A 57,671-nucleotide genomic window follows, 5' to 3' on the forward strand; every position below is an offset into this window, starting at 1 on the left:
TGGGAACTCATCCGCTCTACCATGCAGTTATTTGAGGTAGATTCCATGGAGAGAGTCCTGCGGATAATAGTTTTTGGCAGCAAGGAGGCTTTCAAAACGTAATGGCTTCTTGCTCAACCCCAAAGACGTTGTTTCAAAGATCAAAGCCCCATGAAAAAATCATATTTCCATGGGAAAATGGATTGATGTGCCCAAGAAACAGTCAATTTTAGGAAAAAAAAGACTTCATCTCCGGATAAATCGTAGATGAAAGCCTTGCTCCTTTAAAATTCATCATGACAACCTCTGATACCTCATGAACAGTTGCGTCTTTGGCGAATAAGTCGCTAAAACGGGAATAGCTGAGATGATTATTTGCTGACCAGGAGTTAATACTGAATGCTATGAAGAAAACAAGCCTCAAAGTAATAACGATATTTTCTTTTATAATTTTTTCGAGTAACAGCCTACTTATTGCTAGAGAAAAAAGAGAAGCCATCAATGAACTGCTTGACCTTTCTGGTATAAACAGTTTGGGTGAGGAAATGGTTGATAACGCTGCTAAAGAAATGATAGAAGCTCTTCAAGAAAAAAGAAAAAATTTACCCAAAAGGGTTTATGAAATAATCAATGAAGAGAAGGATTTTTTTAAGCAAAAAGAGCTTGTTAAAAAAAAGACTCTTTATAATTTTTTATATTATGAGTGTGATAGAAAATTTTCCTATGATCAAGTCGAAGAATTAATTGCTTTCTACAAGACACCATTGGGGGAAAAAACCTTATCTATGTATAAAACTATTAATTCTGAAGGAATAAAAATATCATATAAGTGGTATAATAATAAAATTAAAATGTTTCCAAGAATGGTAAAAGAAAGACTCGAAGAAGAAGGCGTTTTAAAAACGAAGTTAGAATAGTTGTTGTTACGCACCAAATTCCAATCGTAATTTTACCAAATTAGCGATCGTAAGATTTTGGGTGTTTTTTGCAATTTTCCCACTTTATCGTCCTAATAGTGGCAGGTTTACGACATATCAGGTAAAACCATCTTTTCTTTGTTTTGTAACAGCCTAATATAACCGAGAAACTCCATTGCTCTTTTTCTGTTTTTCGCTACGCTCAAACCAGTTGGGTTTTAAAAGGCATTGGGACAGCTCCACAATATCGTCGCAATCTAACGGAAAAAAGGAAGTCTAATTTCCCTCCTAAAGAGGTTATTGAGTATTATAAAAAGCTGTTTAACTCTTCTGGATTTCAGGGTTTTACGGTTTTTAGAGCAACCAGAAAATGGAGAAGCTATCATAAATCCCACCAAGGTACAAAGTATCGAACAACAGAGTACCTTGCATCTTGGTGGGACACAAAAAATAGTTATCTTTATTCATTAATATTGAGAAATCCTACTCCAAGTAAAGTGAAAATTGAATCAAAAGAGTGGAGCGTAACCATGCAAAAGGTAATTATCTAAAGAAAATTACGTTGCTTTGCGTAAACAACTAGAGGAAATATCCAACGATAATTTGAAATAGTGACATCTTCGCTGAAAACCCTACCAATATAACGCGGACAATCTCCTTGTCACCTGTCACTTGGTACGCGTTTACGCGATGAACGAAATAAGTATCAAAGTAGGCAAATTAACATACTATACAATCCAAGCAACCACTGGAGTCAAGTGGGCAGAATCCGGACAACATCCTGAAATTGTAATCAAAATACTTGTGCCGACCGGACCACGGATTTACGAGTAACTTCGCAGACTCTGGGGGAGAGGGTGGAATTCTCCGTATTGGTGCCGTAATTGCTACTGTACAAGATAAAGATCAAGACCTCATTCTTTCTTATCCCCCAGTGTCAGGGAAGTTGCTCCCGGCAGCCAGCTCGGGGTTACAGGCCCCGAGCTGCACATGTTATTCTTAAAAACGCTATCTCACAGGCTATTACATCAGGCTTCCGCCGCAGCCGGTTCCAGGTGATCGACCGTCTGTTCGAGCTGTTTTGCGACGAGTTCGGCTATGTCGATAACCTCGATCTCAGAATCGAGATTCAGCGTTTTCACCGCATCCTGGATGTTCACCAGACAGAAAGGACAGGCGGTCACGATCACGTTTGCCCCGATATCTTTTGCCATCTGAACCCGGACAATCCCCATGCGGGTCTCCTCTTCCGGCTCGTAATAGAGCATCAGCCCGCCACCGCCGCAGCAGAACGACCGATCCTGGTTTCTCGCCATCTCCACCCTCTTTATTCCGGGGATGGAGTCGATCAGCTCCCTTGGTTCCAGGTACACTTCATTGTGGCGGCCAAGATAGCAGGGATCGTGGTAGGTATATATCTTTGTCGGGTCGGCTACCGGCTTGAGCTGCAGCCGTCCGCTCTTCACCTCCTTGAGCGCCAGCTGGCTGATATGGGAGGCGGGAGGAATATCTTCATACTCGTTTTTCAGAGCGTTCATTGCGTGGGGATCGGCGGTGACGATATTTTTGGCCCCGCACCCGGCGATGGCCTCACGATTCTGGTCCTTGAGATCCTGGAACAGCATCTCCTCGCCGAACCTTCTCACATCGTTGCCAGAGTCCTTTTCCTTCTTGCCGAGAATCCCGAAATCGATTCCCGCAGCCTGCAGAATCCGCGACGTGGCCCTGGCAATTTCCTGCATCCTGTCTTCATAGGACGTAATGCTGTCGACAAAATAGAGGGTGTCGGCAGTACCTTCCTTTTCAAGTATCTTTACATCGCACTGCGCGGCAAACTCTTCGTCTTTTGCCCACACAGCTCTCTTTTTTTCCATCTTGCCGTAGGGATTTCCCCTTTTTTCAAGAGCCTTGAGAGGAGCCTGCAACGACTGGGGAACCATTCCCTCATCCACCATGCCTCTTCTGAGATCGACGATCTTGTCGATATACTCGATCCCGATAGGACACTCCTCCTCACAGGCGCCGCAGGTCGTACATGACCAGATTTCATCCTCCTTGTAGGTGGTGCCGACGAGATCGTCACTTGGTTTTATATCACCCGTCAGAGGATAACTGTCAAACAGCCGGTCCCTGCCCTTGACGGTCAGAAAGCGTGGCGAGAGCGGTCTGCCGACACTGTTGGCGGGACAGTTGTCCGAACATCGCCCGCAGTCGGCGCAGGAGTAGAAATCGAGCATATGTTTCCAGGTAAAATCTTCGAGTTTCTTTACCCCGACCGACTCCAGGTCAAACAGCTCCTCCCCGGATACTCCGTACTGAACCGGCTTGACGGTCCCTTTCTTGAGCCGCCAGCACCAGACGTTGAACATGGAGGTGACGACGTGAAAATGTTTACCAAGCGGCAGGTAGCAGAGAAATGAGAAAAAGACGATATCGTGCGTGAAATAGGAAAGGACATGTATCGTCTGCAGACTTTCCGGGGAAAAACCGGCGAATACTTTCACCAGCAGCCATACAAGGGTAAACGGCAGCAGGAACTGCGGCTCTCCCGCAGCGACCATGGCCGCCTCGAAAGCGGCCTCGGACACCATCAAAAGAGCGATAAGCGTAAGCACGAGAACAGCTTCTTTGGAGTGGTCTTTTCCCTTTCCCTCGGGAACCCTGTACCGCTCAGGCTTTACCACCACCCGGCGATAGAGTGCAACGGCGCAGGCAGCCAGTACGGCCGTTGCCGCCAGATCCTTTACGATGTTATAGACCGCACCGAAGCCGCCGGAGAATCCCGGCAGGCCAAATCCTTCGTCTATACCGATGAACACCAGGGAAACTGCCCGGATCGACAGGATGAGAAAACCGAAGAAAATTACCAGATGGACAGCTCCCGCAGTCTTGTACCTGAGCTGCCGCGACTGCGCCAGCCAGAGCGACAAAAAGTTTTCCCAGCGCTGTCCCGGGTGGTCTTTTCGTTCATCAACCATAGCCGCTCTTAGGGGAACGAGTCGCCGTTTCACCATGTAAGCAAAAAGCGCAATACCGCCCAGGGGGATCAGGATCGATACGACCCGCAGCGGAAGACCTAACACACTGAACTCTGCCGGAGAAATCAAAGGTGACATTTTTTCAGTCCTTCTGATTAATTAAATTTAAGGCACCTGCGGTGTGGCAACACCAAAAGGTTGGCCGGACGACAGGTGCCGACAAAACGAAATCACCCTTTTATTGCCCTTATTTCCTTGGTAATGGCCGGGACAACTTCAAAAAGATCGTCGACGATGCAGTAATCGGCAACCCTGAATATCAAGGCGTCGGGATCATTGTTAACCGCAACGATGGTGTTGGAGGTGGAAATTCCTGCGGTATGCTGCATTGCCCCGGAAATCCCGCAGGCCAGATAAAGCTTCGGCGAGACCACCTTGCCGGTTTGTCCCACCTGGTCGGAATGGGGCCGCCAGCCGGCGTCAACCGCATTTCTCGATGCCCCGACGGCACCCCCGAGAAGATCTGCGAGCTCTTCAAGAATGGCGAAATCATCACCGTTCATCCCCCTGCCACCTGAGATGACATAATCAGCCTCGGTCAGCTCAACCTTTGAGGATACCACCACGTTTTCCTCAAGCAGTTCGACTTTCACCTCGCCGGTGTCGACAGCAAACCGGGATATTTCCACCGGAACCTCATTTTCCTCTATCTTCATCATGTTCGGACGAACAGAGGCCATCTGGGGCGTCCCCTCGATATCAACCTCGGCGATAACCCGTCCGCCATATAGCGGCCGGGTGGCCACCAGCCGTCCGTTCTCCAGGGAAAAACCGGTACACTCGTTTGCAAGGCCGACCTGCAGTTTTGCAGCAACCCTCGCCCCGAGCTCGATGCCGTTCGCGGTAGCCCCCATGAGCACCATTGAGGGCTCTGTTTCCTGCAGGATTGCCGCGAGAACATTAGCATACGGTTCTGCCTGGAACGATTTCAATTGCGCATCATCGGCTACGATGATCCTGTCCGCACCATATTTTGCAAGCTCCGCTGCGCCCTCGGCAACCTCTGCCCCGAGCACTACCGCGGTCAGGTTCTGTCCCAGCTCCGACGCCAGTCTCTTTCCTTCACAGACCGCTTCAAGAGAAATCTTCCGGAAGCCGTCGTTTCCATATTCTGCTATGACTGCAACACCTTGTGCCATTTTCCTGTCTCCTTATCATCCACAGAGAAATCTACTCCGTAAAATTTTCATATCACCTGGCGCTCTTCCCTGAGCAGCTTGACCAGTGCAGCGGCTTTTTCAGCCGGGCTCGCACCTTCGATAATCCTTCCGCCGGTTCTTGCCGGAGCAAGTTCGAGCTTTCTGATTTTGATAAAGGCTCCGGCTGCGCCGACACTCTTTTCGTCGATGCCGAGGTCGTCGAGCTCAAGTTCATCAAAATCTTTCTTCTTCGCTTTCATTATGGCGCGAAAGGCCGGGTATCGCGGCTCGTTCAACCCTTTCTGGGCGGTGATTATTGCCGGCAACGAGGTACGAACGGTGGCCGTGCCCCCCTCGATAAGCTTTTTGCAGGTTATGGCATCCCCGGAAATCTCCTGATGCACCACGGCTGATACAAGCGGCAGGCCAAGCATTTCGGCAACATGGGCGGGAACCTGGTAATTGTCGCCGTCAACCGCCCTGTTTCCTGCGATGATAAGGTCGTAGTCGATATCCTTGAGCGCCGCGACAATGATTTTGGCGCTGGTAAAGGCGTCCGCGCCGCCGTATACCCCTTCATCGATCTCATCGTTTACATGGACCGCGTGATCAACACCCATCGCATAAGCCACGCGGATCGCTTCGGGTACGGTGTCAGGGCCCACAGAGACCAGTGTTACAGTCCCTCCACCATCTTTTTCCTTGATCAGCAGCGCTTCCTCGATCGCGAATTCATCATAAGGGTTGATCGCCATTTTCACGTCTTCGCTGTCAATCCCGGTTGCGTCATCATTTATTGCAAGTTCGGATTCGGTATCCGGAACCTGCTTCATCAATACAACTATGTTCATTTTATTCTCCTTGTTTCCGGTACCGGGAAACCTCCGGGTTCTCGTTGAAGGTTTCCCGGCTCATACACAGCACGACAATGCTGAAGTAAAAGTTCCGTCCGCCGTTCGAGTAAAAGAGCGTCGGCTGAAAACACGTTGTTACATTTTGGTTCTCTCGTTTTTCGGATCATAGGGAGAACGGAGGTGAAGCTTCGCCGGATAGAGCCGTCCCTCCACCATCAACTCGTAACTGCCCTGCTCCATCCACTCCCGGGTTACCCCTTCTTTATTGACCAGGTAGCCCATGCCTACAGGACAGTCGATCTCAAAGCCGTATCCGCCCGAGGTAAGGGTATCGACAAACTCGCCGTTGCGATACACCGGCTCATTTCCCCACAACCTCACATCCTTGTTTTCATCGAGGGTGAACATCACCATCTTTTTCGGCAGTACCGCTCCTTTCTGCTTCTCAAGAGCGTTGCGGCCGATAAATTCCCCCTTGTCAATCTTTACGCCAAACCCGAGTCCCGCTTCGTAAGGCGTGTCATCCGGCGTAATGTCGGACTCCCAGTGACGATATCCGGTCTCAAGGCGCAGCGAGTTCACCGCCTGCATTCCGACCAGCTTAAGCCCGTGCTTTTTACCTTCCTCCATGATCGCATCGAAAACAGTCAGGGCAAAGTTGGACGGGATATAGAGTTCCCAGCCGAGCTCCCCGACATAGGACATCCGAAGCGCCAGGGGCCTGGCGTAAGCCAGATCGATCTCCTGGGCGGTTCCGTAGGGAAATGCCTCGTTTGACAGGTCGGCATCGGTCAGGGCCGAGAGCAGATCCCGCGACTTGGGACCCATTACCGCCAGCATCGCATAGCCATGGGTCACATCGGTGACGGTACAGATCGAATCCGCCGGAATCCTGCGTCTGATATAGTCACAATCCCGTACCGTGGTGCCCGCTGCGGTAACGATGAAATAACTGTCCTCTGCGGTCCTGGTCACCGTTACATCGAGCTCGAATCCGCCCTTGTCGTTTACCATCGGGGTATAGGTCGAGGTGCCTATGGGGCCGGCGATGTCGTTGGTGCAAAGCCGCTGCAGTACAGCTTCGGCGTCACGTCCCTGGACGATGAGCTTGCCCATGGAGGTGAGGTCATACATCCCCACCCCGTTGCGAACCGCTTTATGCTCCTCTTTCTGGTAGTCGAACCAGTTGGGCTTGCTCCAGCTGTATTCATGGACCGGCTTCACCCCGGCAGGGGCGAACCAGTCGGCGCGCTCCCAGCCGGCGATCATTGAGAAACATGCGCCGTTATCCTTGAGCCGGTCATGGAGCGGAGAACAGATGACAGGTCTCGCCGTTGTCCGCTGGCGGTTGGGGTAGTGGTGTTCATAGAGGATACCGACCGACTCGACCACCCGGTCGTGCAGATACCTGGAGTTCTGCTGCCAGGGGAAATACCTGCGGACGTCAACCGGCCACAGCTGTTCTTCAGGAGAGCCATTTTCGATCCACTGGGACAGTGCCCGGCCGACACCTGCCGAACTTGCGATCCCCACCGAGTTCATGCCGCAGCCGACAAACAGGTTCTTGACTCCCGGGACTTCGCCGACCATGAAGGCGTTATCCGGAGTGAAACTCTCGGCCGACACCTGGAGATGGCGAATCTGCGCTTCTTCAAGAGCTGGAAAGCGCTCAAACCCGCACTCCATGAATATTTCCAGCAGATCCCAGTCCTCGGCCAGTTCGGTGAATTTCCAGTTGGCCGGAATCCCCTTCATCCCATAGGGCTTGGCGATGGGCTCAAAACCGCCCAGAAGGATTCCCCCGGACTCTTCCTTGAAGTAAGTGTAGCCGTCAAAATCACGAACGGTCGGAAAATGTTTCTTCAACCCTTCAATGGGTACGGTGATGGCGTGGAGATGCTCCGCGGCATGAAGCGGCAGTGACGTCCCGGTCATCTTGCCGATCTGGCGGCCCCACATTCCGGCGCAATTGACCAGGTATTCACAGCTGACATCGCCCATCTCGGTGCTGACGCCCTTCACCACGCCATTCTTGGTAACGATGCCGGTAACCCGGCAGTTTTCGACAATTGTAGCGCCGCCCATCTTCGCTCCCTTGGCAAGAGACTGGGTGGCGCCGACCGGATCGACCTGACCGTCTCCTGGAAGATAAAATGCGCTCTTGAGGTCGCTGGTGTTCATCAAGGGGACCAGGTCTTCCGCTTCCTTCAGGCTGATCTCATGCATTTCGATGCCGAACGCCTTGGCCATCTGCGCACCGCGCAGCCACTCGCGCCTGCGGTCTTCAGTCTGGCAGACACCTATGGCCCCGGTCCTTACGAATCCGGTGGCGACGCCAGTCTCTTCCTCCAGCCGCGAATAGAGCTCAAGGGCATATTTGGCGAGATTGGACATCTCCCTGTTCTGGCGAAGCTGGGCAAGAAGACCGGCCGCCGCAAAAGTTGTCCCGGACCCAAGCTCCTTACGCTCCAGAACCAGTACATCCTTGAAACCTGCCTTTGTCAGATGATAGGCCGTACTGCAGCCAACAATCCCACCGCCTATGATTACGACCTGTGCATGGGTCGGCAATGCTGTGCTCATTGGTTACCTCCAATATCAGATAATCTTTTTGATCCCCTCTTGTTCAGAGCTTTCGATCGATTCATGTTTGCCTGCATACCTTTTCAACAAAACAGCCTTAACCGGGAAGCCGCCACTTCTCCGGCAAGTCCGTTCCTGTTCACACCCCATACAGAGCAAGCGGTGTGCCAGCACGCAGGTCAAACGTTGACTTCAGTCGCTGGCGCATGGTGACAGCTACTGAAAAATCTGGACAAACTACGATAAAAACGGGGAGTTAACAGATAAAGACTGAGGGAGGAAAAACCGGATTTGCAACAGCTGGCACCACCCAAAAAAAGGAGTACCCCTTTCCCGTCGATCGTCATCGCCGGAATGAAACAATGCATTTTCAGATCGACGCCCTGCATTTTAATGCAACTTTGCATTAAAAGAGGAAAGATCGGACAGCGTGTTGCAGGAAATGTTGCTTTATTTTTTCATTATCTGCTTTAATTTTCTTGATACGGTTGACTGGGACAGCCCCAATACGGTGGCGGCCTTATGCTGGCTCCCGTATTTTTCAACGGCCTCCTTGATCATAAACAGCTCCAGGTCTTTCACATTTTCAAGATCAGTCGCCTGGGCTTCATCATCAACCTTTCGATCCTTGTTTACATGGAATCTATGCGGCAGGTTATGCATGGTTATGTCCTGTTCCTCGGACATCGTGACAAGCCGTTTTACAAGATTTTCAAGCTCCCTGATATTACCTGGAAAATCGTACAATTGAAGAGCATTACGGACTCCCCTCGAGATCCTTTTGTCCATCTTGTATTCCTTGTTGAACCGGTCGAGGAAGAAATCGATAAGGGGATTGATCTCCTCCCGCCTCCTGGCAAGGGGGGGGATCTTGAGGGGAACAACGTTTAAGCGAAAGTAAAGATCACTCCTGAATTTGCCGCTGCTGACCATCTCCTCAAGGTCCCTGTTGGTGGCGGCGATTATCCGGGTGTTGACCTTGATCGATTTCAATCCACCCACCCTGACCATCTCGCCTCCCTCGAGAAACCGTAGCAATTTTACCTGCAGATGTATCGGAATCTCGCCTATTTCATCAAGAAAAAGGGTTCCGTTGTCGGCAATTTCAAACAACCCCATCTTGCCCTTTGGCGAAGCACCGGTAAACGCGCCTTTCTCATAACCAAAAAGCTCTGATTCAATGAGGGAATCGGAAATCGCACCGCAGTTCACGTCGACGAACCTGCCGTTGCGGCGGTCGGATAGACGATGCACCATTCTTGCCAGCATGCTTTTGCCGACCCCGGAATTGCCGGTTATCACCAGGGTGAGATCATATTTTGCCGCACGCACCGCTGTGGTCACCACCTGGTGCATCGCCGACGACCGGACCACAAAATCCTGCAATTCGGTGGCGGCAAGCCCCAGGTCGCTGAATTCATAGTGAACGTCGCGCTCCAGCAGCTCTTTTTCCAGGGCTTCGGTGATATTTTCAAGGCTGGTTATGTCCCGGTCATTTACCAGCACGAATCGGATCGACCCGTCGTCGCCGAGAATCGGGATTCCGGTGGCCAGAATCCGCTTACCGTTCCGGGCAAACTGAATCATCGATACCGCCCGCTTTTTCTCAAGCACCTCAAGCGCGCAGGATTTATCGTAAAACCCCGAGTCAACAATCTCCCGGACGTTTCTTCCAAGAATCTTGGATACATCAAAATCGACCATCATCTCAGTCGCTCGATTCACCATCAGAACCGTCCCTTCGTGGTTGGTGACAAACAGTCCATCCTTTGAATAGCGCATAATTGCGTCGAACACGGCTTCAAAATCGGAAGCCTCCATCCCGAATGAGCTCACCTTGCTGTCAACCATTGCACCCTGTCCAGTCATAAAATTATCGGCCGCACCGCAGTTTTTCTTTGCCCGACAGAACAACCGGCGGCCCTGTCATCCGTCCCATCAACATAGTGCCAGCAAACCGTATATTTGTCACCCTCAGAACCGGACAGCGCCAACATTTGCCGCCGCTCCACTCTCCCGAGCGGTCGGCGAAAGGCGACCACCTTTTCTCTCGAGAACCGCCGGCCATCCGGCTGTCATACTGGTACCAAAATTGCACATATTATTAAAGATAAAGGATCCATCCCGAAACGTTACCACAAATTTTGCGTCTACCGATGTTGGCCGAGCCGGGACAGGACAAAACACTATAATTTTTATCGGCAGCCTGTTATCCTCAACAGGAAAACGCCATAACATTTTACAACGGTGTCATGAGAACGACAAAAAACAAATTTTTCCCCTTTTCGCCAATCAAATCGATCGTTCTTGTCTTTTTGGCGGCTGCCATTGTGTTTGCAGCAGTAGTCGCTAAACAGCCCCAGGCGACGGTGCGGCTGCACGACGACCAGATAGAGGTTCAGCAGCTCACCAACGCCATAGCCGAATACATTCTGGAGAAGGGGTACAATTATAAAGTGGAGCGGGTGGAATCGACGATTAAAGAGATTCGCACCCACCTGATAAACGGCGACATAGACCTCACCCTTGAACTGTGGCTGGAGAACAACCTCGTCTGGTACCAAAACAGTATGGATCAGGGAATAATAAAGGATCTCGGGAAACTATACAGCGGAGGCAAGCAGTACTGGATAGTCTCCAGGTGGTATGCCGACAGCCACAATATCCGTACCATCTTCGACATGAAGAATCACTGGCAGGACTTTCTCGACCCGGACGACCCGTCCAAAGGCATCTTTTTCAACTGTATCTACGGCTGGACTTGCAGGGATATCAATAAAGTCAAGCTCCATGCATACGGGCTTGACCGATATTACAACACCGTCTCTCCCGTTTCGCCGGAGAGCCTCAAATCGATTTACAGAAACGCCGGAAAGATGCGGATACCGGTTTTCGGCTACTACTGGGAACCGAACTCCATAATGCTCACGGACAACTGGAAAATCCTCGAGGAACCGCCCTATTCCCGTGAAATATGGAAAAAAGTAATTACTTCTGCAGAAGATCCCAGTGCCACTACCCTGCAACAGGCCTGTGCCTACAATGATACCGGGGCGCACAAGGTGGCCTCGAGGAATTTTTACAAAAAGCATCCGGAACTTATTGAAATGTTCAGCAAAATGACCATCAACATGGATCATTTCAATGCCATTTTTCTCCGTAACAACAAGGAAAAACGAACCCCTTCCAGTTTCAGGAACTTTGCCCTCGAATATCTTGAGAGCCACCCGGACCAGTGGCGTTCGTGGGTGCCTGGGGAAATCGCCGACAGGATCGAGAAAAACCTCATAAAAGATGGCCATACTGCTACAGGAGACTGACAGGTGCAAACGTTTTTCCGGTCAATCCACGCAAAACTCATTCTTTGGGCCCTGCTGCCCAACCTGGTCGTCATTGGAGGAATAACGCTTCTTTCATCGCTCACCATCAAAAACACCACTCTTGATGCGGTGACCAGGCGCGACGTCGTTCTCGCCCGTTTTGCCGCCAACAGGTTAGCGGAAAATATCCACAAGTATCCGCTGTTTTTGCAAAACCTTGCGGACAATACGATTTTCAGGGATCAGCAAGTAGACAAAATGGACGGACTGCTGACAGACAAGAGCAGCTGGCTCCACGTCTTTGACGGAGGATTGTTCTTTTTTGGTGACAATGGTCTCGCCCTCTGGGCGTATCCGTCCAGCAGGCTGACGGCCGGCGCCAAGTTTCCGGATAAGACCGGATTTGAAAAACTTCAGCAGAGCCTGAGGCCGATCTTTTCCGATATTTTAAAACCCGGGGCAGGGGGCGAGGATTTTATTATCATCGCCGTACCGGTTATCGGTAAAAACAACAGATTTTCAGGTGCCGTAGCCGGGATATGCTCGATCAGCAAGTCAACTATCGGAACTACCTACAGCAAGGTGCTGGAGTACGAGTCGGGCAAAAGCAGCTACGCCTTTTTAGTAGACGGGTCGGCCAACGTACTCTACCACCGCCGCAGTTCCCTCATAGGATCGGAAATCTCCGATCTGGAAGCGGTCAAGGAGGTCAACCGAGGGAGCAGCGGCGCGATTGTCTCCCACAACCGGACCGGGGAAATGGTCATTTCCGGATACGCTCCCGTTCCCGGTACTTCATGGGGCATCGTTACCCAGAGCGACTGGACAACCATACAGAACCTGATCCATTTTTACACCAGGCTCTTTCTTGCCATAATCTGGAGTGCCGGGCTGCTTTCGGCATTGATCGTTTTTTATTTCGTCCAGCGGCTGCTCGTTCCCGTCAAAGACCTCACCGGAGGGGCGGCGCAGATTGCCGCCGGTAATTTTATCCAGATCCCGGTAAGAAAAACCAAAGATGAGCTGGAGGTGCTGACCAAGCAGTTCAACTCGATGGCCAGGGCAATGGAGGCATCCTTTGCCGCCACCCGCAACCGCATCAAGGAACTGGACAAGGCCCGACTGGCGCTTTGCAGAAGCGAGGAAAGGATCACTGGAATAATCAATGCAGTCAATGATATTATGCTTATGGTCGACAACCACGGCCATATTCTATGGATAAACAACAAGGGCAGGAAGGTGTTCGGAGAGGACGCCGAAGGCAGGGATTATCGGGATGTCTTTTACCGGGAACAGCCGGTGCCGGACGACTGTTTCGTAACAGGCTATTTCACTGACAACAGCAGAAACGACACGGAACTGCAGCTGCTGATAAACGGAAAATACCAGCACTACTGGTGCACCGTAAATCCGATACACTGGGGAGCCGGGGGTGAAGCCAACAGGGTGGTGGTCGTATGCAGGAATCTCACAGAGAAAAAACGTCTGCGGGAAGAGGTGCTGAGAAACGCACAACTTGCGGCCTTGGGAGAACTTGCCGCCGGGGTTGCCCATGAAATCAACAACCCCATCAACGGCATAATCAACTACGCCCAGATAGTCGACGACCACTGGCTCGACAAAAACAACCGCCACGCGGAGCTGCCCCAGCGAATAATCAAGGAGGGGGAGCGAATAGCGCTGATCGTCTCCAAGCTGCTTTCCTTTGCCCGGGCGGATACCGAGAAAAAAGAAGCCGTCTCGATCGAGGATGGTGTCACCGACTCCCTCGACCTTACCGGGGCAATGCTGAAAAAGGAATTCATCGCGGTAGAACTCGACCTCCAGCCGCAGCTCCCGCGGTGCAGGGCGGTGAGACATCAGCTCCTGCAGATTTTTCTCAATGTTATCGGAAATGCCAGGCACGCCCTCAACATGAAATATCCGGGCCGAAATCCCGATAAAAAAATCACCATTACCTGCAGCACCCTCACCGGAGGCGAAAGAGAAATGGTACGCACGGTCTTCAGGGACAACGGCACCGGAATTGCGTCGGAGATTATTGACAAAGTCTGCAACCCCTTCTTCTCCACCAAGCTGCCGGACCAGGGAACCGGGCTGGGACTTAGCATCAGTCACGGCATCATAGAGGAGCATGAGGGAAAGCTTACGGTCAGAAGCAGTGCCGGCCAGTGGACGGAAATAACGATAGATCTGCCAATCTGGAAACAATAACTCTACTAATCAACGGATATGAGCACCAAACAACACAAGCCGGTGGTGGTGGTTGTCGATGACGAAGAGTCGATACGCTATTCTTTTGAGACTTTTCTTTCCGACGCCGGATATGAAGTAAGATCTGCAGCCGATCTGCAGGCGGGGTATGAACTGCTCTCTCGCCTTCAGCCGGACATTATCTTTTCCGATATCATCCTCGGCCATGACGACGGACTTGAAATAGTCGGCAAAGTCAAGGAGCTGGAGCTCAACTCTCCGGTAATAGTCATAACCGGCCAGCCAAGCATCGACACGGCCGCAAAAGCGGTCCGGCTCGGTGCCTACGACTACCTGGTCAAGCCGATCGTCAAGGAAAATCTCCTCCAGGTGGCCCGTAGCGCCCTGAAAAACAAGCAGTTGAAGGATGAAAAAGAACGGATTCGCGAAGAAAAAGACCATTACAGAAATCATCTGGAAGCAATCTTTGCCAATGTTGACGACCCGATAATGTCCATCGACAACTCCCGGGAAATAGTCGCCTGCAACGATGCGGCTTACAGGATCTACCGCGCAAATGCCAACTCTTCCCGAGAGAGCGGTGTTGCCCCCGACGAATCAGCACCCATTGCCCCGCTCAAGGGAACCCTGGCAAGCCGGAGCGATAACCCCTTTTTGCGGGCCTGTGCCGACTCAATTGAAAGATCACTGAGCCACCGGGAAAGCATCAAGGACGAGAGAAGGACATTTACCAGCAACCAGGGTCAGCAATGTCTGATTTCCATAAACTGCTCACCGCTCGTCGACAAAAGGGGGCTCTCCCTGGGGGCCGCCCTGGTGGTAAAGGATCTTACCCGCCTGCACCTGCTGGAAAAACGGTTGAAAGAGACTTCCGATTTTCATCGTATTATCGGTAATTGCCATAAAATGGGTAGAGTTTTCGAACTGATCAGGGCAGTTGCCGATACCGACGCCACGGTGCTGATTACCGGAGAAAGCGGTACCGGGAAAAGTCTTGTGGCCCGTGAGATTCACGAGTTGAGCGAGAGGTCAACCTACAATATGGTAACGGTCCGTTGTGCGGCCCTTGCCGAACAGCTTCTGGAGAGCGAACTGTTCGGTCATGTCAAGGGCGCCTTCACAGGTGCCGTGGCGAACAAGACCGGCAGGTTTGAACTTTGCAACAAAGGCAGTATATTTCTAGACGAAATCGGCGAGATTTCACCGACCCTGCAGCTCAAACTGCTGGGCGTCATCCAGGACAGGGAATTTGAGAAGGTGGGCGACAGCAGACCGGTCAAAATCGACACCAGGATAATAGCCGCCACCAACCGCAACCTCAAGGAAGAGGTGGCGCAGGGCAACTTCCGCGAAGATCTCTATTACCGCCTGAACGTGGTTGAAATCAAGATGCCTCCTCTTCGAGAAAGGCACGGCGACATCCCACTTCTGACCGAACACTTCATCACCGGATTCAGGAAAAAGTACAACAAGCAGATCTCCTCCGTCGCAGCTGAAGTGATGGAGCTTTTTACCTCCTACATGTGGCCCGGCAACGTGAGGGAACTTGAACACGCTATAGAACACGGCTTCGTACTGTGTCGTGGCGAAGTAATTGAAATCGACCACATTCCCCAGGAAATCTGTGATTTCCCCCCGGAATCAACGTTCAGGGCTGTCCACGGCCAGATGTCTGAGACGGAGGAGAAAGCCGAACTGATCGCAGCTCTTGAAAAGACAGACTGGAACAAAGCCAAGACCGCAAGACTTTTGGGAGTCAGCCGGCCTACCCTCTACAGAAAGCTGGAAAAATTCGGTCTCGACCAGTCCTGAAAACAACCGCACACAAGTGTAATATGTTACACTTGTGTCGTTACACTCCTGGATCACCCGTTGCGCCTGCCCCCTCCTCTTGCCCCCCGCTTGTTCGACCGTTTGCTGCTGCCGCCATGCCAGCATCAGAAAATCATTATTAATCAAGCAGTTACAACAACAGAATAATTAATTCGGACAATAAACTTCAGGCATGGTTTTTGATTCAGCAATGAGTATCCGGTAAATCAGACAATGCAGCAGCCGTTTGTTCTGCGGCGGCCTCCTCCATACGGGAAGCCACGGCGGAAAACCGGATAACCCTACAGAGAAATTAGGTTTCCGGGACAAAAGAAAGGACACGGGCCGCCAACCGTGTCTTTTCCTGAAACCTGATCTCTTAAGATGAAACCACACCAAGGAGGTTCTTTATGAAACGCAACTCTCATGCAGGTTACCTGCAGAGCGGTGGTTTGAGCCTCAACATGTTTACCGAGGATGAACTGTATGAAATTCATCTTGCAACCCTTGAAGTGCTGGAACACACCGGTGTCTACTTTGAGGATGCAGAGGCAAGAGAAATTTTAGCAGGTGGCGGTGCCATAGTTGATCCGAAGACTCATGTTGTCAAATTTCCGCCCTACATGGTGGAGGACGCCATTCGCTCGGCCCCGGGCAGTGTCACCCTGGCAGGCCGCGACCCGAAAAACGATTACCTGCTCGGCAATAACCGGGTGGGCTTTACCAATTTCGGCGAAGGGATATCGATTATAGACATACACAGCGGCCAGCTCAGAGAAACCGTGAAAAAGGACGTTGAGGAAAGCGCGGTGATCATCGATTACCTTGACGGCATCGACGTTTATGAACGCGCGGTAGGTGCCCATGACGTCAACCAGGACGTCCAGCCCCTGCACAACGCCGAAGCGTTTTTATCAAACACCACCAAGCACTGTTTTCACGGCGCTGGGAACGGCCGGTTGATGAAAGGGGCGCTCGACATGGCCGCCGCCATTGTCGGGGGATACGACAAACTGGCCCAGCGGCCGATTATATCTTTTAACACCTGCCCGATCAGTCCCCTGAAGCTCGTCAAAGACTGTACCGAAATCATCGTGCAGGGAGCCAGGGCCGGTGTCCTGGTCAATATACTCACCCAGGCACTCTCGGGTGGATCGGCCCCTGTCACTCCCGCCGGCACCCTGGTCATCCACAACGCCGAGGTACTGTCAGGAATTGTCCTGGGACAGACAGTCAGAAAAGGTACCCCGATGATGTTCGGCAGCTCGACCTGTCCGCTTGACCTGAGAATGGCCACCGCCACGGTCGGGTCCCCGGAGTGCGCCCTGATCAATGCCGGCGTCGCCGCACTGTCTAAATATTATCTGCTGCCGAGCTGGGTTGCCGGCGGATAGGCTGATTCAAAAGTAGCAGACGGACAGGCTGCCCATGAGAAAACATTGACGGGACTTCTTACAGCGCTGGCAGGTGCCAACCTGATCTATGGTCTCGGAATGCTTGAATCAGGCGTAACTTTTGATTACGGACAGCTTGTGATGGACAATGAATTCGCCAGGATGATCAAACATACGGTAAACGGGATTCCGGTAACTGAGGAAACCCTCGCGGTCGATGTAATAAAGAAGGTAGGACCCTTCAACCAGTTCATCACCGAAAAACATACGTTTGAACATATGAAGAAGATGTCGCAGCCGATGCTCATTGACCGCAGGGTTCGGGATAAATGGCAGAAGGCGGGCGGCTTAACCATGCATGAAAAAGCTGCCGAAAAGGCACGGGACATACTCAAGAATCATAAACCGACACCGCTGCCAGATGACGTAAGGGCCAGGATGCGTTCTATCGTGGAAGACGCCGAAGCCGAAACCAGGGAAGAAAAAGAAAGAAAAGCAAGAGATAAAGCCGTTGTCAACTGACAACAGCGGGAAATACACCCACAGTCCACCCTCCCGGCAAGGAGCCGGGAGGGTGGAACCATCTGTCATGTGACTCCCCGACTACCAAGTCCTTACCGGTCCGGTATCAATATGGATAAAATCGGATGCGGGATAGTAGCCGACCCCCCCGCTGTGAAAAGACCTGGCGATTCTGCACAGGTGCCTGGTGGAGACCCCTCGCAACCGAATATCGATTGCCCTGCCCTCCATATGCAGGCTTTTTTTCGCAACTTTACCGCTTGCAAGCCTCAGCTTGCGGTTTGTCGCCGGAGATCGATATCCGGAGATCACTTCGAACACATCGTCGTTTCCCGTAGCCTTCTGAAGCCTGGACAGCAGGTAGAGCAGATCGGTATCGATCGGATGAACGTCGCCGGTGCGAAAGTCCCTTAAAAAATGGTTGAGCCTGTTGACGTTTTCAGGGCGTCCGCTTGTCAGGTTCACGCGACAGGCAAGCGATTCTTTGGTATGGGTGTTATATAAACCGAGCTTGTGGTACGAGGGCTGTGAGGCCATACCAATGGCCGGTGTCGCTGCCACAAGCCCTGCGGCAACCCGTACTCCGTTAACAATAAACCGTCTCCTGGTAAGGGCGGCGGAACTCCATCGTGCGCTCATAATACAATTTATGTTTTTTTGCAGATAGGTGCAGATTCGATTTCTGTCAGCTACTGAAGCAACGCTTGCATAAGCTTTGCGTCGCGACCGTAAACGTCGCTATTAAAATGGATTTGGTTATTTTTGTCAACCCACGCCGTCTGGTAGGTTATATGGATGGGAAAAGGCTCGGCAAGTCTTACGATTTTTCTTTTTTCCAACCCCTCGATCTCTTCGAAATTTTCCGCTGTAAATTCCCCATCCTGCCCTTGAAGCAGAAACGATGCCAGGGCCAGGGGATTGCTGACCCTAATGCACCCGTGGCTGAACGATCGTTTTGAATGCTCAAACAGCTCTCTTGCCGGCGTATCGTGCAGGTAGACCATATAGCGGTTCGGGAAAACGAATTTAACCCTTCCCAGCGCGTTTTCAGGACCGGGCTCCTGGCGCAGCTTGTAGCGGGACATCTGCGCTCTGCTCACCTTTTGCCAGTCTATTGCGGTGGAATCAAGCTCAACAGCATCCGGTTGCCACCCGGAAAACAGTCGTATGTTGCGTTCAACAAGATGATTCCTGTCCCTTCTGAGCGCCGGCAGTTCCTCGTTTCTGGCAATACTCGGGGGAACATTCCAGTACGGGTTGAAATCGAGATATCGTATAAGGTTTGAAAACACCGGCGTCTGGTGCTGGTACTTTCCCACTATCACCGGCACCTCAAGGCGCAACTGTCCGTTACGTACCGCCTTTAAAGTAAACCCTGCGATATTGACAAGAATATAGTTATCGCCGAGCTCATGTGCATGCCAACGCCACCTTGCCATGTTGACCCGAATCTTCATAATCAGCTCGCCAAAGGAGAGGTTCATGGCGCCAAGGGTTTTGGGACCGATAATCCCGTCCGGTTCAAGGCCGTACTTTGACTGGAAACCGGTAACCGCACGGACAAGTTCAGGGCTGTAACTTTCTACCAACTGGTGATCTTCTCCGAGCTCTTTCTTGGTCATCAACAGCTTCTGTATCGGGACCAGCCTTGTATCCGTGTCTCCCGGGCGGATAAGTTTTCCCCCGCCAATCCTTTCGAAATCGTTTTGCTTTGCAAGAGCGCGGTAATACCTCAGCGCTTCTTTCAGGTTTTCATAATACTGGTGCCGGGGAGCAAGAGACTCCAGATATTTTTTCAGATCGGGGATTTTCATTGCCGTGTCGATCGCTGCAAAAGGATCGAACTCCTCATTGCCCGCCTCAGCAAACAGCGCCGGGTCGACGGCCCGATATTTTATCTGCCCGTAGCTCATGTCATGGATGTATTTCACCAGATTATAAGTCAACAGGGTGTCAAGACGTGCCAGCTGCTGCACCTCCCTAGCGTTCCAGAGGCGCTGCAATTCGTCCACTTCGTAGTCGGACGGGTCAAGCCCCTCCAGATCGGAACGTGCCAGATAATCAAGAATAACCGCAGCCCTGTCCCCGACTCCGTCAACTCCAACCCATAGCGGCTGCCCGCCGGTTTCGTGATAGATCACCGACAGACATATATCTTTTGTTTTTATGAGCGGTTGCTGCTTGCTGAAATAGAGCAATTCAAGGGGGTAGCAGGAGAGCTCGTTGGTCATGGCCTCAAGCAGCAGACCCTCTCTGGTGTCGGCATAAGATGGCGAACCCAATAAGGTGGAGATATAGATGAGCAAAACAATTTTCCTGATCATAGCACCGTTCTTTCCTGACTGGCACAGCCATTTCGAAGAGAAAAAGAGACTAATCCCTTAGGATCATTGTTGCTCACAAAACAACCCGAGTCAACCGCAACCACACTGTTTTTCGCAGTACAAACGAAAATCCCCCGCCCTGCCAGGTGGTACAGGGTCGGGGGAAAACATAGCGTTCTTTACGAACTATTAGCAGGTTACATGCGTCCTTGTTTGGCCTTTTTCAGCATAGCATACACCGAGAAGATGAAGGCAATACCCACCAGGAAGAATGGGGCACCTACGACAATGGCAAGGCTTTTTATGGCGTTGAACCCGCCTGTCAGCTGAAATATTATACCGGTCATACCGATGACAAACCCCCACAGCAGCCGCATGGAGACCTTCGGGTTGGCCTGTCCCTTGGACATCTGCATGGCGACAAAAAATGATGCGGAGTCGGAAGTGGTTATGGCAAATATTATTATATTGAAAAGAACCACGACACTTATGATCCAGCCAAGGGGCATGGAACCGAGCAGGGAGTATACCCCGCTTTCCGGATTCGCCTGAACGTTGCTCCACAAAGGCACGATCCCGTTGAGCTCTGCATAAGCCGCCGAGCCGCCCCACACCGAAAACCACAGAATTGCCAGGAGCATCGGCACCAGTATCACCCCGAACATGAACTGGCGAAGAGTCCTGCCCTTTGAGATACGAGCTATAAAACCGCCGCAGAACGGGATATAGGATATCCACCACAGCCAATAGAACACTATCCACCATCCCAGCCAGTCCCGCTGCTGAAAGTTTCCGGCGTCACTCCAGAAGGAATACTTGAGTATGCCGTTAAAATAGTCACCACACATCTGGGTCATCATATTGAAAAGGTACTGCGCCGGGGCGTGCCCGAATAGGAGCAGGAACAGAACCACGCCGCCGGCGAGTACCATATTAATCTGGCTGAGATAACGGATCCCACGTTCAATTCCTGTGGCGGCGCTGATCACGTAGGCAAAAATGAGCAATATCATGACACCGGCCTTGCCGGGATCACTGAGATGAACCCCAAACAGGGTCTCTATACCATAGCTGATAGAGGCAACACCAAGACCGATCATAGCCGCGTTGCCACCGATGGTTCCCAGGGCGCCGAGCCCATCGGCGAGCCGGCCCAGAATTGAACTGTTGCATCTGTCGCCGAGCAGTCCATAAAGACCGGTGGCGACGGTGAGCGGTTTGCCCAAGCGATAAGCCGGGAAAGCAATTGCCCAGGCGGCAAGGGCAAAGAGTGCCCACCCGTGAATACCCCAGTCCAGCAGGGTCATCTCGATGGCCTTGGGCACCCCGGCCGCCGTTCCTGCGGTCCCGGCATCTATGACGTGGGACGACTGGTGCAGATGGGTGAGCGGTTCGGCAACGGAATAAAAAACAAAACCGATACCCAGCCCGCAGCTGAACAGCATGGCAACCCAGGTCCAGAAAGAAAACTCCGGTTTATCCTCGTCCTTACCGAGCTTGAGGTCGCCAAAAGGACTCACCGCGAGATAAATACAGAACAACAGGGTCAGGCCGACCCCCAGTAAAAACGCCCAGCTGAAATTGAATATAAGGAAGTTTCTGATGGTAACCAGGGTCTTGGCTGTGGCATCGGGATATGCTAGTGCCAGCACAATAACCGTTGCAAACGACAGCAGCACCGGCCAGAAAATGGCCCGGTCGTACTTGCCGAAAATACGGGTTATCAATGTATCTGGCGATACATCGACATCTTTTGATTCAATTGCAGTTATATTACTGGAATCCATATCTGCTCCTTTTTTCTTGTTTACTTTTGTTCAGGCAGGCGACAGTGCGGTGCCTGATCCCCAAGGACGCCGGCACAATCAGGATTACAAGATCCATGCCAGGCCCGGGGATAACAAAAAAAGGCAGATATTCACTATAATATCAATTTATTGCGGAACAAAACAAAAGAACAGACAGCGTATCTCAGCGCCTGGTGGCGCGAGTCTTTACAGTGGTGTAAATACAGTAATGTAACTGCTGACAGGAATTAGCGGCAGGGTTGGGGCACCTTTTACTCCCGCGCACGGGATATTCCGGTTCCGATACGGTCCGCCACCATGCTTGACACGGGGGAGTTGTGGCCCTTTAAGGGTTTCACGTGGTATGGTTCAGACAAAAAAATGAGCCTCGCCTTGTGGGGGAGGACGGCGAGACTCATCCACTACCTCGTGTCTGGTCCGCGACCCGATCGGCAAATCACAACATGCCTGAAGGGTTTGGGGCACCGGAATATTTGTTCACTTTCCGGTATCCCGTTCGCAGAAACAGTGTGGGTTACGCTTCAATAGCTCCGGAACGAACTCCTTTAAGGTAATTACCGCAGAAGTTGTCGTTGCCAAGGAGCATATCGGCAGTTTTGATGGTCGCCATAATCTTTTCATCGAGCGGATCGATTATGGCGGAGTCCATACCGGCATCCATCATCAGGGCCACGAAAGTCCGATTGATGATTTTGCGCTGGGGCAGTCCATATGAGATATTGGACAGGCCGCCGGTGATATGGATTTCAGGGTAGTTGCTCTTTATTCCCCTGACCGCATCCAGCACCATATTGCCTTTGTTGTTGTCGGTGCTGATCGGCTGCACCAGCGGATCGACATACATTGAGCTCACCGGGATACCGATTCCGCTAAGTTCCTTAACCAGGGTGTCGGCCCGGGCGATGATGTCAGCCGCTGAGGAGGGCATTCCCGCATCGTCCATGCAGAGGGCGATAATTTTGCAGGCTTTTCCTTCGAGAAAAGGCATCATCGCATCAAAGCGCTCTTTTTCAAGACTGATGGAGTTGATCATCGGTTCCGTCGAAACCATTCCAAAAGCCATCTCAAGTACCGCAGGATCAGGAGAGTCGAGGGCCAGGGGGATTGAAACTACCGGCTGAATGGTATCAAGCAGCCATTTCATATCTTCGGTTTCATGACCGATCCTTGCGCCTGCGTTTACATCGATGTATGCAGCGCCTGCTTCCTGCTGCTTCTTTACATCGTCTACGATATAATCAGCGTCGCGGTTAGCTACGGCCTCTTGGACTTTTTTTCTGGAGGTGTTAATTCGCTCACCTATGACTTCAAACATTTTCCAACTCTCCTTTATGCAGCCAGTTTCTTGGCAAGTTTGGCAGCTGATCCGGCATCCGGTGCAAAACCGTCGGCGCCGATTTCATCAGCATAAGCCTGGGTTACCGGAGCACCGCCGATCATGATCTTGACCTGCTCCCTGAGTCCTGCCTCGGAGATGGCGTCGATGGTCTCTTTCATCATCACCATGGTGGTGGTGAGAAGTGCAGAAAGGCATACGATGGATGCGTTGTTATCTTTAATCTGGGCAACAAATTGTTCCGGATCGATGTCCACCCCGAGATTGACTACCTTCATACCGGCACTTTCCATCATCATCGCTACCAGGTTCTTACCGATGTCATGGAGGTCGCCTTTGACGGTTCCGATAACTACGGTTGCCGCGGCAGAAGATTCGTCGTCTCCGAGGAGGGGCTTGATGATTTCCAGGCAGGCTGCCATGGTTTGTGCAGCCATGAGAACCTCAGGAATAAACATGTCGCCGCTTTCCATCTTCTCGCCGACGATATCCATACCTGCAATCAGACCTTTGTTCAGGATCTCGCTTGCAGCAACTCCCTCACCAACAGCGCCGTTTACCAGAGCGGTGAGTTTATCCTGATCACATGCCACCAAAGCTTCCTGCATTGCATTAAAATCCGCCATTTCCTTGTCTCCTTTTTTATCCATCTATTAAAAGTTCCAGAGTAACCGCATCGGCCAAAAGAATTATTGCTTGCCCACCCTAATCCTTTTCTTCCGACTCGGGTGCTGAATCCATCAGCAAAGACCCCTGGTGTCGCCTAAACCTGGTTGAACCGTATTTCTCGATTTTCCAATCCGGTATCCGGCAATCCGGACATGCCTTGAAATACCATTTATTTCTGAGCCACCTGCCAGCCCTGCTGTTGCGGGAATCCCTCACCAGGAATTCCTTGTTACAGTGGGTGGTTATCTTACCCATTTCGCCGACAACTTCGATGGATCTTACCCCGTGAAGTCTGCCGCTGCGGGAGGGCCAGAGTTTGATCTTATTAATCACGTTAAAGATCTTGACTCTTTTGCGATAAAATCTCGCCTTAGCAGATTTGTTCTTTTTGTTTTCCAACTCTCTTGCCTGTTGCATCTTTTCTGCGAATGACAGCAACGCATGGCGAAGAGTCCGGGAGTCGCACCCGGCTGCATGGATTTAGAGTCCATGTGATCACATCCGATCCACTCTCCGCATGTCGCTGTTTCGTGTCTAATTCACCATCCGGGCAAAAAAGACTGCTTCGATGAAACTCTATCAAATAACCGCGCCAGTCTGTCAAAACACTCCACCCAACACATAAAAAGAGCGAGCAAGCACATAACATCCTGAGAACACGGATTATTGCAATTCGTCGTCATTCAACACTTAATGTTACAATAGAGCCCTATAACACACTTGGGCTTTTTATACATCAAAAAAAAAATTAATTTGGAGAAAAATAAGCAAATTTGATAAAATATCTCACAAAATGTCTAACCCTTTCATCTAAAAGTTCACCTCAATGCCAGAATGTATGGTGGCAAAATTTTTCCTGGCACCAATTTCCAGTCAAAAAAGGGCGGCACCCGGCCCGATTTTTACCTCCGCGGCACCTGTCTTGATAATCCAGCTACCGCGGAAATCCTTGGTTTCACCCCGATCAGCAGCCTGCCGGCCTGCCTTTTTCGTCCCATCCCCTGAGTCGGTAATAGTCCTGGAGCATGTACTCCATCTCTTCAGCGGTAAGAGATCCGCCCTCGGGCAGCGACTCCTTGTGCAGTCTCTTGGGAAGCCGGTCATCCTCTGCGGTAAATCCTTCCTGGAGATTGAACTGCCTTGTCATGTCGGAAATATAGGAGGCAGTCTCCCGCAAAGAATCGGTGGTCGCCTCGCGCCCGGTCACCAGGGAGATGGTTTTGACCAGCTCTTCCCATGTGTACAGGTCGCGATAAAAACGGCACAGGGTCAGGGTGTCGAAAATGTTCAGCCGATCCTCGAAATCGATAAGCATTTCCGCCTTGTCCTTGATCTGGTCAGCTGGAATCATGCCGGCCAACTCTGGCTTGTAAAAGGTGGTTCGCAGGTGACAGGCCCCACGTGGAGAAGTGCCGAAGGTAAGGCCCATCCCTTTGAGCTTTCTCGGATCATACCCTGCAGGCTCCATGCCTTTTACGTGGATGGCGATATCTTCAAGCTGCCATTTTGCAGCCGCAGCCTTGATGCCGTCTGCCAGCACCGCGCCCTCGTCCTTTCTGGCGCAGATCTTCTCGAGCAGCTGTGCTGCCTGGGTAGCATTGCCATATTCGATTTCATAATCAATGCGGCCCTGCTCCTTGGCCTCCATCATCAGCCCGCAGAGGTTTCCGGCGGTAATGGTGTCCATCCCCAGCCGGTCACACAGATCGTTGAGATAGGCCACCTCCTCCATTTCATCGATCATACAGAGGCCGCCAAAGGCATAAATCGTTTCATACTCGGGTCCCTCAAGCTGCAGATCCTTGTGCCGACCTTTCTTGATGGTCGCCAGGCGCCCGCACGCCATAAAGCACTTGGCACAGGCGTGAGCGGTTACATCGTGCTCTTCATGATAGGTCTCACCGCTGATCTTCTCCCAATGTTCACAGGACCCCTGGGACCAGTATTTTGCCGGAAAAGCGCCGGAGTTGTTCATCAGGGCCACCATCATGGTTGTCCCCATTTTCTTATAGGCCTTCACCCCGGGGTGATTGACGTTCTCCTTGGAGAAACCCTTGGCATACTCGGCAACGCCTTCCGGATCCGCGTACTCCCTCTTACGATCACCTTGAAAGACAACGCCTTTTACCATTTTGGAACCAAGAACCGCTCCCACACCGGTACGGCCTGCGCAACGCCACTTATCATTGGCGATGATCGCATATTTAACCAGGTTTTCCCCGGCGGGACCGATTACAACCGCGCCTTTTTTCCGATACGCTTCATTCCCGGCATCAAAGCGCTCCATGGCCTGCTCTTCGGCGGTAAAGGTATCCATGCCCCACAGCTCGGATGCATCCTCAAACGTTACCCCGTCGGGGGTGATGACCGGCACCGTCGGCTTGTCGGCCTTACCGGTAAAAATGATCAGGTCGAACCCGGTCGCATCGATCGCTTCGGGAACCTTCCCCCCGGAGTAGGACTCGGAATAAAAACCGGTAAGAGGGGATTTGGTATACACTCCGTACCGGGACCCACCCCAGAGACGGCCGCCGCAAAACGGACCGGTAGCGATGATAATATTGTTTTCCGGAGCCAGCGGGTCGACCCCCTCGGGGTTCCTCTTAAGCAGATAATGGGTCGCAAGCCCTTTCCCGCCTAAGCACTTGGCGAGCACCTCGTCTTCAATTGCTTCAATTGAAAAACTCTTTGAGCTCATATCGACAATCAACAGCCTGTTGTAATACCCTTTCATATATCTCTCCTGTAGTAATAGCCGTAACTGTTAAACCGGTCGGCGGTGAGCGCTGCCGGGTCCGTATTATCAACAATCGGTTAGTGGTTGCCCGGAAAATCACCGATCATAACGTCACTTCAGCCTGTGACCAGCCCGGCGTGTCCTATCCCCGTCCACTCCCTTGCCAACCGATTCGTCCTGAGCTTTTTAACGGCTTACGACGCAAATTTTCTGCAACACTGCCCCCGGCTCTTTTCCTTCACGTCTCATATCGCAAGCACTTTCGGCTGGTTACACAACAAAACCGCCGACCACACACCTGCAGGCAGGATCACCTGGGGGGTAAAAAAACGGTGCTTCGCCTCTTACAAAGAGAAAAGGCAAAGCACCCAGGTATTCTCACAACGGGTTTGACCCCGTCTTTTCTGTAAGGAGTCGGCGGAGATCACGCCCACCGGCCCCTGAATAAAAAGTTACTTCTGAGCAATCAGCTCCTTGACCTTGTTGACACCGTCCTGCGCATCTTCAGCATAGGCATCGGCACCAATACGGGCAGCCCATCTCGGGGTTACCGGAGCGCCGCCAACCATGGTGAGGAAACGGTCACGCATCCCTGCTGATTTCAGGGCTTCCTCAAGCACCTTCTGCTCCTTCATGGTGGTGGTCAAAAGGGCGCTGGTCCCGATAACATCAGCGTTCACCTCATCCGCTTTCTGGATGATGGTATCAACATCGATGTCACGGCCGAGGTCATAGACTTCAAAACCGTTCGCTTTCATCAGCGATACCACGATACATTTGCCGATATCGTGCACATCGCCCTTAACGGTTGCAATAACCACGCGCCCGGCCTTCTTGGCTGCGACGTTAGAACCTGTGGCAAGCGCATCGTTGACCAGGTCTGTTGCGATTTTCATAACGTCCGCCGCCTGCATCAGCTCAGGAAGAAACAGCTCACCGCGGCCGAAAAGATCACCCACCTTGTTGATACCGGGGATGTACGCCTGGTTCATCAGCTCCAGCGGATCACCGCCGTCGGCGATGACCTTTTTGGTAATCTCCTCAACCTTTGCTTTGTTCTGATCGACAAGCATCTGTTTTGCTTCTTCTATGATCTCAGGGGAAATCATAACGTTCTGTCTCCTTACTTTTCAGATTATAAACCCGGATCCCCGGCATTAACCGGCAGGGTAGAACCGAAGATCCGGACTCGTCCAGGAATCAAATAGCAGCCCGTTTCCTGAACCTGTCAACGCAGTTGATTTGTATATCAAGCGCCTTCTGGATATTGAATTTAGCTTCGATTCCCTTGGCGCATCCAGGCAGCGGGGTAATCTGGCCGATGTTCATGTCCTCACGAACTTCAGTCATTATTACCGGATCAGTCAGTTCCGCTACCGCCACACCAAGTTTATCAGCTACATACTGTTTTGCTTCCCAGGTTCGCATGCCCTTTGACATTTGCACACGAGCAACCAGATCTCCGGCTCCTCGCATTCCGCCCATGCCTGAGGCGTGCGCGTGGGTGATCGCCATGGAAATGGGATCGCCCACGCCAACCTACAATCCGTCCAGACGGACCAGGCTGGTCATGGCGGCCGAAGCTCTCGACACTGAGTCGATCGGCGGATGGTCGTTGACTGGAACCGCTCCAACGCCCATTCCCATGTTGGGATGAATCGGAATCTCTGCAACCTCGCCGCAGGCCTTCATAAAGGTGATTGCGCGGGCCAGGTTCCATGCGGAGGTTTCCGTGGTATTGGTATTTACCACTGGGCCGAAAATGGTTGCTCCGGCCTGGGCGGCGAGCCGAACCTGATCATGGGCGTAGAGCCCTGCAAGCCGCGTTCCCTCAAACTCAAGTTCGCCATGCATACCGAGGATAAACTCACCCGCCATGCCGATCTCGATGCAGATGTCCGGATACTTCTCTTTCAGTTTCTTGGTAGCCATCAGCGATGCGAGGAAATCGGCGTCGCCGGCGGCCCCTACGGAGTCGAGGTTGATGCCGTCGGCCCCTGATTCATACATTGCCGAACCGGCAAAAACAATGTCTCTCACCGCTTCCTCTACAGTCTGCTCAAGGGACTCGCGAGCCTCCTTGATCTTGCCGTTGGGCAGCAGCTCTGCAGGGTTGGGGAAAGGCCCATCGGGCTGACTGTAAAGCCCGAGATTCGGCATTGCCCCGTAAAACAGCGGGATATGCGTGGAAAGCAGCGCCTGTTCCAGGATCGGCTGCTCCATCGTAACGATCGGCTTAAGCGGCTTATAGCTGTAATCGACATGACACAGCTCCATGGTGTCTGCGCCCATGATTTTTTCATAGATCTGCAGCGCCTGGATTCTGTCGACGTTTACGCCGACCCGCCTGATTTTCAGGGTACCGGCATCATAGGTCAACAGAACCTCTTTACCCGGCTCCACACTGACAAACTTATAGGGGCTGGCAAGAATCTCGTAGAGATGCTTCAAATCATCATCGGTCAACGTGGACACCTTGGCACGATCCGCCGCATCCTCCGTTCCCGCATGAAGCTCCTCCATAAGCTCCTTCTCGTCCAGTTCGAGTGGCGTACCATCCCCGTATCGGGAAAATATCTTAGCCATTTGACTCTCCTAGTAACGTCTTATGGGGTTGTTGTTACTCTTTAAGGCAACCATCAGCCGTTCAGCTCTGACAGGCCCGCTTCCATAATGCTCAATCCTTTCTCAAGCAGCTCATCCTCTATATTGAGCGGCATCAGAACACGGATGACATTGCCGTGAATACCGCACACCAGAATCGACAGTCCCCTGTCAAAGCAGTAGGAAGAAAGCTTCTTCGCAGTGTCGGCATCAGGACGGCCGTCTTTGGTTACGATTGTTATCCCGCGCATTGCGCCGAGACCACGAATCTCCCCGACATTGGCAAATTTTTCAAGCCACTGCCCAAACCGCGCGCCCAGGGTGTCTCCAAGTTTTACCGATTGCTCCAGGAGATTTTCCTGCTCGAAGATGTCAAATACAGCATTGGCAGCCGCACAGGCCAGCGGATTTGCACCATAGGTGCCGCCGAGTCCGCCGGGATGAACGGCGTCCATAATTTCAGCACGGCCAACTACGGCACTGATCGGCATTCCTGCAGCAAGGGACTTGGCGCAGGTCATCAGGTCAGGCTCAACACCCCAATGTTCCATTGCAAACATTTTTCCGGTACGGCCAAAACCGGTCTGGATCTCATCGGCGATAAAGAGGATGCCATGCTCCTTGCAGAACTCTGCAACCTGCGGATAAAAATCATCCGGCGGAGCAAGGAAACCACCTTCGCCCAGTACCGGCTCGGCAATGACCGCCGCGGTGTTTTCCGGATCTATTCCGGTAATAAAAGATTCTTTGAACGCTTCAATATCACCAAAAGGTGCTTGATATACTTCCGGGGCAAACGGACCGAAGCCCCACTTGTACGGCTTGACCTTGGCGGTCATGGTCATGGTCAGGCAGGTACGACCGTGATATGCGGCATCGAACACTACAACACCCGGTCTCTTGGTATAGTAGCGGGCGATCTTGATCGCGTTCTCCACCGCCTCGGCGCCACTGTTGATAAACACGGCCTTTTTCGGGAAATCACCGGGAGTTGCCTTGACCAGGCGATCGGCCAGGCGAACAGCGCCCGGGTAAGGATTTACCATGAAACAGGTGTGAGTGAATTTTTCCGCCTGGTCCTTGATAGCCTCGACCACTTTCGGGTGGCTGTGACCAACGTTCATTACCGCAATACCGCCGGCAAAGTCGATGATCTCATTGCCCTCCACATCGGTGAGGATCGATCCCTTGGCCGAAGCGATGTACTTCGCTGTACCGCTGGCATAACCGGCGGATACCACCTGAGATCTCAACTCATGAATACTGCTGTTGCTTGTCATGTCCATCAAATCTTCTCCCACGTTTTTAATGTTTGCAGTTTAGCAGATCGTTACAGATCAAACTTCCCCGCCCTGTGTGCCTTAAGGTAATTACCACAGTAATTGTCGCGGCCGGCAAGCGATTCCGCTGCGATCATATTGGCCATCATCTTCTTGTCCAGAGGATTAATGATCAGTCCGTCAAGTCCTTTGGCAATCGCCATTACCGCAAAAGTCTGGTTAAGGAATTTTCTATTGGGCAGCCCGAAGGAAATATTGGAAAGCCCGCACATGGTGTGCACTCCCTTAAACTCTTTATTGATCGCTTCAACAGCGTTGATAAATTCCATGCCGAATTCAGCATTGGTTGAAACCGGTTGAACAAGGGGGTCGACAAAAATATTATCAAGCTTCACCCCTACTCCGGTGAGACCATTGATCAGTTTTTCAGCAATATCAAGACGTTCTTTGGTCGTCTCCGGCATGCCTTCATCGCTCATGCAGAGAGCAACCACCTTGAGATCGGTGCCGGCGAGTATCGGCAACAGAGCCTCATACCGCTCTTTTTCAAGAGAAATGGAATTGATCATCGGGGGAGCATCACCCTTGTGAACCTTAAGAGCGCCCTCGATCGCCTGATAGCTGGGACTGTCAATTGCACAGGGTACGTCAACCACCTCCTGGACCGTCTCCACCAGCCACTTGAGATAATCGCCTTCTTCCTCCACGAAAATACCGGCGTTTACGTCGATATAATTAGCACCCGCTTCTTCCTGGTCTTTCGCCACCTTCTGAATCGCCGCCACGTCCTGGTTAAGAATCGCCTCGCCAATTGCCTTACGGCTGGCGTTTATCAGCTCACCAACAACAATCATATCCCGCTCCTTCACTTGTTTTTCATTAATGAAAAACCCGGCCGGACCTGCCAAGAACCCGGCCAGGCTGAGGAGAAACGCTTTTCGGCAGAAAAAAGCGCCTCATGTCGCCTCGTTTCAACTCTATGTCTCGACACCCCCGGAGAGCACATCAAAATTTTCCAATATGGATCGGCCGGGGACACCGCTTACCCACGCAACATATTCTTTTCACCTGTTTCATAGCATCTATCGTGCCACTACGTCGCCATTGCCACATTTAACGAAAAATCAAAACGTTACAATTCCCAACCCAAGAGACACAAAAATAACACCGGCGGGTTTTGATGCATAAAATGTTCAAAAAATTAAAATATAGTGTTATTTCAATTGGTTGCAATGACCCTAAAATGCATCAATGAATTTTTTAGATTTTCTTCAGTGAATACGGCATGTTGCGTGCATATCGAATCATTATCAACTCAAATGCATAGTAAAAACGCCCCCTCTGATGGAGGGCGGGGACGATGACGACGCTCATTCAACCGCAGAACTCAGCCGCGATTGCGCTTGAGCCTGTGGGAAAGATCGTGTTCGGATAATTTTCTTACGACCTGCGACTGGCTGATCTCAAGATGTTTTGCCAGGGTCCGGGTGGTGGTATAGGTGTTGAGGGCATGCTCCAGAATAGATTTTTCATACTCAGCCAGACTCTTTTTAAGGCTCTGCTCCACCACCGGTCCCGGAGTCTTCACCCGCTTGTCCGTTGCGGCGTAGACCGCTTCCCCCTCAGACACCGCACTCAACAGGCTGTTATCCGCCAGCACGATCATCTTTTTCAGGATATTCTTCAGTTCCCTGACGTTTCCCGGAAACGGGTACGCCTGGATTTTATCAAGCTCCTCTGAGGTCAGTTGTCTGTTGGCATTGTATTTTTCATTGTATTTATTGAGAAAATAGAGGGAAAGCTCAAGAATATCTTCGCTTCGCTCACGTAAAGGCGGTATCGTTATGGGAAACGTGTTGAGCCTGAAAAAGAGATCTTTGCGGAATTTTCGTTCACGGACCCTGCCGGCGAGATCGACATTGGTTGCGGCAATCACCGTACAGTTAATCGAGATCGGCTCCAGACCGCCCAGATGCATAATCTCTTTTTCCTCAAGGCAGTGAAGAAGCTTTGCCTGCAGACTGATGGGAAGCTCGCCGATCTCGTCGAGGAAAATGGTCCCGTCATTGGCCAATTCAAAAAGCCCTATCTTGCCCTGGTCCCTGGCCCCCGTAAAGGCCCCCTTTTCGTACCCGAACAGTTCCGCCTCCAGCAGACTCTCCGGAAGGGCGGCGCAGTTGATCTTCACAAAGGGACCCTTGCGCTTGGAACTGCTGGTGTGCAGATATTTGGCAAGCATGCTTTTGCCCGTCCCCGACTCTCCGAGAATCAGGATGTTGGATATCGCCATATTTGCCAGCTTACGGCACACCAGAAGTATGTCCTGCATCTGGCGGCTGTATGCGATTATCTCTTCTTTAGCCAGATCCTGCAGATGGAGTTCGCTCAATTCAACCTTGAAGCGGTCGGTTTCCTCCTTGGCCTGCTGCAATTCCCGTTGAAGCTCGTTGAGCCGTGTCAGGTCCCGTTCGTTGATGATGACCATGGTGATCTTTCCGTCATCGTCGAAAACAGGGGTTCCGGTAACCAGCAGCTGTTTACCGGTTCTGTTCACCTTCTGGATAATGGTTGTCTGCTCCCCGGTCTTGAGTACTTTTCCGGTAACCGACTGATCAATAAATCCTTCATCGACAAGATCACCGACGTATCTCCCGATCGCATCCTCTTCCGGGAGTCCGTGAAGTTTTTCACTTGCCTTGTTGACACTGATAACCACCCCCTGTCCGTCGCAGACCCAGAGACTTTCCGAGGAGTTGTTGAAGATGGTTTCCAGCTGTGAATTCATATCCTTGAGATCCCTGGTCTTCCTTTGAACTTCCACCTCAAGGCGTTCTTTGGCGTTTTTATAAAAATTTTCCTGCTTCTTTCTCTCCGTAACATCGCTTAAAATGGAGATTATCGCCATAATTTCCTGATTAGCGCCAAGGATCGGCGAGGAACTCATCGAGACGACAATCTCTTCCCCGTCCGGCCGGTGTATCAGCAATTCACAGTCTTTAACTATGAGGTGATTGCTGGACAGGGAATGTCTGGCAAAACTGTCCGACAGTATCCCGTTTTCTCCTGTATACGATATTTTGCCCCCTCTGCCGTGGAATTCCCTGGCAAAATGTCTGCCGATGATCAGCTCCCTGGAGATCCCGATCATTCGCTCCATCTCCTGATTCATCATCAGCACGGAATTATCGGACCCACTTGAGATCATTACCCCGATCGGCACCTGCTGAAGCGCCGCTTTCAACTGCTCATTCTGCCGCTGGAGCGAACTGTTTTCCTGCAGACACTTTTCGAGTTGTTCCATCCGTTTGTCGTTACTGATCACATCGCTCATGCCCACGCCCAGGGTTGCAATTAATCTCCGGCCCGAATGCGGGAAATTATCCGGGCCTGAAACAATACCAGATGCATTGTTTCAGGTGAATACGGCCAGGAGGTGCACCTGCCGTTGTTGCATCACATAGTAACAAAGTTTTCAGACAAATAAAGGGCGACGGTAAAATTCGCCGGGGAGAATAAGGGGGGAAAGCCCCCTTACTTGCATGCCATTCAGGCTACCGGGCGATAGCTCAACTCTTGGCGGTCGGTGTCAACCACACAGTCACACCCCGTCTGCAGTTTATCGAAATCGCCACGGCCAATCAGGGCAACGACGACCTGAGAATCATAAAAATGTTTACTGATAACAGGCCCTGCAACAAGCAGGGGATCAAGTTCGACGTTGATTATTGCCACAGGACCGGTTTTTTGCCTGACAAGCTCAAGCAGCACCATGGGTGCCGCGGCAGACCCTTTGCCATAGGGAAAAAGCAGCACTTTGCCGGTGATCGACTGCCCAAACAGCTCATGTCGCGGATCGGTTACCACGCCTGTCGCCGGATCCACTCCCCCCCAGAAGCTTATGGTCTGGTTACTTTTCAGGATTTGTCCGGAAACCCGACCCGCCACCAGAGGCTTGCAGTGAATTACATTCTCCATGGCACCCCGCTCCGCAAGATCCTGCCCTCGACTGCCGAGGCGACGCAGTCGCCTATGGACCCGTATGCCGCCTTAAACCCAGCCTGGGAGTGGATATAATTAGCGGCTTTCACCGAGTTGGTCATCATGGTTCCCGAACTCTTCAGGTAGTTGGGATAAAGGAGCAGGCAGCCGTCGCAATAGACTTCTATACCGTACTCTCTGAGTTCGTCGACAAGCCCCTCCCGCCTTGCCCACTTCAAGATTTCCCTGCTGGTGAACACGGTAAAAAAGACGTTGCCGTTGATTTTTTTACCCCGCACACACTGCAGAAGAGTTCTGAATTCAGCTTTGGAAAAATGGGGACATCCCAGACCGACCCAATCCAGATCGTCTTTTTCAGCAGTCCAGAGGAGTTCCTCCGATTGCCAGATATCTTCAAGGGTAACTGCGTGACGCTCCACCTCGACGCTCTGATCAAGACAGGAATCAAGGGTTATCGCTTCCGGGGTGATACCTTCGAGATGAAACAGGGCGGTGGCCCCGGAGGATGCCGCGGCGGCACCAAACCCTTTCAGGTCATCGAGATTCACCGCTCTTCTCGGAATTCCCGATACCGCCACGATACTATTGCCGAACCGGTTACCGATAAAATATCCCAGGAGGGGATAAAACCTGGGATCGGCGAAAATATCCCCACTAAAACCCTCAAGATCCACCAGATACTTGGCTTTTCTGTTTTCCTCGAGATAAAGGCCACTCTTGGGAGCGCGTCCGGTCAGGGCACAGCAGATATCCACCAGATCACCGGTTCGATTGGTTCTCGCCCCAAGAATGGAATTGGCATAGACGATGGCGTTGGACTCGGACCAGGCGACATTCTCCCTGAGTCCGGGGAGAATGTTATCCTGATAAGGGGCGCAGGTCCACGAGCCCAGAGCGCCCATGGCCAAATGAGCCTGCTCCAGTCGTTTTATTTTCTGCAGCAACCCGTCGGGAACACCATAAACTCCACCTCTTGCAATATCATAGGAGGTATTGTTCATCGATGTCGGTACCGCTACCCTGCCCCCCAACCGGACAAGATGTTCGACAAATTCGAGACCGGCATCGCCGAGATAGAATCCGCTGTCGGTGTGTACATGAGTGATCTCCACCAGCTGCGGCGCGTCAACCGCTTCGGCAAGCTCGACAATAACGGACATGGCCATTGCCGCAGCCGCGCCCCTTTCACCGTCACGCATCCTCTTCTCATATCCTGTAAGTCTCATGTCTCGCCAACCCTGTTATTTGCCGCTCTTTCTCTCCCCACACTCACGACAGCACCGGGCGGCAGGGAGAGCTTTGCGGCATTGTTCCGCCATCTACTTGACAGTGAGCACGGGACAATGCGCTTCGAGGATGATATACTGGGCGTTGGAACCAAAAACCATCTTGCCGATCTTGCTGCGCTTTTTTATCCCGATAATTATCTCATCGACCTCTTTCTGCTTGGCGTAGCGGACGATGTCCTCTCCCGGGGCAACACCCCTGATCAGCAGATGAGTCTCACAGGCAATACCCTCTTTGTCGAACACATCGTTTTTAATCTGGTTCATCTGCTCTTCGAGTTCTGAGAGCTCCTCGATTTTCCGGTCAGCCGAACAGGTCCGGACAAGGTAGACGTAGGCGCCGTCAGCCTTAGCTCTTTCCACCCCCTTTTCAAGAACGTTGGAAATAGAGGTGTTTTTGTCGTACGCAATCAGTATCTTCATTTCAATTCTCCTTTGTTGGAATAAACTCTTGGGCTACGTAAAAAAAATCATGTAAGTAGCCTCCAAAAGTAGTCCTCTTCTATGATTTCGCCACCCCTCACCCTACTTTTTCTCACATTCCCGGTCAAAAAACAAATTTTAGGATGAAATTACAGAATATTACAGACAACCGATCAGGCACGAACATTTTTCAGCGCTGCACCAACCGGCTTTTCATAAGAGATCCATCCATGTTCCCGCCCTCTAACTTTTATATTCCTGGAGATGATCAGCAATCACTGTTATCGGATGCACCACATCCATACCCGTTCCGTGAGCCATCTGGAGACTGCAGGTTCCGCACTCCGTTGCAACAGCCGAGTATTGACTTGGGTCTATCCCGGCAAACACTTCCCCGCCCGTAACCATCGAGTAGTCATAAAACTGCTTTTTCTGTCCCCAGGCGCCGGAAATGCCGCAGCATCCCCTGTTGACGTCGTGCACCTCGAGTCCGGGGATGAGGCGCAGTGCATCAATGGCGACACCGCCAAGGTCCTGAACCCGTTGATGACATGGAAGATGATACGCCAGCCGAGCACCACATTCACGAAACGTCACTTTACCATTTTTGATTTCCGGAAGATCAAGAAGATACTGAAAAATATCGACCACCCTTCCTCCAATCTGTTCGGCACCCTTGACGCCCAGGTCGATATAATCTTTTTTAAGCGCAAGGGAACAGCTCGGGCAGGTGGTTATGATATCGGCCTGGGCGTCAAGCCGGGAAAATTCTTCCACCAGCAATGCGGCTTTTTTTTTCGCCGCTTCCACCTCGCCGGAAGCTATAAGGGGCAATCCGCAGCACCTCGACCGTACGACCTCAAGTTCAATGCCGAGCCGGTTAAAAACCTGCAGGGTGCTGTTGTAGACGCTGTGTTCAAAAAAGCCGGCCCAGCACCCGGCGTAATAGAGAATTTTCCTCGACGGTTTTTCAAGACGCGGGTATCGGCGTATCGGCTCTTTATCATAAACCGGCAGCTGCCTTTTTCTGTGGATGCCGACGCTTTTCTCGGTCATCAGCTTGAAAACCGGGTTGGCAAAAACTGTCCCGGCAAAGGGCGCTGTCGCCCTAGTGACAGCACCAAGCAGCTCCGCGTTGCCCAGAAGCCTCGTTTTGGCTCGATAAAAAGCTCCGTGAGCCCTTGCCTTGACAAGGGAATTCATTTTTGCGATATCGATACCGACCGGACACTCATACGAGCAGTTATTGCAAAAACTGCAGAGGTCGATATCACCAATTTTGCCCAGAAGAAAATTAAACAGGTAGAGCTGGGGATACCGGCCTTTTTCTTTCCCGAAAAACTTATAGGTCGGACATTCACGCATACAGCTGCGACAGCTTATACAGTGGAGAACCTGCTGGTAAGGTGTCTTAAGAAGGCTTGTCCTGCCGTTGTCCAGCACGATAACCGTTATTTCAGGACCACTGTCACCATGTTTGAGTTCGGTCTTTTTGAGGGGGAAAAGTGGCTGCCGGGAATCGCGCTTGTCAACCGTGTCCTTTTGCAGGTTGAGCAGAATATTCTGCAGACCGAAGTTGCCGGCCCAGGCGGTCTGAAACCTGGCCTGTTTCTGGTCGGAAACGATTTTTTCCATCGCCACCAGAAAAACGATGCGCCTTGACCGGAGCAGTTTTTCGATATTAGAGGTGTGCTGGAGTAAAAACATGGTTCCGTCCGCAGCCGCCGCGCTGTTCACACCGATCAGCGCCGTTGCGTCATAGCATCGTTTTGTACTGGAACCACCCGGCAGCGGGAATTTTTTGCTCACGGAAAACCAGTCTTCGGCGGGGTCACAGCAGTTTTCCGGAAAAAGCCAGGGATGGCCCAATCTGTTTTCAGCAATATTTCTGTCTTCGAGGTAGTTGTAGCTTATTTTCACTCCCACTGCCCCCAAGCTCTCTTCAATTTCCTGTACCGTCCCAGAATTGTTGGCAAAGAGTCGGGCTCCGGCACCGACCGCATCGCCGATGATTCCAGCCGCATCGCGGTCGGTTGCAGCGTAATGAGCAGAGATCCCGGTACATTCAGAAAAATTTTCCAGAAACATCCGACCAAGGCTTTCAAGTTGCGAAACGGACTTTTCCCGTTGACTTTGCAGCTTGCGCTTGACATATGCCAGGTCCACCGGAGGTTGCTGCCCGGCGGTTGCAAGAGCTGCGACGGTGGTTTTTTTCTTTGCAGACGCCGCGGGTTCAAACAGCTTCACGTATATTGATCCACTCATCTCCATGGTCGACTCCCGGATTCTCCTCTTTTTCTGCCTGCAGGTCACAACACTGTTGGCGCCGGTAACGAAAAATTGGCCGACATTTTCTTTCTCTTTCTTCTCAACCTGTTACTGACAACGGATAGTGGCCAATAGGAGAGCACATTTTCCGGGCAAACCTCAACACATACCGGAAAGCCTCCACACTGATCGCAGCGAAAGGCCGCATCCCGATACGGGTTGATCGCAGTGGCGCCGAACGGACATCCGTGGACACACCCCTTGCAGCCGATGCACAACTCTTCAGCAACGGTCATCAGGTTACTTTCAGGGTCGCGGCGGGTGGCTCCGGTCGGGCATATTTTTTCACACGGCGGATCACAACAGTTCTGGCACAGGGTCGGAGCGGCCGCGACAACACCGGCCACTGTTACCTCCACCAGGCGTATCCGGGAAAGATTACTGCTACACTCCTGGTAGTGGCTCAGCGAACAGGCAAGTTCGCAAACCCTGCAGCCGCTACACCTTGTGTAATCGATGGTTATCACATACGGTTCTTGTTCCACTGCAGACTCCACCTCCCCCATAAATCTTCACTGGTACAGACGGCAACCGTCGGCGCTGCACTCACTTGTGTGCTGCTCCATCTCTACGAGCTGATCCATGAGGTCTGCAGCAGAAAGATCGAGACCGCAACACTGGTTCAATGCAACTGCCAGCCGCGCTGCGCCCAGACGGGCCGGCCCCAGAATTTGACTTACCCCGGAGCAGATTCCGAGCAAATCTGAAAGCCTTGATCCCGAAACCATTTGCATGCCACCGCCAGCCGTGTCGTATCCGGATTCACACCACGAAGACAGCCGTTGGCCAAAAAAACGTGAAGCGGACTCGACGCCTCCTGCCAGTATGTCGCCAACCCCGGACCGGGTCACAGTTTTCTGCGCAAGATCCATCAGCGCGGCCTGATTTCCGCCATGCACCCTGATTCCGTCGACATGAACCGGGTCAAGAATCTTGCGGTGGGTGAGCTCGCAAAGCCAGTTGTAGATTCTGGCAAACCATCTGCTGTCAAGGCCGCTGTTCTGGCAAAATCTTATATACTGCGCCACCTGCTCCGGTTGATCGAAGCTGAGGAGTTCACCGAGCCCTTGCAGCTCCTTGGAACCGACGAGGACGGCCTGATGCGAATAGACATGATACCTGGCATAGCACCCGATTCCGCATCCGGCACAGCTTAGGCGGCCGTTGCCAAGAGAGGTAAAGAGGGCCATACCACCGCGGTCGAAAAAACCGGTCTGACTGGATTGTTTTTTCGTACCGCCTTTACCTGTTTCTGCGATCTCCCTATGCAGCTGCAGGCAGGTCCGAAAAAAATTTTCAGGTTCTGAGACCCTCACGCCGCCGGTACCGCTCACCGCGATCACTTTCAGGTTCATCCGCACCATGATATGACCAAGGTCGACTGAACCTGAGCGGGTTCGACAGCACTGGGCGACGGCTCCGGCGACCCCGTTGTCCCCGCTGATACCTGTGGCGATTATTTTCACATCAGGATCGTCCAGTTCTTCTGTTACGGCTGCGGCCAGTTCGTCCATATTCCTGAACTGTAACAACGAGCAGTCCCTGATCTCGACGATATCGTCACTGATATAGAGGCAGCAAGGATTTTGCGCAGTTCCTGAAACAGACAGCCGGTTGTATCCGGCGCTTCGCAGGGCACTGCCGAAATCACCGGCTATGCGCCCCGATCTTACGGGGAAAGAATCACTTGAGCGGCCGAAAAAAGAAGCCACGCCGGCCCCTGGAAACATTGTCCCGGCCAAAGGACCGACCCCGAAAAGAAGTACATTTTCAGCACCGGGCGCTGGTGACCGCCAAGAGAGATGGCCACCAGACAGGGCCGGATCAAGCGCTTGTCCGTAAAGGACCTGCTGGCCGTCGATCTCATTGCATATCCTGTCGAAACTCTTTTTTCCCAGATCAACATTGAGAGTAGTGCAGTTCATGGTTATATCCGGATAACTAGCTTAAAAGAGTACGCCCAGCCGCTACACTGCAGGCATCAGTGCAGTGGCAACCCGGCCGGTTCGCCACGATCAGACCCCGGCCTCAGCTGTTTTCGCCTTTTGGGCGGTACTGCTTGTGCTCCTCTGTTTCCTGGCAGTCAGGTTTTTAAAAAACTGTGCCACGCCGCCAGGATAGTAGACCATAATGGCAATCAGGAAGACCCCATATATGATCAGATTGATTCCCGGCAGATCAGACAGGCTCGAGCGCAACAGCTCCATTGCAAAAATAAACGGAAAGGCGGCCACTATTCCTCCCCACAGGCTTGACCTTCCGCCGATATAGGCAATGACCAGTACCTCAACAGTCTTCTGGGTATGCAGCAGCTCGGGGGTAAGTATGCCGTAATAGTGTCCGTAAAACCCACCGATCAGCCCTGCAAAAAAGCAGGACATGGTAAAATTTATCACCCGGTACTTGGTCGGGTGAACCCCTGAGGTCATGGCCGCCTCCATGTTCTGACCGATAGCCCGGAAAGCAAGCCCGTAATCTGACCTGATCATCAACCCGAGAACGAGGTAGGTGAAGATCATTATCGCCAGAATAAGGTAATAATAGGGAAGACTGGAGTTACCCTCGAAAAATCCATCGCACTGCAGCCCGAGCGGACCACGGGTAAGCCAATCAAGTTTCAGGCAGAGTCCCATCAGCGCAATACCGATAAACCAGGTAAAACAGATGGCGAACATTCCGCGCAACCTCAGGGATACGATGCCTGTCAACACCCCCAGTCCCGCTGAAACCAAGGCCCCGGCAAAGATGGTGATAAATGGTGATATTCCGATTTTATTGGAGATAATGGCTGACGTGTAAGCACCCAGACCAATAAATGCGGCGTAGCCGAAATTGACTATTCCCAGATAGCCGGCACTGAAATCAAACGCCACGGCGGCGGCGGCCACAATCGCTCCGGAAATCAGCCAGCGAATCATATAGTCCTGATTAAATGGAGGGACCAGCGGCAGCAGAAAAAGTATTGCGAGCCCTGCCAACCCCATCGGTGAAAGACAGATTTTACCAAGGATACCGGAGAAGCCGGTACTGTTATCTTGTGTTAGTTGTGTCATGCGTGCACCTATGTATTTTTCCTATTGTTCCCAGACGGACCTGACCTTCGTCGCGAAAATTCCGTAAGGCTTGAATATCAGAATCATTGCAATGAGGAACATGGGAATGACATTTTCCCACCCTTCCCCCATATAGGTCCTTGTAACAACCTGAAAAAGAGCGATCATGAAACCGCCCGGCACCGCCCCGGCCACATTCCCGAATCCCACCAGAATGATGATGAACCAGGAGTTGTACAGAGGCGCCACCCCCACCGTGGGATACGACGGAAACATGAACAGCAGGCTGCCGCCGGCAAGCGCCGCAAAGCCGCAGGCAAGAGCAAAGGTGGTCGAATAGACGCCATTTACTTGTATACCGACCATCCTTGCACCATTTTCATCCTGGGCGACGGCCCGGATTTTTTTCCCCAGGCTGGTATACATCATGAGGTACCAGAAGAGTACGATGGCCGCCATGGCAATACCGAACACCACAACCCTGTCAACACTGACATACACATCGCCAAACGCAACCGAGGGGACGTCCCAGTAATTGACGACTCCCTTGAAGGTGTTGCCGAACACCAGCATATGGACATTGATGAGAATTATCTGGATGCCGATGGTTATCAAAAAACAGTTGAGCAGCCACCCTTCGCGGTTTCTCTTCCGCAACTGGGCAAAGATGGTTTTATCCGTTACAATACCCGCAATGGCGCCGACTATGGCCGCGCCGGCAATACCCAGAATCGGGGTAATAAAAGAGAGAAAATCATTGGGTGTTTCCAGAAGGTACTGTTTCAGGGGGTTCATGATGTAATAAGCCGTCAGGGAACCTATCATGAAATATTCCCCATGGGCAAAATTTGAAATATTCATAACCCCGAACAACAGGGAAACTCCTATAGCCATCAAGGCCCACATACCGCCCGTAACCAGTGTATTTACCAAAACGTATGGTCCCTTGTGAAAGGATACGGCAATCGCTACCAGGATGGTACAGGTTACAGTGATCCCTCCAGCCGATTTCAACCATTCTATCACTTTAGCTGAGCTCGAATCGTTCATTGGTTATTCGTCCTCACTTAATTGAATTAACTACGCACCAGAACATATGGCACCAAAACCGGGCTCAGGTTATGTACCCAGATAAATCTGTTTCACATGATCATTGGTTATCAGCTCACTACTAGGTCCTTCAAGAACCACTTCTCCCTTTTCGAGTATGTATGCACGGGAGGAGAATTTCAGCGTCTTGGTCACATTCTGTTCCACCAGAAGGATTGTCACGCCTTTTTTGTTCAGTACCTTGAGTGCGTTAAAGACTTCTTCGGTCACCTGCGGCGCCAGCCCCAGCGAGGGCTCGTCGACCAGTACCAGGATAGGATTGGACATAAGCCCCCTGGCAATGGCGAGCATCTTCCGTTCACCGCCGCTCAAGGTACCCGCGTACTGGCCGACCCTCTCCTCAAGTCTTGGGAACAGCTCAAAGACAAATTGCAGGTTCTCCTCCATTTTATTTTTATCATCAAGGAGCTGCGCCCCCATTTCCAGATTTTCAAGAACCGTCATCCCGGTAAAGAGGTTCAACTCCTCCGAGATATAGCTCAGGCCGTTTCTGCAATTCAAGGCGCAGTCCTGATTGTTGATGACCTGGCCATCAAAGGTTATTTTTCCGCTCTGCGGCGGCAACAACCCCGAAATAGTTTTTAAAGTAGTCGATTTTCCCGCACCATTGGGCCCCACCAGCGCTACAAACTCACCCCTGTCGATCTGGATGGAAACGTCCCACAGTACTTTGAGAAAGCCGTATCCCGCGTTTAGGTTTTTCACTTCGAGTAGCAAAATATCACCCCCAACTAGCTTCGTCTTATAGACATGAACAGCCTCTATCAGTCCTCTTCCACACCCAGATAGGCTTCAATTACCTTCGGATTCTTGGTTACCTCACCGGTAGGTCCTTCCGCGATTTTATTGCCAAAGCTGATAACCGCCAGCCGGTCGCACAGGTTCATGATCACCTGCATAATGTGCTCCACCATCAAGATTGTGACACCGGTATCGCGAATTTTCCGGATAATGGCGATAATGTCCTCGAGTTCAACCTCGGACAACCCCGAAGCAAGCTCGTCGAGCAGGCAGAGCTTTGGCGAACTGGCAAGTGCCCTCGCCAGGTCGAGTCTTTTCAGCTGAACCGTATTCAGGGTCTCGCACAGCACATTGTGTCCCAGGGGAAATTCTACGAAGTCAAGCTTGTCCCGTGCATGTTTGACCTTGTCGGCAACCGGCTCGGTGTTACCGAAAACGGTCGAAACAAGTACGTTTTCAAGAACCGTTAATTTCGGGAAAGGCCTTGGAATCTGAAAAGTCCGCGACAGGCCGAGACTGCACATCACCTGGGGGCTGAAGCCGGTAACCTTGTTCCCGAGAAAATACACTTCACCTGAAGTTGGCGGATCGAGTCCTGCAACCGTATTCTGAAAAGTCGTCTTACCGGCACCGTTGGGCCCGATAAGACCTAATATCTCACCTGCTTCAACGTGCAGGGACACATCGTTAACCGCAACCAGCCCGCCAAATCGTTTTGTAACACCCTTCGTTTCCAGAATATTCATCGTGTTCTTCCACATACCTGGTTAAATAGTACAGGGGGAGTCGAAAAAGAGACTCCCCGTAATGGTTTCAGCCTATTGTATTACGTGAAATTCCGCTTCAGCCCAGGCCTTGGGATAAACGATCCTGCCTTTACCGCTCTTGTACTGAATAATCGGGAGATACCAGTCGTCAACGCCCACAGCGGGGTCGGGCAGCGACTGTTCGTTATATGAAAAACGGCTCACGGTGATTGCGCCCTCATCCTCAGAATAGGTGATTTTTCCGGTCAGCAGTTCGTCAAGCACCACCTGCCTGAGGCTCTCGGAGTCTAGTTTTCCGGTCTTCTCCAGGGCCCTCTTGGCAACCTTGATAAAGAGCTTTGCTGAATCGTATGCAAGTCCGCCGGAGGAAGGGCTCGGTTTGTCGCCATATTTCTTTTCGTAATTTGCGGCCCACGCTTTTGCTTTATCGGTTGCCAGCTTCTGGATCATGTCGAGGGTGTAATCGGAAGCCGATCCGGCCAGTGAATACCATTCGCCGGCCCATCCGAGCCCGTCGCAGATCATCGGAACTTTCAGGCCAACCTCACGGGACTGCTTGATAAGTGAAGTAATGCCGACGGGCATCCCGTAAGAACCGAATACCAGGGCCGGCTCCAGCTTCTTCCATTTGGTGAGCAGCGGATAAAACTCGGTCTGGTTCTGTGCCAGAAAATCTTCGGCGACAATTTCCCAACCGGCGTCTCCGAACATTTTCTTTGCCCCGGCGAAAATATCACGACCCCAGTCGGTATCTTCCGCGAAAATAACTACTTTTTTGCTGTGGGGCTTGAATTTGCCGCTGGCAATGGCGTCCTCGAGAAATTCCACATAACCGGTCATGGTCTTCTGGGGAACGGGCCAGGATTTCAGCCAGTATCCGTTGTATTTGTCCATGTCGCTGCGGTATTTTTCGTTAATGACCGAGCTACCGCCAATGCCGAACAGGTGAGGGATCTTGTATTTTGCCGCCAGATCCATTACCGCAATAGCCACCGAGCTGTGCCAGTTCAATAGACCGACCTGAATACCTTTTCGCTCAACCGCTTCCGCATACGCATTTGTCGCCTTGGCCGGATCGGACTGGCTGTCGATCCAGACCAGCTCCACTTTATAGTCGCCAATCATGTTGCCGGCTTCCTCAAAAGCCATCTCGGCGGACTGCTTAATTTCCTGGCCGGTTTTTGCTGATGGACCGGTCAACGGTGCCATTCCGCCTATCTTCAGCACTTTTTCCGCACTCGCTCCGGCAACACCGATCGTTACCGACAACGACAGCATCACTCCAAACGCAAACAGTTTTTTCAAACAAACCATGTAATCCTCCTGTAGAATTATGATTTCCATTTGTGAAAGTGGTCAGGAAGTCCCTACCGCTTTCATTGCCGACCCGCTATATGCTGCCTGATAAAAACATTATGGTCAGTGATCACTCCCAGGTGCTACCAGCAAGCACTTGGTAAATTCAGCCGATCCACCGCCAGTGGCATACTCTGTTTTGCAAACGTGATACCAATGTTAAATTAATCTGAACGACACCCACACAATCGACCGCAACAGCCAAATTATTGCTCTGTTTTCAACCATCTTTACGACATCCCCACCATACAGCGGACCACTATCGCGAACCAATCCGCACCACCATACGATTCATATATGTATCGAAACAAAAGCTCCTCGCTCACATCTCCGACGGTTGTCGTCGCAACATCCGGGGACACCGGACACTTCCTTGAGCAAATCATCGTTCTTTTATGTATTCTTGTATACATCATAGCGAATCAGATTTGAATCGTTACAGCTTTCGCCCCAGTCTGGTCTTATCGGTTGCGGGTCAGATCAAAAAGCTTGCTCGACATATTTTTCAAGCCGGGCCCTGATATCACCATCCATCTCCGGCTCACGCCATTGTTCGAGCCGTTCTTCCACTTTCTTTTCAGCGATATCAAAGATCTCCTTCTTACCCTTGACGGACCAGGTAGAATAGTCGTTTCGCCTCATTATTTCGGGCAGATAGAACTCGGTTCTGCAATGTTTGAATGTCGCCGGATGGGTAAGGTATTCCCCTCCCGGCCCCACCTCCTTGATGGTTGCGAAATCGATCCGCTCCTCAGTTACCCCAAGACCTTTCAGGTTCCGCCGGAGCATTCCGCAGATTTCCTCGTCAGCCAGAAATTTTTCAAAACTCATCGCGATATAGGCGCCGAGAATCCCACAGCCGTGGAGCAGAAAGTTTGCCCCACTCATAACCGTCGTCCCAAGCGAGAGGGCCGATTCAATTCCCGCCTGCATATCGAGGCAATGGGCATCGGTGATGCCGCCGCTGCCCCTGGTCGGCAGACCGTACCTTTGCCCCATCTGCTGCGTCGCATTTTGAATCAGCCACTGCTCGGGGGCCCCGATTGCGAGTGATCCTGTTTTCATATCGGTAACGGTTGAGGTTGATCCATAGATGACGGGAGAACCGGGATTGACCAGCTGGGTCAGAACAATCCCCGCAAGAATTTCGGCATTCTGGGTTACCAGCAGACCGGGCAGGGTTACCGGGGCGGTGGATCCCCCCTGGGAAAGAAGCGCCACCATGTTCACCTGTCCATATTCGGCGTAGACGATGAGGGCTTCTGCCATTTCCGAAGAGTACGCAAGGGGGGACAGGGAGCTGATAATCCCCATGGTTACCGGCTTGTCCTGGATATTTTCCTTGCCGCCGAAGGCGATTCCGGCCATTTCGATGGAATCCAGGGCCGCCCGTTCCGAGACCGAACTGCCGATAAACGGCTTGTCACAGTTGACCAGATTGGCAAGCATCATGTGCAGATGCCCCCTGTCTGCAGGAATGTCAGATGGATCGCCCATCAACATGCCGTTGTAGTCGATATGGTTGGAGGTCTGTACCAGTTTGCAGAAATTCCGGTAATCCTCAAGCACGGCACGATGCTGCACTCCTTTTTTTACCACAAAAGGTGCGCCGTACCCCGGAGCAATGACAAGATTATCTCCCCCCATGACCACATCGTGTTGCGGATTTCTGGCATGGATTTTATAGCTCGACGGAGTTGTCGCGAGCGCTTTTTCAACATCCTTGGCTCCGAGATATACCACGCCGTTCTCGACTTTTATGTCATGTCTTTTAAAAATATCAAGGGCCTTTTCGCTGTGAAAAGCAACACCGACCTGCTCGAAAACTCTCAAGGTGTTTTCATGAAGCAGGTCAAAGTCCTTGTCTGATAAGATGTCCATTCGATTATACATTGTTTTTGCTCCCCATCCTCAAGATTGAATTGATAAAAACGTTCGCCAACCGCTTTGGTTCCACTCGCAGTGCAGACATGCCCACGTAATCGCTGCAGCCAATTTTGCAAAAAAAAGACCAATAGCAAAATAATGTTTTCAACCACCGAGAAAGTATCGTCTGACCGCTGCACAAAAACAGTTAACATATTGTATTTACACACTATTTAAAAATAACGATCATTTACCCGTTATTATCCGGAAAGTGGGATCAGATTCATATTTGTATCTTACTTACCAGAAATCTCTCATCTTTGATCACTTTCTGTCACCAACAGAACAACCGGAAACCGGTGACGCCACCGGAATCAAATGTCGCAAGAGATAATCATCGTGAACCGAAAAACACAACAATGATTCTCTCTAAACGGAGAAACTCATCAAGATTCATTTATGTATCCCCACAATGTCGGCACACCAAATTTAACCGCATATTATCAACATGTTACCGCAATACAAACTTTGGCATATATCTTGCATTTCTTTCAAATAGTCAGCACCATTTTCAACAGCACAATATTGAAACGGAGGAGATATGCCTACAGAAAAACTCGATCCCGACCTTGCCAGACGGCTGAAACTTGTTGAGAACCCGGACTACGAAGGAGAACCTCTAACTAAAAAGGACTATACGCTCCTGGTGCTTGCCGGAATTATCCTTCCTCTTCTCCTCATGGTATGGGGGTGGCAGATATGAACACGACAATGGATTCGAGAGCGACCCGTGAGGCCATAGAGGGGACCTGGCCGGTCCTGCCGAAGGAACGCATCTGGGGGGCATGGGGACTGACCGCCGTTGCCATCTCCGCAGGAGTTGCGGCCTGGAGCTACATGATAGGAGGCTACGTTGCATACTACCTCGACGCGGTCATGGGTACCTATGCGATGATTGCCGGAAGCCTGGTCGGCATGTTCTTTGTCGTCCTGGCAACCATTCCCTGCAGCATCAGGTACGGAGTGGATACCATAACCGCCAGCATTCCGCAGTTCGGCGTCAGGGGATCCTATTTTTCAATTTTTTTGCAGTATGCATCGATTCTCGGCTGGAACTGCCTGCTGCTCATCCTGCTCGGAAGAGCCACCGGGAGAATTGCTCTTGCCGCCGGCTGGGTCGGCGAGTCAGGCGTCGGCACGGTGTCAGCGCTCGGCTCGCTTGCGGCGATCACCGTTTCCTGGCTGCTGCTCAGAAAAGGGGCAGAATCCATCCGCAATTACTCCTATTTCATCTCAATAATCGTCACCAGCCTGGCGCTGTGGATCCTGTACAAGCTGATCACCGGATTCGGAGCCGAAGCGATCCTAAGCGGCAAACCCCTGGCATCGTCCGGGGACCGGCTCTGGGACTACACAGCGGGTCTTGAAATCCTTGTCGCCTCGGTCCTCTCGTGGTGGCCGTATATGGGCGGTATAGTAAGGATGGTGCCCAGTGCCCGCCAGGCCGCCTGGCCGGCGATGCTCTGCATGGGGCTGCCCACGGGGGTGATAAGCCTTATCGGCCTCTACTCCGCACTGGTCACCGGGGACTCCGATCCGACCGCCTGGCTGATACAATTCGGCGGCGTCCACCTCGGCATCGGCGCACTCGTTTTTCTCGCCATGGCCAACATAGGAACAGCGGTTGTCGGAGCTTATGTCGCCAGCATCGGACTCAAGCAGATACCGGTTTTCCAAAAAGGCGTGAGCTGGAACTGGATCACCTTTATCGTCTTGCTGCCGGTAGCGGTGATAGCCGTTCTCATCCCGAATTTTTTCTTTGACAACACCGGTTCGTTTTTTGCCTTTCTCGGTGTTTTCTTCGCTCCTGTCTGCGGCATACAGATCGTGGATTATTTCCTGCTCAGAAAACAGCGGGTCAACAGCCTGGGACTCTACCAGACGGCTGGTGATTCTCCTTATTACTTTCTCGGCGGGATAAACCCGGCGGGGGTTTTAGGCGTACTGGCAGGATTTTTCAGCTATGTCTATCTGCTCAACCCGGTCTCCTACGTCTCCCACGCGCCGTTTAAATACACTTCCGCCTCAATACCGGCCCTGGTGATAAGCGCGCTGGTCTACTACGGGGCGACCAAAATATTGTGCAGGAATATGGGGGATTACAACAACTGATATCGGTATGCCTCCCCGGTTGCGCAACCACGGGAGCCCCATCCGATGCAACTGTGAATCGACAGTTTCCGGCAGAAACTGACTCCAATAAATTCAACACTTCCAAGGGGAGAAAGATGACAAAACAGATAGAGATCAATCCGGAAAGATGCACCGCATGCCGGATTTGCGAATTTACCTGTTCAACGCACAATTTCGGCGAGATCAATCCATCAAAATCAAGAATCAAGGTACGAATCATCTCCAGGGATTTCTTCTTCTATCCGGTACTCTGCCAGCAGTGCGGCAAAGCTCCCTGCGTGGAGGTTTGCCCCAAGGACGCCCTTTACCGCAACGAGACCACCGGCGCGATCGAGCTTTGCGAAGACGACTGCATCGGCTGCAGGCTCTGCGTCAAGGCCTGTCCCTTCGGCGCCATGGGGTTCTCCAAAGAGACCAGGCTTGCGGACAAATGCGACCTGTGCGGCGGCGATCCCGAGTGTGTGAAGCACTGTTTCTACGGAGCGCTGGAGTTTAAGGAGATCGACAAAGTGAGTGAGAAAATCAGCATGGAATACATCGAAAAAATAAAGGATGCCATGGAGGAGGTGGAAATATGACGACCGATAATTTTGGCTGGACCGGCAAGCATATCCGGGTCAACCTCACCGCATCCACTATTACCGTCTGTGAAAACGACCAGCGGATCATGACGCAGTACCTTGGGGCGCGGGGGGTAGGTGCAAAATACATGTGGGACGAAGTGGACCCGAAGACCGACGCCCTTGAACCGAACAACAAGCTGATCGTCGCCACCGGCCCGCTGACCTGTATGCCGCCGGCCGGCAACAGGACCTATTTCGTTACCAAATCCCCACTGACCGGCGGTATCGCCAATGCCGGCGTCGGTGGATATTTCGGGGCCGAGCTCAAGTTCAGCGGCTTTGACTTTATCATTTTCGAAGGCAGGGCAAAGAGTCCGGTCTACCTCTGGATCAACAACGGAAAAACAGAACTGCGGCCGGCCGGTCATATCTGGGGCAAGGGGACCGAAGACTCCGAGGAAATCCTGCTGGCGGAAACGGACCCCATGGCCCATATCGCCGCCATCGGTCCCGCCGGCGAAAACATGGTGCGTCTGGCCAACGTCATCACCGGCGGCGTCACCGGGGCACGGGCAGCAGGAAGAGGAGGGGTCGGCGCGGTGATGGGGTCGAAAAACCTCAAGGCTGTGGTGGTGCGGGGTACCGGAGGAGTAAAGATAGCCGACCTTAAAACATTCAACAAAAATATTTCCAAGATCTGGAAATACTGGGAAGACCCGTCGCCAAGCTGCGCGCAGGGGCTTGGCCAGCACGGCACTATAGGTGTCCTCAGCTTCACCAACAACCTCGGTATCCTGCCCACCCGTAACTTCAGGACCGGCGTTTTCGAAGGCGCCCATAAAATCAGCGGCGAAACGTTTGCCGAAAAATATTCGGCAAGAGGCGCAAGACCCTCCAAGGCGTGCTTTGGTTGCCCTGCCGGCTGCGCCCGGTTAAGCGTCGTCAACGAGCCGGGCTACGAGGGAAAAGGAGAAGGGCCCGAGTACGAATCGGTGGCTTCTCTTGGTTCGGTAACCGGAGTGGATCATCTGCCGGCGGTGATCAAAGCCGGAAGGATCTGCAACGATATGGGGATGGATACCATTTCCGCCGGAGTGACCGTCGGTTGCGCCATGGAACTTTATGAAATCGGCGCCCTGCCCGAAAAAGATATCGGCTACCCGCTACACTTCGGCGATCACGAGGCACTCATCGACCTTGTGCAGAAAATGGCCACCCGCGACGGGTTCGGCTGGATTATGGGCGAAGGATCGTACCGCCTCGGAGAACGTTACGGCCACCCCGAGCTGTCGATGTCGGTCAAGAAACAGGAGCTCCCCAACTACGACCCGCGGGGCGTCAAGGGGCAGGGGCTCGCTTTTGTCACCAACAACCGCGGCGGAGATCACTGCAGAGCCGAGGTAAACTGTTCGGAGATTTACGAGACCACCATGCTCGGCTACTGGTCGCCGGAAAAAGATGTCGACGCCCACGCCATCGAAGGCAAGGTGGAGATGACCATCCATTACCAGGACTATTCGGCCTGGGCATACGATTCCCTCGGATTCTGTTATTTTCTGCTGATGGACACCCCGGAACAGGATGTGCTCGACCTGCTCGAAAGCGCAACCGGCCTAAAGTTCGGAGGAGTCGATGGGCTCAACAGGCAGGGGGAGAGGATCTTCACCCTGGAGCGGCTGTTCAACCTGGCGGCGGGGCTGTCGGCAAAAGACGACACTCTTCCCAAAAGGTTTCTTACCGAACCGATGCCAGACGGCCCCGCCAAGGGACAGGTGTTCGAACAGGACCAGCTGCTGCCCGATTACTACCGGATGCGCGGATGGGATGGAAACGGCATTCCCGGAAAAACAAAACTCGACCAGCTCGGCCTTTCATAACTCTCACACCAGTCATATTCGCTGACACGACACTTTCCCGCCTTAGTTGTTAAAGAGGCTGCCCCGGGAAAAACCGCGACCGGTTTTTCCCGGGTTTTTTTTGCCACTTTTGCCAACGACATATCCAGAGAGTCCGTTGCTAATTTTACAAAAATTGAGAATTCCTTTGAATATTTGTGCATCAGCAGGTATACCTCTTCGAAGGTATGGATGGGGCAATTGTGAATCAGGAAAACTCTTTCGCCAAGGACAGAAGCGACAGCCCCACACCCCTTTGACAACGCAAAAACAAGGTATTGGACGAAAACAACACTACGGTCCCCCAAAATGCGATGTTATCCCTCGGCAGTTTCCGCAAAGATTGTCATCTGTCCTCATCCCGATCCTCCCGGCAAGGCTTTTCAAAAAAGTTCACACAATCAAGATGGGGCCGATACATGGCGCCCCGCCCCATCTGCTCGCCGTCGTGCTGGCGCAACAGTCACGAACCGATTGCCCGGCTGGATCTTTTCGGCAATGGTGCGGGGGCCGGGAAAGAGATCTTTATGCAGCGAAGTTCGCCGGATACTCGGGCCACTTCCCGAACTATCCGATACTTTCATATTAATAAAAACAGGGTTAAAGGAGTTAACCGGGAAATGAAATCCACCACAAACCTCGACAGTCTCAGTTCCGGCCGTCTTACCGAACCGACCAACAGTTCTGAAATCATCCAGATGGCCGAAGACGCAGGACTCGACTCGCGGCTCCTCTACGAAGCCGTCATCGATTTATCAGGCAACGGCCTGCTCACCGCCAACTGCATCAATTTTGCCGCCGGCATCCTGCTCAAGGATCTGGGACTTCCTGGCTATTTCTTCGAGCACATCACCAAACAGGAACTGACCCACCTGCTCCAGTCAATTGCCCTTTCAATCCGCGTGGTTGACGGAAAGGCGGCCCTGTTCGGCCGGGTTGCCCATATAGATTTCAACCTCAGCTACGGCGAAGGGGGACAGCGGGTACGAATTGCCACCGAGGAAACCCGGGACAGCATGGAAGCCATGCTCGAGGAGCAGATAACCGGCCGGAGGAGAGACTACTACTACAGCCCCGAGAATAAATATTATACATATATCATCCGCTCGGGAACCGTTAAGGACTTCGATCCGAAAAAATTCGACGAGTCGCCGTTTCTTTTTTCCCTGGTAGGCACCGAATCGGAAATGCCGCAGCCGACCAGGAAAAGATATCAGAGCTTCCTCCGCGCGGCCAAAAAGGAAGTTATACCGCTCATACAGGTGTACAACCTGCCGGAAACCGGGGAAACCCGGCTGATGTTCAACAGCGATTTCGAGCTTCCCCGACTGCCGATTTTACGAAAAATACTCGAAGACCTCGGATTCGAGCTGGTCCGCGCCTACTGGGAACCGTACCTGTCGATGGAAGGCGTAACCTCCTCGGTCTGTTCTCTTTATATCAGGGGGGAGATAACCCGGAAGGAAGAAAACGCAATCACCAGAAATCTTCGTGATTTTCTGTCGTTTTCCCAGTCTTCGGTCGCAAAGTTGTACCTCAACGGCGCCATCGATTTCAAGGAGATGCTCTTTGCCGGCAACTGCATCGATTTCGCCCACCTCTTTATCTTCAACGAAACAGAAAACCCCACCGACCACCAGATCCTCAACCACCTGGTGAACAAAGACCACCAGGATGCCTTCGCCAAACGTGTCCAGGATTCGAACAAATCCACCTACGGCTATGACATTATCGAGTCGGCGGTCAAAAAGAACCCTGATCTGATCAGAGATCTTTACGCCATGTTCGCCGCCCGCTTCGACCCCGCTGGTCGTACCCATCCCTCCGAAACGGAGCTGGAAGAGCAGTGGCAGAAGTTCGACAAGAAGATAAGAGGCAGGTTTATCGATTTTGCGATCGGCTACAACATTTTCCGATTCATCTTCAAGATGGTGTCCTGCACCCTGAAGACCAACTTTTATTGTGAAAACAAGCGGTCTTTTTCTTTCAGGTTCGACAACCGTATTCTTGATCCGCTGGTGTTCAGCCAGCCCGTTTACGGAATCTTTTTCGTCAACGGACACTACAGCCGGGGGACCCACATGCGCGCAGGGGATATTGCCCGGGGCGGGCTGCGCCTTATCCGGGTGACCCGATCCAATCACGAATCGGAGCTGGCCGGAGCGGTGCTGCTCAACTACGCCCTGGGCCCCAAGGCGCAAAGGATCAAGCACAAGGATATCTGCGAAAGCGGCTCAAAGGGAGTTGTCGTCCCTCACCCCGGGTATGCCCGCTGCAGCCGGGAAGCCATGTTCGACTATACCGAAGGGATTATGGACCTGATCCAGGTTGACGAGAAATGTGTCATAGACTATTACGGCATGCCTGAGATGATCTTTTTCGGCCCCGACGAGGGAACCGCACAGCACATGGATATGATCGCCCTCAGGGCAAAAGAACGAAACTATGCTCACTGGCGCACCCTGACCACCGGAAAAAGCTTCGGTATCCCCCATGACACATACGGAATGCTCGATTCGGGCGACTGTTTCGGTCTTTTCGACCAGACAGACAAAGGGGTCGAGCTGCAGATAGAGGGAAAATCCCGCGTTATTTCGACAGACACCGGGAAAATTTATGACGAAATCGGTGAGTCGATCGCTCTCAGCGGCATGACCACCAGCTCTATCATGTCGACTTTCAGGGCCCTGATCGACCATTACGGCGCCAGGGAGGAAGAGCTTAACCTGATGATCACCGGCGGTCCCGACGGCGACCTCGGAGCCAACGAGATCCAGTGCTACAAAGGGAAGATCTGTCTGTTGATCGACGGCGGGTCGATCCTGTTCGACCCCGAAGGCCTTGACAAGAAAGAGCTGCGCAAACTCGCTTTTGCACGGCACACCAACCCGCGACTCAACTCGCTGGCCTATCCGGACGACAAACTGGGCGCAAAAGGATTCAAGGTGCCCCTTGGCGCCACCAACCTTACCCTGTTCGACGGCACGGTGATCGATGACGGCTCCCTGTTTCACCGAAACTTCCTCACCTCCAAGCAGAATCGAAAATACCTGGAGATGGCGGACATCAAGGCATTTATCCCCTGTGGCGGCTTCAAGGACACGATCAACCACTCGAACGTCCAGCAGTTTGTCGCCAACTTCCAGGAACTGCAGTTCATCGTCGAGGGGGCCAACGTGTTCTTCGACGACAGTGCCCGGCGCCACATTGCAACGGATACGACAATAAAGCAGATAAAAGACAGCAGCGCCAACAAGGGAGGGGTGTTTTCAAGCTCCATAGCCGAGGTACTCACCGCATTTATCCTCGGGGACCAGTACGAATCCAAGCTCGAGGGAGACCTTTCGACCAAGTGGGGGTTGGTAAAGAACATTCTGACGCTTGTGGAACAGCTTGCCCGGCAGGAAACAAAGATGCTGGTCAAGCTCTACGAACAGACGCCGGATATCCCGCTGTTTGACTATTCGCAAAGATCAAGTGAACAGATCTTCGCCCTGCAGGAGACCCTGGAACAACAGATCGACAGCCTCATCGCCAACGACGAAATGGTCGACTATGTCCTTACCCAATACGTTCCACATATCCTGATAGACAAAATCGGCCTTGACAGTATCAAGGAAATCCTCAACCACCAGGAGCTGCACACCTATCGCAACACCATACTGACAAAGAAAACCGCCTCCCTTGCTTTTTACAAGTTCGGGACCCAGTGGGACGATTTCATCAAAAAACTCGATAAAAACTTCGACAAGACCCTGAAATCGGTGATAGGCAACTAAAACCGATCCCGGCTTATTTTCCATCGACCTTCTCCGGCGCCAATTCCCGCCGGAGAAGGTTTCTTTTTCACTCCCCCTCCCGGTCCCTCTCAAGAAGAGGAACCGGGACCGGGATTAATCCATGAGGGCAATCCCCAGCCGATAAGCCTGCTGCATCAACACCGAATCGGCCGGGATCACTCCAGGCTTCAGGTACCCATCCACAGCCGGGTCCGCTTGCCTCTTCATCTCCCCGGAGCCATGGACATAACCTGCAAAATCACACCCGGTATAGCGGGCCATATCCTGGATCATCCTGATCGCATTGTTGCAGCCCGACTCAAAAGGGTCTTCACACCCGTAGGAAAAAGCGGCAGCAATTTTTTTACCCCGCATAAGACTCCTGCCGGGGTCCTGGCTGTACAGGCAAAAAAGACGGTCGATAAAGCATTTCAGCTGCGCCGACAGGGAAAACCAGTACACAGGGGAGGCGACAACCCACACCCCGGACTCGGCCAGGGATGGATAAATCTTCTGCATATCGTCGTCAACGCTGCACCCCTTCTTTTTCTTGCAGTGGTAGCAGGCGATGCACGGACCAACCTTAAGACGGCGAAGATCAAACGTTTCAACCCGGCCGCCGGCAGAAGCAGCCCCCCTTGCAATTTCCGCTGCCAGGGCGGAAGAGTTGCTTTTTGGGCGGGGACTGCTCAAAATTACGGTTATCCTGCGATCTTCTCCAGCCATTTACATGACCTCATGTTTCAATTGGTGCACTATGCAATTTAACAGGAGGCGGGATTGTTGGTGGCGGCGGTGGACGCCGTCGCCTCGATAACCCGGCGTGCCGCATCTCTTTTCAGGGCAACATTGACCTGGTCAGCGCTCACATACTCAAGAGCCCCCGACGGACACACCTTGACACAGGTAGGGTCCCCGTCACACTGCGTGCAGACCACGGATTTACCGATGGTGCGGTCGACAAAACAGGCTCCGAACGGACAGGCGTAACTGCAGGAAGAACAGCCGATGCACTTGCTCTCGTCTATCTGCCTCGCCCCGGTCTGCAGATTGCGGCTGATGGCCTTGTTGGGACAGACCAGTTCGCACATCGCCGTCTCACACTGCATACAGGTAGAAGGAACAAAATCGTACTGTCCGTTGTTTTCCGATTTGATCATTCTGATTCTCGATCTTTCCGGATTACACTCCCCCATGTTTCTCAGTGAACAGCCGACTTCACACATCTGGCAACCGCTGCACCTGTCCGCATGAATTAAAATAACGTATCCCATGACTATACTCTCCATATTTCCACATCAGGTGATACAAGGCCCACCGAAAGTTATTGGATTTCAGAAAAAAGATGATCTACCCCCAGCACTTTGAGCGTGTCGTGTTTCGGAGTCCCCGAGTTTTCATGCCATCCCATGGCCCTGTAGAACTCTTCCTTCATCTTGTCGACCTCCTCCGCGGTCACACTGTCTTCTGGCCACGCTCCGGCCATTTTTCGGTTAATCATCGGCGGTGGCAGCGTATCATCGTCCCGGGTAAGCCCGTTCATCATGGCAAAGAGACGCTCCTGGGCGGAAATCCTCGATGCCTTTGCCAGAAGATCCTCGACGCTGATCTCAATTCCCAGCCCCGCCGACAACACCTTCGCCTGGAATTCTATACTGAGGCCGACGTTGAGAAAAAGGGTATTCCACTTGCACTGCCCCAAGGCGTCACTTACGATAATCAAACGGTTTCCCAGGGCGGCCACACTGCCTCTGGCCGTTATGTCATGCTGGGTAAAGGTAT

The 57,671-nt window shown here is 52.1% G+C and carries 40 protein-coding genes and 2 pseudogenes (1 of these 42 running past the window's edge); 10 read left to right on the forward strand and 32 right to left on the reverse strand.

Annotated elements, in window-relative coordinates; translation table 11 throughout:
• The first annotated feature begins 383 nt into the window (after positions 1-383).
• Positions 384-896 carry a DUF2059 domain-containing protein gene (locus BLQ17_RS02175; protein WP_092219347.1) on the forward strand — a complete coding sequence of 171 codons (513 nt, stop codon included), beginning with the start codon at positions 384-386 and terminating at the stop codon, positions 894-896.
• Between the two features lie 1,028 nt (positions 897-1,924).
• On the opposite strand, the gene BLQ17_RS02180 is transcribed toward BLQ17_RS02175, so the two are convergent.
• The 5 genes from BLQ17_RS02180 to BLQ17_RS02200 all read right to left on the reverse strand — a co-directional run bounded on the left by BLQ17_RS02180 (position 1,925) and on the right by BLQ17_RS02200 (position 10,379).
• Complete coding sequence (locus BLQ17_RS02180) at positions 1,925-4,012, reverse strand: (Fe-S)-binding protein (protein ID WP_092219348.1); 2,088 nt, start codon at positions 4,010-4,012, stop codon at positions 1,925-1,927.
• Between the two features lie 92 nt (positions 4,013-4,104).
• Positions 4,105-5,073 (reverse strand): electron transfer flavoprotein subunit alpha/FixB family protein, encoded by a 969-nt coding sequence (locus tag BLQ17_RS02185; protein ID WP_092219350.1) that lies wholly within the window; start codon positions 5,071-5,073, stop codon positions 4,105-4,107.
• A 47-nt stretch (positions 5,074-5,120) separates the two neighbouring features.
• Positions 5,121-5,924, reverse strand: a complete 804-nt coding sequence (locus tag BLQ17_RS02190; RefSeq protein ID WP_092219352.1) for an electron transfer flavoprotein subunit beta/FixA family protein — start codon at positions 5,922-5,924, stop codon at positions 5,121-5,123.
• A 138-nt stretch (positions 5,925-6,062) separates the two neighbouring features.
• Complete coding sequence (locus BLQ17_RS02195; RefSeq protein ID WP_092219354.1) at positions 6,063-8,510, reverse strand: GcvT family protein; 2,448 nt, start codon at positions 8,508-8,510, stop codon at positions 6,063-6,065.
• A 450-nt stretch (positions 8,511-8,960) separates the two neighbouring features.
• Entirely contained in the window at positions 8,961-10,379 is a 1,419-nt protein-coding gene (locus BLQ17_RS02200) for a sigma-54 interaction domain-containing protein (RefSeq protein WP_143005416.1), read from the reverse strand.
• Positions 10,380-10,762: 383 nt separating this feature from the next.
• Between BLQ17_RS02200 and BLQ17_RS02205 the strand changes: the two genes are divergently transcribed.
• From BLQ17_RS02205 to mttB, 4 genes and pseudogenes are all read left to right on the forward strand, one after another.
• On the forward strand, positions 10,763-11,830 hold the full coding sequence (locus BLQ17_RS02205; RefSeq protein ID WP_092219358.1) for a glycine betaine ABC transporter substrate-binding protein: 1,068 nt from the start codon (positions 10,763-10,765) through the stop codon (positions 11,828-11,830).
• Positions 11,831-11,833: 3 nt separating this feature from the next.
• Complete coding sequence (locus BLQ17_RS02210; RefSeq protein ID WP_092219360.1) at positions 11,834-14,044, forward strand: PAS domain-containing sensor histidine kinase; 2,211 nt, start codon at positions 11,834-11,836, stop codon at positions 14,042-14,044.
• A gap of 18 nt (positions 14,045-14,062) precedes the next feature.
• Positions 14,063-15,856, forward strand: a complete 1,794-nt coding sequence (locus BLQ17_RS02215; RefSeq protein ID WP_092219361.1) for a sigma-54 dependent transcriptional regulator — start codon at positions 14,063-14,065, stop codon at positions 15,854-15,856.
• A gap of 410 nt (positions 15,857-16,266) precedes the next feature.
• Positions 16,267-17,772: pseudogene (mttB, locus tag BLQ17_RS23090) on the forward strand ([trimethylamine--corrinoid protein] Co-methyltransferase).
• 81 nt (positions 17,773-17,853) lie between these two features.
• Here the strand turns inward: mttB and BLQ17_RS02230 are convergent.
• The 24 genes and pseudogenes from BLQ17_RS02230 to BLQ17_RS02345 all read right to left on the reverse strand — a co-directional run bounded on the left by BLQ17_RS02230 (position 17,854) and on the right by BLQ17_RS02345 (position 47,486).
• Positions 17,854-18,411, reverse strand: coding sequence for a YcbK family protein (locus BLQ17_RS02230; protein WP_092219368.1), 558 nt, complete (start codon positions 18,409-18,411; stop codon positions 17,854-17,856).
• 50 nt (positions 18,412-18,461) lie between these two features.
• Positions 18,462-20,096 carry a L,D-transpeptidase family protein gene (locus tag BLQ17_RS02235; RefSeq protein WP_092219370.1) on the reverse strand — a complete coding sequence of 545 codons (1,635 nt, stop codon included), beginning with the start codon at positions 20,094-20,096 and terminating at the stop codon, positions 18,462-18,464.
• Between the two features lie 197 nt (positions 20,097-20,293).
• Positions 20,294-21,883, reverse strand: a complete 1,590-nt coding sequence (locus tag BLQ17_RS02240; protein WP_092219373.1) for a BCCT family transporter — start codon at positions 21,881-21,883, stop codon at positions 20,294-20,296.
• Between the two features lie 535 nt (positions 21,884-22,418).
• Complete coding sequence (locus BLQ17_RS02245; protein ID WP_092219375.1) at positions 22,419-23,219, reverse strand: dihydropteroate synthase; 801 nt, start codon at positions 23,217-23,219, stop codon at positions 22,419-22,421.
• A 14-nt stretch (positions 23,220-23,233) separates the two neighbouring features.
• Entirely contained in the window at positions 23,234-23,866 is a 633-nt protein-coding gene (locus tag BLQ17_RS02250) for a corrinoid protein (protein WP_092219680.1), read from the reverse strand.
• Positions 23,867-23,945: 79 nt separating this feature from the next.
• Complete coding sequence (gene pylSn, locus BLQ17_RS02255) at positions 23,946-24,326, reverse strand: pyrrolysine--tRNA(Pyl) ligase small subunit (protein ID WP_092219682.1); 381 nt, start codon at positions 24,324-24,326, stop codon at positions 23,946-23,948.
• 547 nt (positions 24,327-24,873) lie between these two features.
• Positions 24,874-26,643 carry an aldehyde ferredoxin oxidoreductase family protein gene (locus BLQ17_RS02260; protein ID WP_092219377.1) on the reverse strand — a complete coding sequence of 590 codons (1,770 nt, stop codon included), beginning with the start codon at positions 26,641-26,643 and terminating at the stop codon, positions 24,874-24,876.
• Positions 26,644-27,098: 455 nt separating this feature from the next.
• Positions 27,099-27,755, reverse strand: a complete 657-nt coding sequence (locus BLQ17_RS02265; RefSeq protein WP_092219379.1) for a cobalamin B12-binding domain-containing protein — start codon at positions 27,753-27,755, stop codon at positions 27,099-27,101.
• 91 nt (positions 27,756-27,846) lie between these two features.
• Positions 27,847-29,232: pseudogene (gene mtbB, locus BLQ17_RS02270) on the reverse strand ([dimethylamine--corrinoid protein] Co-methyltransferase).
• A 53-nt stretch (positions 29,233-29,285) separates the two neighbouring features.
• Entirely contained in the window at positions 29,286-30,536 is a 1,251-nt protein-coding gene (gene gabT, locus BLQ17_RS02275) for a 4-aminobutyrate--2-oxoglutarate transaminase (protein WP_092219381.1), read from the reverse strand.
• A 44-nt stretch (positions 30,537-30,580) separates the two neighbouring features.
• Positions 30,581-31,384, reverse strand: a complete 804-nt coding sequence (locus BLQ17_RS02280) for a methyltetrahydrofolate cobalamin methyltransferase (protein WP_092219383.1) — start codon at positions 31,382-31,384, stop codon at positions 30,581-30,583.
• A 533-nt stretch (positions 31,385-31,917) separates the two neighbouring features.
• On the reverse strand, positions 31,918-33,861 hold the full coding sequence (locus BLQ17_RS02285) for a sigma 54-interacting transcriptional regulator (RefSeq protein WP_092219385.1): 1,944 nt from the start codon (positions 33,859-33,861) through the stop codon (positions 31,918-31,920).
• A 215-nt stretch (positions 33,862-34,076) separates the two neighbouring features.
• Entirely contained in the window at positions 34,077-34,505 is a 429-nt protein-coding gene (locus BLQ17_RS02290; protein ID WP_092219387.1) for an aconitase X swivel domain-containing protein, read from the reverse strand.
• On the reverse strand, positions 34,493-35,755 hold the full coding sequence (locus BLQ17_RS02295) for an aconitase X (RefSeq protein ID WP_092219389.1): 1,263 nt from the start codon (positions 35,753-35,755) through the stop codon (positions 34,493-34,495). Before BLQ17_RS02295 ends, BLQ17_RS02290 begins: the two co-directional genes overlap by 13 nt.
• Before the next feature lie 93 nt (positions 35,756-35,848).
• Positions 35,849-36,238, reverse strand: a complete 390-nt coding sequence (locus BLQ17_RS02300; protein WP_092219391.1) for a universal stress protein — start codon at positions 36,236-36,238, stop codon at positions 35,849-35,851.
• Positions 36,239-36,481: 243 nt separating this feature from the next.
• Entirely contained in the window at positions 36,482-38,503 is a 2,022-nt protein-coding gene (locus BLQ17_RS02305; protein ID WP_176761041.1) for an anaerobic glycerol-3-phosphate dehydrogenase subunit C, read from the reverse strand.
• Between the two features lie 44 nt (positions 38,504-38,547).
• Positions 38,548-39,051: a 4Fe-4S dicluster domain-containing protein gene (locus tag BLQ17_RS02310; protein ID WP_176761042.1), complete on the reverse strand. Its 504-nt coding sequence runs from the start codon at positions 39,049-39,051 to the stop codon at positions 38,548-38,550.
• A 27-nt stretch (positions 39,052-39,078) separates the two neighbouring features.
• Positions 39,079-40,491, reverse strand: coding sequence for an aldehyde ferredoxin oxidoreductase N-terminal domain-containing protein (locus tag BLQ17_RS02315; RefSeq protein ID WP_092219397.1), 1,413 nt, complete (start codon positions 40,489-40,491; stop codon positions 39,079-39,081).
• 90 nt (positions 40,492-40,581) lie between these two features.
• A complete protein-coding gene (locus tag BLQ17_RS02320; protein WP_092219399.1) occupies positions 40,582-41,619 on the reverse strand; it encodes a branched-chain amino acid ABC transporter permease in 1,038 nt (345 codons plus the stop codon).
• A gap of 21 nt (positions 41,620-41,640) precedes the next feature.
• Entirely contained in the window at positions 41,641-42,669 is a 1,029-nt protein-coding gene (locus BLQ17_RS02325; RefSeq protein ID WP_092219401.1) for a branched-chain amino acid ABC transporter permease, read from the reverse strand.
• Positions 42,670-42,738: 69 nt separating this feature from the next.
• On the reverse strand, positions 42,739-43,434 hold the full coding sequence (locus BLQ17_RS02330) for an ABC transporter ATP-binding protein (RefSeq protein WP_245694944.1): 696 nt from the start codon (positions 43,432-43,434) through the stop codon (positions 42,739-42,741).
• Between the two features lie 59 nt (positions 43,435-43,493).
• Positions 43,494-44,216, reverse strand: coding sequence for an ABC transporter ATP-binding protein (locus BLQ17_RS02335; protein ID WP_092219405.1), 723 nt, complete (start codon positions 44,214-44,216; stop codon positions 43,494-43,496).
• A gap of 72 nt (positions 44,217-44,288) precedes the next feature.
• Positions 44,289-45,551 (reverse strand): ABC transporter substrate-binding protein, encoded by a 1,263-nt coding sequence (locus BLQ17_RS02340; protein ID WP_245694945.1) that lies wholly within the window; start codon positions 45,549-45,551, stop codon positions 44,289-44,291.
• A gap of 522 nt (positions 45,552-46,073) precedes the next feature.
• Positions 46,074-47,486, reverse strand: coding sequence for a trimethylamine methyltransferase family protein (locus tag BLQ17_RS02345; RefSeq protein ID WP_092219407.1), 1,413 nt, complete (start codon positions 47,484-47,486; stop codon positions 46,074-46,076).
• 574 nt (positions 47,487-48,060) lie between these two features.
• Here BLQ17_RS02345 and BLQ17_RS22465 point away from each other — a divergent pair.
• The 5 genes from BLQ17_RS22465 (at position 48,061) to BLQ17_RS02365 (ending at position 55,889) form a co-directional block, all read left to right on the forward strand.
• On the forward strand, positions 48,061-48,222 hold the full coding sequence (locus BLQ17_RS22465) for a hypothetical protein (RefSeq protein ID WP_176761043.1): 162 nt from the start codon (positions 48,061-48,063) through the stop codon (positions 48,220-48,222).
• On the forward strand, positions 48,219-49,631 hold the full coding sequence (locus tag BLQ17_RS02350) for a cytosine permease (protein WP_176761044.1): 1,413 nt from the start codon (positions 48,219-48,221) through the stop codon (positions 49,629-49,631). Before BLQ17_RS22465 ends, BLQ17_RS02350 begins: the two co-directional genes overlap by 4 nt.
• Positions 49,632-49,747: 116 nt before the next feature.
• Positions 49,748-50,230 (forward strand): 4Fe-4S dicluster domain-containing protein, encoded by a 483-nt coding sequence (locus tag BLQ17_RS02355; protein WP_092219411.1) that lies wholly within the window; start codon positions 49,748-49,750, stop codon positions 50,228-50,230.
• Positions 50,227-52,092 (forward strand): aldehyde ferredoxin oxidoreductase family protein, encoded by a 1,866-nt coding sequence (locus tag BLQ17_RS02360; protein WP_092219413.1) that lies wholly within the window; start codon positions 50,227-50,229, stop codon positions 52,090-52,092. The genes BLQ17_RS02355 and BLQ17_RS02360 overlap by 4 nt, the downstream gene beginning before the upstream one ends.
• Positions 52,093-52,529: 437 nt before the next feature.
• Positions 52,530-55,889: an NAD-glutamate dehydrogenase domain-containing protein gene (locus BLQ17_RS02365; protein WP_245694946.1), complete on the forward strand. Its 3,360-nt coding sequence runs from the start codon at positions 52,530-52,532 to the stop codon at positions 55,887-55,889.
• A gap of 114 nt (positions 55,890-56,003) precedes the next feature.
• Here the strand turns inward: BLQ17_RS02365 and BLQ17_RS02370 are convergent, their stop codons facing one another.
• The 3 genes in view from BLQ17_RS02370 to BLQ17_RS02380 are tightly spaced (at most 50 nt apart) and all read right to left on the reverse strand, a layout consistent with a single transcriptional unit that may run on beyond the window.
• Positions 56,004-56,615, reverse strand: coding sequence for a flavodoxin family protein (locus BLQ17_RS02370; RefSeq protein ID WP_092219415.1), 612 nt, complete (start codon positions 56,613-56,615; stop codon positions 56,004-56,006).
• 38 nt (positions 56,616-56,653) lie between these two features.
• Positions 56,654-57,163: a 4Fe-4S dicluster domain-containing protein gene (locus BLQ17_RS02375; protein ID WP_176761045.1), complete on the reverse strand. Its 510-nt coding sequence runs from the start codon at positions 57,161-57,163 to the stop codon at positions 56,654-56,656.
• A gap of 50 nt (positions 57,164-57,213) precedes the next feature.
• Positions 57,214-57,671 carry the 3' end of an aldehyde ferredoxin oxidoreductase C-terminal domain-containing protein gene (locus tag BLQ17_RS02380; protein ID WP_092219418.1) on the reverse strand. 517 nt of this gene lie beyond the right edge of the window, so only the last 458 of its 975 coding nucleotides appear in the window; the start codon falls outside the window, past its right edge; the stop codon is at positions 57,214-57,216.

It is taken from the genome of Desulforhopalus singaporensis (genome assembly GCF_900104445.1).
In the GTDB taxonomy this organism is placed as follows: domain Bacteria; phylum Desulfobacterota; class Desulfobulbia; order Desulfobulbales; family Desulfocapsaceae; genus Desulforhopalus_A; species Desulforhopalus_A singaporensis.

Bases quoted from the DNA above. Each gene is read 5' to 3' on its own strand.
- BLQ17_RS02285 (WP_092219385.1), bottom strand. From the start codon at position 33,861: ATGAGCGATGTGATCAGTAACGACAAACGGATGGAACAACTCGAAAAG.
- BLQ17_RS02265 (WP_092219379.1), bottom strand. From the start codon at position 27,755: ATGATTTCCCCTGAGATCATAGAAGAAGCAAAACAGATGCTTGTCGAT.
- BLQ17_RS02300 (WP_092219391.1), bottom strand. From the start codon at position 36,238: ATGAAGATACTGATTGCGTACGACAAAAACACCTCTATTTCCAACGTT.
- BLQ17_RS02325 (WP_092219401.1), bottom strand. From the start codon at position 42,669: ATGAACGATTCGAGCTCAGCTAAAGTGATAGAATGGTTGAAATCGGCT.
- BLQ17_RS02195 (WP_092219354.1), bottom strand. From the start codon at position 8,510: ATGAGCACAGCATTGCCGACCCATGCACAGGTCGTAATCATAGGCGGT.
- BLQ17_RS02345 (WP_092219407.1), bottom strand. From the start codon at position 47,486: ATGTATAATCGAATGGACATCTTATCAGACAAGGACTTTGACCTGCTT.
- BLQ17_RS02180 (WP_092219348.1), bottom strand. From the start codon at position 4,012: ATGTCACCTTTGATTTCTCCGGCAGAGTTCAGTGTGTTAGGTCTTCCG.
- BLQ17_RS02250 (WP_092219680.1), bottom strand. From the start codon at position 23,866: ATGGCGGATTTTAATGCAATGCAGGAAGCTTTGGTGGCATGTGATCAG.
- BLQ17_RS02230 (WP_092219368.1), bottom strand. From the start codon at position 18,411: ATGAGCGCACGATGGAGTTCCGCCGCCCTTACCAGGAGACGGTTTATT.
- BLQ17_RS02200 (WP_143005416.1), bottom strand. From the start codon at position 10,379: ATGACTGGACAGGGTGCAATGGTTGACAGCAAGGTGAGCTCATTCGGG.
- BLQ17_RS02205 (WP_092219358.1), top strand. From the start codon at position 10,763: ATGAGAACGACAAAAAACAAATTTTTCCCCTTTTCGCCAATCAAATCG.
- BLQ17_RS02375 (WP_176761045.1), bottom strand. From the start codon at position 57,163: ATGGGATACGTTATTTTAATTCATGCGGACAGGTGCAGCGGTTGCCAG.
- BLQ17_RS02260 (WP_092219377.1), bottom strand. From the start codon at position 26,643: ATGAAAGGGTATTACAACAGGCTGTTGATTGTCGATATGAGCTCAAAG.
- BLQ17_RS02370 (WP_092219415.1), bottom strand. From the start codon at position 56,615: ATGGCTGGAGAAGATCGCAGGATAACCGTAATTTTGAGCAGTCCCCGC.
- BLQ17_RS02280 (WP_092219383.1), bottom strand. From the start codon at position 31,384: ATGATTGTTGTTGGTGAGCTGATAAACGCCAGCCGTAAGGCAATTGGC.
- BLQ17_RS02360 (WP_092219413.1), top strand. From the start codon at position 50,227: ATGACGACCGATAATTTTGGCTGGACCGGCAAGCATATCCGGGTCAAC.
- BLQ17_RS02235 (WP_092219370.1), bottom strand. From the start codon at position 20,096: ATGATCAGGAAAATTGTTTTGCTCATCTATATCTCCACCTTATTGGGT.
- BLQ17_RS02365 (WP_245694946.1), top strand. From the start codon at position 52,530: ATGGCGCCCCGCCCCATCTGCTCGCCGTCGTGCTGGCGCAACAGTCAC.
- BLQ17_RS02350 (WP_176761044.1), top strand. From the start codon at position 48,219: ATGAACACGACAATGGATTCGAGAGCGACCCGTGAGGCCATAGAGGGG.
- BLQ17_RS02320 (WP_092219399.1), bottom strand. From the start codon at position 41,619: ATGACACAACTAACACAAGATAACAGTACCGGCTTCTCCGGTATCCTT.
- BLQ17_RS02190 (WP_092219352.1), bottom strand. From the start codon at position 5,924: ATGAACATAGTTGTATTGATGAAGCAGGTTCCGGATACCGAATCCGAA.
- pylSn (WP_092219682.1), bottom strand. From the start codon at position 24,326: ATGCAACAGGCAAGAGAGTTGGAAAACAAAAAGAACAAATCTGCTAAG.
- BLQ17_RS02240 (WP_092219373.1), bottom strand. From the start codon at position 21,883: ATGGATTCCAGTAATATAACTGCAATTGAATCAAAAGATGTCGATGTA.
- BLQ17_RS02245 (WP_092219375.1), bottom strand. From the start codon at position 23,219: ATGTTTGAAGTCATAGGTGAGCGAATTAACACCTCCAGAAAAAAAGTC.
- BLQ17_RS02185 (WP_092219350.1), bottom strand. From the start codon at position 5,073: ATGGCACAAGGTGTTGCAGTCATAGCAGAATATGGAAACGACGGCTTC.
- BLQ17_RS02315 (WP_092219397.1), bottom strand. From the start codon at position 40,491: ATGAACTGCACTACTCTCAATGTTGATCTGGGAAAAAAGAGTTTCGAC.
- BLQ17_RS02355 (WP_092219411.1), top strand. From the start codon at position 49,748: ATGACAAAACAGATAGAGATCAATCCGGAAAGATGCACCGCATGCCGG.
- gabT (WP_092219381.1), bottom strand. From the start codon at position 30,536: ATGGACATGACAAGCAACAGCAGTATTCATGAGTTGAGATCTCAGGTG.
- BLQ17_RS02305 (WP_176761041.1), bottom strand. From the start codon at position 38,503: ATGAGTGGATCAATATACGTGAAGCTGTTTGAACCCGCGGCGTCTGCA.
- BLQ17_RS22465 (WP_176761043.1), top strand. From the start codon at position 48,061: ATGCCTACAGAAAAACTCGATCCCGACCTTGCCAGACGGCTGAAACTT.
- BLQ17_RS02175 (WP_092219347.1), top strand. From the start codon at position 384: ATGAAGAAAACAAGCCTCAAAGTAATAACGATATTTTCTTTTATAATT.
- BLQ17_RS02340 (WP_245694945.1), bottom strand. From the start codon at position 45,551: ATGGTTTGTTTGAAAAAACTGTTTGCGTTTGGAGTGATGCTGTCGTTG.
- BLQ17_RS02295 (WP_092219389.1), bottom strand. From the start codon at position 35,755: ATGAGACTTACAGGATATGAGAAGAGGATGCGTGACGGTGAAAGGGGC.
- BLQ17_RS02215 (WP_092219361.1), top strand. From the start codon at position 14,063: ATGAGCACCAAACAACACAAGCCGGTGGTGGTGGTTGTCGATGACGAA.
- BLQ17_RS02335 (WP_092219405.1), bottom strand. From the start codon at position 44,216: ATGAATATTCTGGAAACGAAGGGTGTTACAAAACGATTTGGCGGGCTG.
- BLQ17_RS02290 (WP_092219387.1), bottom strand. From the start codon at position 34,505: ATGGAGAATGTAATTCACTGCAAGCCTCTGGTGGCGGGTCGGGTTTCC.